The following is a 55,221-nucleotide window of genomic DNA, read 5'->3' on the forward strand; positions in this document are numbered from 1 at the left end:
TGTGGCGCGGCCATCGAGGTGCCGTCGAAGGCGGCGTAGGAGTTGCCGGGGACGCTGGAGCGCACGTTGCTGCCCGGAGCGGCGATGTTCGGCTTGTACGACCGCGCGTCGGTGGCGTCGCCCCGGCCGGAGAAGTCGGAGATCGCGTCGTGCACGTCGTACGAGCCGACCGCGTACGCGTTGGCGTTGTCGCCGGGCGAGGCGGCGCTGCCGCAGTCGGGGCCGTCGTTGCCCGCCGAGAAGACCCCGAAGATGCCGGCCGCCCGCCAGGCCGCGATGGTCTGCTGGAACCACGGGTCGCCGCCGGCGCCGCCCCAGGAGTTGTTGACGACGTCGGGGCGCAGGTCGGTTCGCGGGTTCTGCCCGTTCAGGTCGGTCGGGGCCAGCACCCACTGACCGGCCGCGAGCAGCGAGGCGTCGGAGCACGAGTCGGTCTCGCAGCCCTTCGCGGCGATCCACTTCGCGCCGGGGGCGACGCCGATCTGGTTGCCGGCGCGGTCGTCGCCGACCATCGTGCCCATGGTGTGTGTGCCGTGGGCAGAGTTGTCGCAGGGCGCGGCGCTCGGGCACACGCCGGCCGGGTCGTACCAGTTGTGGTTGTGGTCGAACGCGCCGCCGCCGAGGTTGCCCCGGTACGCCCCGACCAGCGCCGGATGGTCGTACTGGACGCCGCTGTCGATGGTGGCGACCACCACGCCCTCGCCGTGGTCGCCGAGCTCGTTCCACACCTGCGGCGCGTTGATGTTGGTGAGGCCCCACTCGGCGCCGGTGGCGTCGACGCGGCTGCCGGTGGCCGGCGTCGGGCGCACCAGGCGGTAGCTGCGGGTGGGCTCGATCCGGGCCACCTCGGGCCGCTTGGCGATCTCGTCGAGCAGCGCGCGGTTGCCTGTCACGCGCACGGCGTTGGCGATCCAGTAGGCGGTGTGCGGGGCCCTGCGGGTCGCGAGCAGCGAGCGCAGGCCCTTCTGGGTGCGCGTGGCGGTCGTCGTGAGCAGCCGGTGCACCTCGCGGGCCCGGTCGTCCGGGTCGGGCAGCTTCGCGGTCCGCGCCACCGGTGCGGTGTTCCGCAGGTAGACCAGGAAACTCGCGCTGCTCGTCGTGCCGAGCTGGCGCAGCAGTCGCTGATCCACGCGGGCCGGCGCGGGCGCGGGGCGGGCGGCGACCGCGGGCTGGGCGGTGAGTGTCAGCAGGGCGGCGCCGCACGCGACGGCCGTCCGCCAGAGAGCGGACCTCAGGTTTGCTGGTCGGAGCACTGTTCCTCCCCACATTGGGTCCCGATGGGTTCGGGACGGGCGCGCACCGCCGGGACGGCCGCGCAGCGGGCGGTTGGGGTGGGGTGGAGCCCCACGCCCGCTGACAGTCCTGCTCTGGCGTGCTCGAACGGTGCTCAGTGAATAACGCCGATCAGTGCCTGGTCGGTGACGTGGCGTCATTCCGACGATGGACGGGACCACGAGATACATCGGCATACGTCACTATCATCGGGTGGTGATCGCGGGTGGTGCGCAGGAGTTCCCGATCGTCGTCTGCGTGAGCGCGGACGTTTCGGTGCGCGAGCGGGTACTGCGACAGCTCGACGGGATCGGACCGGTCGTGACCTGCGCCGACCTCACCCAACTGCGGGCGATGCTCTTCCCGCCGTCGGGAGGCTCGACGCCGGCCGACAGGCCGACCACCCCGCCGCCGCAGGGGCGCGTCAGCTGGGGCGCGCTGGTCGTCGACCGGGCCGGGCACGTGGTCACCTGGCGCGGCGATCCACTCCCGCTCACCCGTACCGAACGGGAGCTGCTCGCCCGGCTCGTCGGTCCGCCGCTTGTGGTGTGGAGCTACGAGCAGCTCTTCGCCGCCGTCTGGACCGGCGCGTACCTCGGCGACACGGCGATCCTGCACTCCGCGATCAAGCGGCTCCGGCGCAAGCTGCGCGGCCTGCCGGGAGGGCCGCGGGTGCACACCGTGCGCGGCGTCGGCTACCGGCTCGATCCGCCGCCCCGGCCGGCCTGATCCCCAGCACCTCGGCTGCCGACCGCTGCCTCCGGTGCGGCGGACCGCCCGTGACACCATGGCCGGGTGAGCGGTGCTGTCCAGACGGGTCGGGCCACGTCGAACGATCCCGCCGCGCCGGCGCCTGCCCGGCGTGGACGGCGCTGGTTGCTGGTCGCGACCACGCTGTGGGCCGTACTGCTGGCCGGGCTCACCTGGATGTCGGTCCGCGACGACCCGCCGACCGTGCGCGAGCAGCGCTCCCTCGACGAGGCCGCCCCGGTGGTCGACCGTGCGGTCGGTGAGCTGGCCCGGGCCGCCGGCGCGGCCGGGCTGCTGGAGCTGGGCCCGGTGCGGGTCGACGCCGGCTGTCGCGTCACGCCGTTCGCCGACGGCGCGGCCCTGCGCCGCGAGGTGGGCGTGCTCGCGCCCGCAGGCACCGAGCGCGCCGTGCTGAGAGGCATCGCCGATCGACTGCCGGCGACCTGGCGGGCCGGGGTCGGCCCCGGCCTGGACGGCCCGGAACTGCGCGCCGACGCCGGGGACTTCGTCGCCGTCGAGGGGCGACCGACCGGGGACGGTCGGCTCCGGTTGACAGTCGACACCGGCTGCCGTCCGCTGGGCGCCGGCTACGACCGGAAGCCGGCCACCGGCGCCGGCCCGGAGGCCGCCGCCCTGACGGCTGCCCTCACCGCGCTCGGCCGCCCGACCGACGCCGCGCCGGAGCTGGTCACCGCGCCGTGTCCGGACGGCGCCCTGGCGCGTACCGCACGGTCCGCCCCCGGGTCCGGCCCGGCCGCGACCGACGCGCTCGCCCCGCTGGCCGGCGGCGCCCCACTGCTGGACAACCCCCCGGTGTACGCGTACCGCGCGGGCGACGTCACAGTGCTTGCCGAAATCGGCCCGGACTCCGCACGGGTGGCCGCCACCGTCGGCTGCCCCGGTTGAGCCGACCGTCGCGTCGGGGTCAGCCGTCCGCCTCCTGATCCTGCGGACCGCGGCTGCGACCCAACGCGTCCACGTGGCCCCACCGACCGGGAATGTCCAGCAGCTCCACCCGCCCCATGCCCGGTGGCACGGCCGGATCGATGATCAGGTGCTCGCCCTGCGGCTCCAACCCGAGCATCACCCGCAACAACAGCAGCGGAGTGCCGCTCGACCAGGCCTGCGGGCTGCACGCGGTCGGATACTCCACCGGGTAGCCGGTGCGGCTGCGGGCGTAGCCGGCGAACGCCTCCGGTAGCCGCCCGCCGAAGTAGCGGGACGCCGCGAGCATCGCGTCGCAGATCCGCCCGGCCTCGTCCCGGTAGCCGTACCGGCCCAGGCCCCAGGCGATGATCGAGTTGTCGAACGGCCAGACGGTGCCCACGTGGTAGCCGATCGGGTTGTACCGACCCTCGCCCTCGGCGAGGGTCCGCACCCCCCAGCCGGAGAAGAGTCGTGGCCCGAGCAGGTGTTCGACCACCGCGCCGGCCCGGGACTCGTCCACGATCCCGCTCCACAGCAGGTGCCCGATGTTCGACGTCAGCGCGTCCACCTGTCGACCGTCGGCGTCCAGGGCGAGCGCGTAGTACTCCCGGTCGGCGATCCAGAAGTCGTGGTTGAACCGCTGCTTGAGCGCCGCCGCCTCCCGCTCCAACCGGTCGGCGTACGCCGGGTCGTTCCAGACCTTCCGGGCCAGCCGGGCGGCCCGGACCTTCGCGTCGTACGCGTAGCCCTGCAACTCGCAGGTGGCCCGGGGGAAGCCCGGCATCCGGCCGTCGGCGTACGAAATGGAATCCCAGGAGTCCTTCCAGCACTGGTTCTGCAACCCGGTCTCCGGGTTGCGCGTCCGATACCAGAGGTAGCCGGTGCCGAGCAGGTCGCCGTACGTGTCGATCCACTCCAGCGCCGCTCGGACGTGCGGCTCCAGCCGCTTGACCAGCGCGGTGTCGCCGGTCCACCGCTCGTACTCGTCGATCAGGATGACGAACAGCGGCGTCGAGTCGGCCGCTCCGTAGTACGGCGAGTGCGGCTGCTCCTCGAAGCCTGCGGTCTCGCCGTACCGCAGCTCGTGCAGGATCTTGCCGGGTTCCTCGTCCCGGAAGTCGTCCACCCGGTGCCCCTGGAGACCGGCCAGCATGAGGAGCGTCGGCGGGATCATTTCCGGCAGGAACGGCAGCACCTGCAACGAGGTGATGATGCTGTCCCGACCGAACAGGGTCATGAACCACGGCAGCCCGGCGGCGATCAGCCGTACGCCCAGGGTGATCGACTCGTAGCGGAGCGCGGCCAGGTCGCTGAGGCTTCGCCGGTACGCCCCGGCCAGCGGCTCGCAGTCACAGCCGAGCTTCGGCGCCCGGTTGACAAGCTGCTGCTGTTCGGCGCGGATGGCGTCCGCGCCACGGCTGCCCGCGTACGGCAGGGTGGCCCGGATGTCCTCGCCCCGCGCGCCGTAGACGACTGTGGAGATGTGCAGCCGGGTGGTCCATTCGCTGTTGCTGCCGATCCGGACCCGGAAGGTCATCCCCGCGGTGTCGACCTGCGCCGGCACCGTGGAGCGGACCAGCGTCTCCCGGTGGAACGCCTCCCGCCGGTACGTCAACCGCAGCTCGTCGTCGGTCACCGTGACTGTCGTCCGGCCCACCTTCTCCCGGGCGTGCTTGATCTCGAACAGGTCGGCGAAGTCGCTGCCCATCTCGAGCCGTACGGTGAAGTCGACCTCCTCGCCGGCGTGGTTGAGCACGGTCAGCTCCTCGTCGAAGCTGCCCCCGATCGCTCGGCTGCGGATCACCGACACCTTGGCGTCCAGGTAGTGGGTGGGTTCTCCGGGGGCGAGGAAGAACGTCGTCCGGTACGACTCGCTGTCGTCGACGGAGAGGGCGTGCAGGCGCTCGCCGTTGAGGGTGAGCACCCAACTGGACAGAAAACGCGTGTCGAAGGAGAACAGGCCGGTCGGGAAGGCGAAGGATGGCTCGATGTCTCCGCGACGGTCACTGACCAGGAAGGTGTTGCCGTCCAGGATGCTGACGAGGTCCTTCACGTCGGCCGCCCGACTGCCTCCCGGGCCACCTCGCGGGGGTCGCGGGTGCCGGGCGGGCTCGGGAAGAATCGGCGGAAGGCCAGGAAGAGCGCCACGTCACCGCTGAAGGTGCTCTCGTTGCGCAGCGTCGCCGCGAGCGCCTGAGCTTCTCCGCTGATCAGCCTGTCGAACAGGGTCGAGCTGCTGTACCAGATGGCGTCGGCCGGGCCCCGCTCGCGGCTGGCCTGCACCGCCCCCGGCCGCATCCGGACCAGCCAGTGCTCGGTCCGGTGGTCGGTGTCGAGATCGACCTGGAGGGTCCCGGTGACCAGGCCGCCCAGGACGGCGGGGGCACGCGTCGGCAGTGATTCGAAGAACCTCTCCGTCGCCTCGGTCACATCCGAATCGTAGGCAGCCGTCCGAGATGTCGGGTCGGTATCCGTACTCCGCGTTCGCCGTCGCCCGGAGGTGTCGCGGGGGTCAGTAGACCAGCGCCTGTGCGCCCTCGGCCAACGCCTCCTCGACGAAGGCCGCGGCGCCCGCGATCCGCACACCGGGCAGTACGTCGTCCGGGCCGATGTCCCGCCGGGCCGCGCACTGGGTGCAGGCGGTGACCCGAGCGCTGGTCAGAATGACGTGCAGCAGCTCGGCCAGCGGCGCGGAGTGCGGTAGCTCGAACTCCTGGGCGCGGCCGGGCAACGCGAACCAGGTCGACTCCCCGGTCAGCCAGAGCGAGACGTCCACGCCGGCCGCGACCGCCGTGGCGGCGACGGTGAACGCCTGCGCGCACCGCTCCGGGGCGTCCGCCCCGGCGGTGACCTTGACGACGAGTGAGCGGGCCATGAGGCCCAGCATAGGATGGCCACGATGGTTACCGAGATCGGGTTCGTCAGCCTGCTGGTCGCCGGCCTGGGCGGACTCGCCGGCGGCCTGGTCTACCTGGCCGTACGCATTTCGAGGGGACGTTGGTGAGCGCGAGGAGTGAGCCGGGCCTGCGAGCCCCGCAGTCGCGAACGAAGGCGGCACGGTGAGCGCGAGGAGTGAGCCGGGCCTGCGAGCCCCGCAGTCGCGAACGAAGGTGGTCTCGTGAGCGACGAGAACCCGCTGCAGCCACCGTGGCTGAACGCGCCGCCGGTCGAGGAGTACCCGTTCGAGGAGAGTCACGACCTGCGGGTCGGCCCGAAGCTGCACCCGGCGCTGGACGGCCTGCTGCCGTACATCGGTCTGTGGCGCGGTCGAGGCAAGGGTGGCTTCCCCACCATCGAGGACTTCGACTACGGGCAGGAGATCCGGATCAGCCACGACGGCCGACCGTTCCTGCACTACGAGTCGCGCGCCTGGATCCTCGACGAGCAGAGCAGGCCCGTCCGCCCGGCCGGGCGTGAGGTCGGTTGGTGGCGACCGGTGCTGGTGGACGGTCGCGCGACCGACGAGCTGGAGGCCCTGCTCACGACGCCCACCGGGGTGATGGAGCTGCACCTCGGCAAGCGCACCGGCACCCAGGTCGAGTTCGCCACCGACGCGGTGGTCCGGACGGCGACCGCCAAGGAGGTCACCGGTGGGCGCCGCCTCTTCGGCATCGTCGAGGGCGCGCTGCTCTACGCCCAGGATATGGCGGCGATGGGTCACCCACTCAGCCCGCACCTCTCGGCCCGGCTCGTCCGGGTCGGCGGCTGAGGCGCACCGTCCGGGTCGGCGGCGGAGGCTCAGACGACGGGGAAACCCAGCAGCGCTTGCAGGTCGGGGGTGCGCGGGCAACGGTCCCTGCGCACCCCGTCCAGGGTGTGGACCTCGGTGAGCCCGCGTACCGAGGAGGCGAACCACACCCCGTCGGCGGCGTGCAGCTCGGCGGGGGTGGCCATCCGTTCGGCGGCGCTCAGGCCCAGCTCGTCGGCGTGGGCGAGCAGCCAGGCGACGGTCGTGCCGGGCAGGATGCCGGTGGTGGCGGCCGGCACCGTGCCGAGCGTGTCGCCGGTGAGCCACACCACGCTGGCCGTGGGCCCCTCCAGGGCGTACCCGTCGGAGGAGACCCAGAGCACGTCGTCCACCCCGTTGCCGCGCGCCCAGCGGCGGGCGGCGCTGTTGACGGCGTACGAGGTGGACTTGATCCCGGTAGGCAGCCAGGTCAACTCGGCGCGGGCGGTGGCGGGCACCCCCAGCGGCAGGATGGCCACGCTGATCCCGTCCCGTCGCGCCCTCCGCGCCGCCGCCGGCACCTCGCTCAGCGTGGCGTAGACCGTCGGCTCGCCGGCCTCCGGACCCCGGGTGCAGACCAGCCGCAGGGCCCCCTCGACCCGTGCCGGCCAGCCGGCGCAGACCGCGTCGAGCAGCTCGGTCAGCGCGGCCGTGGGGGGCAGTGGCAGGTCGATGGCGGCGGCCGACGCGGCCAGCCGGGCCAGGTGCTCGTCACGCAGCCACGGGCGGCCCTGGCGCAGGTGCATGCTCTCGAAGAGTCCGTCGCCGTGCAGGACGCCACGGTCGTCGCCGCGTACCACCGGCTCGGTGGCCGGGACCGTGTCGTGCCCGAGCACGGCGATCCGCGCGGTCGGGCCGACCGGGGCCGGCCCGGTGCAGGACGTCGCCATGAGGATCGAGGGTAGCGACGGCCGTCGCGCGGCGGGGGCAGCCACGGCAGCCGAACTATGATCGGACGGTGTCCGAATCCTCCCTCGCGGAAATGCTCCGGGCCCGTGGGCTGCGGCTGACGGCCCAGCGGCAGCTCGTCCTCCAGGCCGTGCTCGATCTGGGTCACGCCACCCCGGAGCAGGTGCACACCGCCGTCCGGGAGGTCGCCGCCGGCGTCAACATCACCACCATCTACCGCACGCTGGAGCTGCTGGAACGGCTCGGCCTGGTGACCCACACCCATCTCTCGCACGGTTCGCCGACCTACCACGCGGCGGGTGAGCACCAACACGTCCACCTGGTGTGTCGGGAGTGCGGCGCGATCGACGAGATCGATCCGGAGCTGCTCCGGCCTCTCGCCGACCAGTTGGCAGCGCAGCGGGGCTTCCGGGTGGACATCGGGCACGTGTCACTCTTCGGCGTCTGCGACCGCTGCGAGAACGGGGATCACAAATGATCGACATCGCGGGCGCGGTGGCCGTCGAGAGTATCGACGAGGCCAGCCGCGACCAGCCGGCCCCGGCGCACGTCGCGGCCGGGGTGCGGGGGGTGGCCGCGCACTACGGCGACCCGCTGCGGGAGCAGCGCATCCTGGACACCGAGGTCGGCCTGGTCGACCGGTCGCACCGGGGGATCATCGCGGTGCCCGGCGAGGAACGGGCCAACTGGCTGCACACGATCACCTCGCAGCACCTGAGCGCGCTGGCCGCCGGCGACGGCACCGAACTGCTGGTTCTCTCCCCGCACGGGCACGTCGAGCAGCACGCCCTGGTCGCCGAGGACGGCGAGACCACCTGGCTGGACACCGAGCCGGGGGCGACCGAGGGTCTGCTCGCGTACCTGGAGAAGATGCGGTTCTTCACCAGGGTCGACCCGCGCGACGCGACGGCCGAGCGGGCACTGTTGTCGTTGGTCGGCCCGGCGGCGACGGAGGCGCTGGGCACGCTCGGCGTGACCGGGCTGGCCGCACCGGACCTGATCGCGGTGCCGGGTCCGAAGTTCGCCGCCGGGGCCGTGCCGCCCCGAGCGAGCATCCGGTACGACGTCAAACCGCTGCCGATCGGCGGCTGGGCGCGACGTGGCGTCCTCGGGGTGGACCTGCTGGTCCCCCGCTCGGCGATGGAGCAGGTGGTGGCGGAGCTGCGCGGCGCGGGCGTGCCGGTCGCGGGCCTCTGGGCGTACGAGGCGATCCGGGTTGCCGCCCGCCAGCCCCGGGTCGGGGTGGACACCGACCACCGGACCATCCCGGCCGAGGTGGACCTCATCGGCCCGGCGGTGCACCTGGACAAGGGCTGTTACCGAGGTCAGGAGACGGTGGCCCGCGTGCACAACATGGGCCGGCCGCCGCGTCGCCTCGTACTGCTGCACCTGGACGGGATCACCACCGACCAGCCGCCGGCCGCCGGTACGCCGGTGACCCTCGACGGCCGGGCGGTGGGCTTCGTCGGCACCGCGGTGCTGCACCACGAGCTGGGTCAGGTGGCCCTCGCCGTCCTGAAGCGGAACGTCCCGGACGACGCCGCGCTGATGATCGGCGAGACCGCGGCGGCGATCGACCCGTCCTGAGCGCGGCGTCTAGGATCGCCGGCATGACGACAGGGACGTTGATCACGGTGGCCCCGACCGGCGCGGAGTCGGCCAAGGCGGAGGTGCCGGCGCTGCCGGTGACCCTGGATGAGCTGCTGCTCACCGCCAAGGAGTGCGAGGCGCTCGGCGCCGCCGTGATCCACGTCCACATCCGCGACGACGAGGCACGGCCGACCCTCGACCCGGCCCGGCTGGCCGAGACGGTGGCGGCACTGCGGGAGAGCACCGACCTGATCGTGCAGCTCTCCTCCGGTGGCGCGGTGACCGACCCGGAGGCGTCCCGGCTCGCTGTGCTCGATGCCGGTCCGGACATGGCCTCCTGCACGATGGGCACTGTCAACTTCGGCGACGACGTCTTCCTCAACCGCTGGGAGTTCATCGTCGACCTGCACACCCGGATGCAGGAGCGCGGCATCGTGCCGGAGTACGAGATCTTCGACCTCGGCCACCTGTCCGCGTTGCAGCGGCTGCTCGGCAGGTACGGGCTGCCGGCCGGCGGGCACGTGCACGTCGACTTCGTGATGGGGGTGCCGGGCGGCATGCCGGGCACCACCGAGACGCTCGTCGCCGCCCACCGGATGCTCGCGGACCTGCCCGCGGGCACCACCTTCTCGGCCACCGGTATCGGCCGCAGCACGATCCCGGTGCTGCTGGCCTCGCTGTCGGCCGGCGGACACCTGCGGGTCGGCATGGAGGACACGGTGACGTACGCCAAGGGCCGCCCGGTCGAGTCCAACATGCAGTTGGTCGCCCGCGCGGTCGGTTTCGCCCAACTCGCCCAGCGCCCGCCGCTGACCACCACCGAGGCTCGCGCGCTGCTCGGGCTGTAAGGCCGGGTCGGTTCCGCGCTCCTGTCACCCGGGCGGTGGACCCCCTGGTCACCCCGCCGTCGGGCACCCCCGGGCCGTCGGTACCGTCCAGCGGGTGACGAAGACGTACGAGGGCGGCGTGCCGCTCGCCGAGGTGGTCCGGTCCGGGTTCGTGGAGGGCGGGCACCGGGGCTCGGTGGTGGTGCTGGACGCCACCGGGAAGTCGCTGGCTACCGCCGGTGACGTGACCGCGCCGATCTTTCCGCGCTCGGCCAGCAAGCCGATGCAGGCGATCGGGATGCTCCGCGCCGGCCTGACGCTCACCGACCCGGCCGACCTGGCGTTGGTCTCGGCCAGCCACGCGGGGGAGGACTTTCACCTGTCCCGGGTCGGCGCGCTCCTCGGCCGGGCCGGGCTGGACGCCTCGGCACTGCACTGCCCTCCCGACCTGCCGGTGGGCGCGGCGGCCCGGGAGGCGGTGCTACGGGCCGGGGGCGGGCCGAGCCGGGTGCAGATGAACTGCTCCGGCAAGCACAGCGGAATGCTGCTGACCTGCGAGGCCGCCGGCTGGCCACGGGACGGTTACTGGCGGCCGGAGCATCCGTTGCAGCAGGGGTTGCGGGCGGCCATCGAGGAGTTCACCGGCGAGCAGGCCGCGGCGGTGGGCGTGGACGGTTGCGGCGCCCCGGTGCTCGCGGTGTCGCTGACCGGCCTGGCCGGGGCGTACCTCCGGCTTGTCGACGCCGAGCCCGGCTCGGCGCCGCGCGCCGTGGCGGACGCCATGCGGGCCCACCCGGAGATCGTCGGTGGTACCCAGGCCGACGACACCCGGCTCATGCGCGGTGTGCCGGGCCTGCTGGCCAAGGTCGGTGCCGAGGGCGTGATCGCGGTGGCGTTGCCGGGAGTCGGCGCGGTGGCCCTGAAGATCGACGACGGGGCCGACCGGGCCCGGATGCCGGTGCTGGTCTCCGCGCTGCGCCGGCTCGGCGTGGACGCGCCGGTGCTGGCCGAGTACGCCGAGGTGCCACTCTTCGGCGGTGGCGTTCCGGTCGGGGCTGTCCGCCCACTCTGGTGACCCGGCCGCCCACCCGGCCGCGCCGCTGACCCGGCCGCGCCGCGTCGCCCGCCGCGACGGCCCTGCGTTCAGCTCAGGAAGTCGAGCAGGGCGGTGGCGACCGCTTCGGGACGCTCCAGTGGCAGCAGGTGCGCGGCGTCCGGCACGTCTGGCAGCCGCGTCGCGTGAGGGGCCTCGGCGGCGATCCGGTCGGCGAGCCGGCTGATGTCCGGTACGTCGGCGGCACCCGCGGTGACCAGGACGGGCATCTTCAGCTCGCCGAGGCGGCCGATCGCCGGTGGCGTCAGCTCTTCCACCTCGACCGCGCCCAGCGCCAGTTCGGCGGCCAGGGCGCGCTGGTCCATCTCCTGGGCGAACGCCAGCAGTTCGGGGTCGACGTCGGCCGGCTGGCGGCCTGGGCCGACCACCCAGAACCGCACCTCACCGGCCGCTCCGGCGACGAAGTCGTCCGGGTCGACCTCGCCGACCAGGTCGTCCCAGAGGTCGTTGGCCTCCTCGGACCACTCGTTGCCGGAGACCGCCGTGTCGAAGAGGGCGAGCGTGGTCACCCGGTCCGGGTGCGCGAGCGCGGTGTCGACGGCGACCGACCCGCCGAAGGAGCAGCCGACCAGCGCCGCCCGGGGCACGTCGAGGGCGTCCAGCAGGCCGATCACGTCGTCGTGGTGCGCGAATGGTGCCGGGGGCAGCTCGGAGTCTCCGTACCCGCGCAGGTCCGGGACGATCACCCGGTGTCGGGCGGCGAGCGCCGGCACGACGCCCCGCCACATCCGCCGGTCCGCGATGCCGGCGTGCAGCAGCACGACTGGTGAACCGGTGCCGGCCTCGTCGTACGCGAAAAGTGCTCCGTTGACTGTGATCTTGTGCACCAACGGACCGTACGGATCCGGCGAGCGGCACGCAAACGGGATGCTGAGACCTTGCTAACTCTGGCAAGCATTTTGCTTGCAGGAGCTAGCAGGGCGCACTAGCGTCGGCGGCATGGCCACACCCAAGGACCTTCCCGACGTCGGCGGGTTCATCCGCGATCTGCGGCGCAACGCCAAGATCTCGCTGCGGCAGCTCGCCGAGCAGGCGGGGGTCAGCAACCCGTACCTCAGCCAGATCGAGCGCGGGCTGCGCAAGCCCAGCGCCGAGGTGCTCCAGCAACTGGCCAGCGCGCTGCGGGTCTCGACCCCGGCGATGTACCTGCGGGCCGGGCTGCTCGACGACAAGGAGGGCCACGGCGTGCTCGCCGCCATCGCGGTGGACGCCGACCTCACGATGGCTCAGAAGCAGTCACTCAGCCAGATCTACGAGACGTTCCGCCGGGAGAACGCGCGGCTCTCCGAAGCCCAGGCCGCCGCCGAGGGCGCCGCCGCTGGAAGCCCGGCCGCCGACAGTCCCGCCACCGCCGGAGCGGCCGGGGTGACCACCCCGACCGACGTGGCCGACGAGCCGGCCGACGTGGCCAATCTGGCCGCGACCGGCCCCACCACCGCTGGCGGCACTCCCACCGAGGCCGTGCTCGAGTCGGTCGCCGTCACCGAGGCGGGCGGCACCCCCGCCCCGAGCAGCACCCGCACCCCCCAGAAGAGCAGCACCAGCACCCCCGAGAAGAAGGCCGCCGGACCGGCGGTCCGGAAGGCCGCCGAGGCGGCCGAGGAGGAGACGTCATGACCGAGCCGAAGACCAATCGCATCCCCGCCCCGATCTACGCCGCCGCCGGTGCCGCCGAACTGGCCCTCGAGCAGCTGCGCAAGCTGCCCGCGGTCGTCGGTGTGCACGGCACCCGGGTCGTTGCCGACCTGGGCGGTCGGGCCGTGCTGACCGGCTTCGAGCTGCGCCAGAAGGCCACCGAGACGCTGCGTACCGCCAACGAGACCGCCGGCACCCTGCGCGGCCGCGCGCAGGCCGAGCTGGACCTGACCAAGCTGCGCGAGTCGGCCGACCTGGCCAAGCTGCGCGAGGTCGCCGACATCGACAAGCTGCGGGCCGCCGCGACCCGCAACGCCGCAGTGGTCGTCGCCGGTGCCCAGGCCGCGCAGGAACGGGCATTCGCCGCGTACGGCGCGCTGGTGGCCCGTGGCGAGCGGGTCGTCGGTGCCGGCGTGCTGGAGGCCGCCGAGACGGTAAACGCCGACATCGAGGCCACCCAGGCCGCGCCCGCCGCGACGACGGCCCCGGCTGCGACCACGGCCCCGGCTGGGACGACGGCCCCGGCGGAGGTGCCGAGCCCGGCCGAGGTTGCCGAGATCGCCGAGGCCAAGCCGGCCGCCGTCAAGAAGGCGGCGCGGGCGAAGGCCGCCACGCCGGCCGAGACCCCGTCGGCCAAGCTGCCCCGGGCCACCAAGCGGACCCGCCCGGCGGCCGAGTAGTTCGGCGTGTCGACGATCCCGACGGCGTCCTTGTCGGACGTAGTCGGGGTCGTCGACATAAACTTGCCGGCATGGCCAACGCCGCGCCGATCTTCGCGTTCGAAGTCCGTTACGTGATCGAGCTGATCCTGCTCGTCTTCGCGCTGATCATTCAGGGTGTCGCGCTGGTGCACGCCATCACGCAGCGCTCCGACGCATTCTCCGCCATCGGCACGCTGCCCAAGGGTGGCTGGATCGCCATCCTGGCGGTCTGCCTCGTGCTGATCCTGCTCAGCCGTGGCCCGATCAGCTTCTTCGGACTGATCGGCATCGCCGCCGCGCTCATCTATCTGCTCGACGTCCGGGTCGGTCTCCGCGACCTCAGTGACGGCAAAGGCTTCTGGTGAGAGGTTTCCGCTGGCCGCCTCCACCCGACAGCGGCCCCCGCACCTGGGGGCCGGGCCCGGGCGGGCCGCGTACCGGCCGCCCCGCGCTGCCCGAGCCGGAGACCGAGCTGGTCGCCACCCCGCACGGCGTGGAGTTGGAGCGCCTGGTCACCGGCATCGGTGACCCGGTCACCGTGTTCGCGCACGGGCTGGGCAACGGGATCGCCACGACACGTCCGTTCGGCAGCGGGGTGACCGGTCGCCGGGTGTTCTTCCAGTTCCGAGGTCACGGCCGCTCGGAGGCTCCGGCCGGCCCGTGGACCTACCTCGACCTCGCTCGGGACCTGCGGGCCATCGCGGATCTCGGCGGCGCCAGCCGGGCGTTCGGGGCGAGCCTCGGCGCGGGCGCACTGTGCCGCCTGCTGGCCGAGAGCCCGGAGCGCTTCGAGAAACTGGTGTTCTTCCTGCCGGCGGTCCTCGACCAGCCACGCGGCCCGGTCGCCCACGGCCGGATCACCGCCCTGCTGGAGGCCGTCGAGAGCGGCGAGGCCTCGGCTGTCGCCGACGTCGTCTCGTTGGAGCTCCCGACCGCGGTCCGTAACACGCCGGCCGGTTGGGCGTACCTGCGACAGCGGCTCGACCAACTGCTCCGCGACGGTCTGGCCGACGGGTTGGCCACGCTCGCGGAGCAGGCGCCGCTGCGCGACGCGTCCGCCCTGGCGGCGGTCACCGCGCCGGCCCTGGTGATCGGCTGCGCGGGCGACGACCTGCACCCGGTCGAGGTCGCCGAGCAGCTCGCCGCCGCGCTGCCCCAGGCCACCCTGCATGTGTACGACCGGCCAGGGGTGCTCTGGTCGGAGCGCGCCGACCTGCGGGAGCGCATCTCCGGCTTCCTGAACGAGTAATCTGCCCTGTCATGGGCGTCACACAGCATGGCCGGACGCACCGGCTGGACCTCGCCGACCCGACCCTGCGCGAATGGACCTGCACGGTCCTGCACGCCGACCCGGAGCAGGGCATCGTGTTGGACCGCTCGGCGTTCTACCCGGGCGGCGGCGGCCAACCGCCGGATCACGGCGTGCTGCTCTGGCAGGGCGTGCAGACCCGGATCGTCGGCACCCGCAAGGGCGACGACCCGTACCTGATCCCCGCCGAGGGTGACCCGCTGCCGCCGGTCGGCACCGCTGTCGTCGGCGCGGTGGAGGACGAGCGCCGCACCCGTCTGATGCGTACGCACTCTGGGCTGCACGTGCTCTGCGGTGTGGTGTTCCGCGACTTCGGCGCGCTGGTGACGGGCAACTCGATGGAACCGGGCGAGGCCCGGATGGACTTCAACCTCCCCGAGGTTCCCCCGGACTTCAAGAGCCGCATCGAGGAGCTGGTAAACGCCGAGGTGGCAGCCGACCGCTCGGTCGCCACGCGTGTGCTGCCGCGCACCGAGGCGCTTGCCCTTCCGGACATCATCCGTACCCAGTCCAACCTCATCCCGCCGGACGAGCAGGAGGTCCGAATCGTTGACATCGTCGGGTTGGACGTCCAGGCCGACGGCGGCACCCATGTCGCGTCCACCGCCCAGATCGGCAAGGTGCAGGTGGTCAAGGTGGAGAGCAAGGGCCGGGCCAACCGTCGGGTCCGCGTCCGGTTGGTGGACTGACAAATTCGGACGATGGTTGTCAGGTATCGCTGACAGCCTTCGAGGCATGACACAACCGCTCGCAGGAAAGATCGCGCTCGTCGCCGGCGCCACGCGGGGTGCCGGTCGACAGATCGCGGTCCAGTTGGGTGCCGCAGGCGCCACCGTGTACGCCACCGGTCGCAGCAGCCGCGCCGGCCGTTCGGAGATGGACCGCCCGGAGACCATCGAGGAGACCGCCGAGCTGGTCACCGAGGCCGGCGGCACCGGCATCGCCGTTCGGGTCGATCACCTGGTGCCGGAGCAGGTCGGTGACCTCGTCGCCCGGATCGACGCCGAGCAGGGCCGACTCGACGTGCTGGTCAACGACATCTGGGGTGGCGACCCCCTGGTGACCTGGGACAAGCCGGTCTGGGAGCAGCCGCTGGAGGCGGGTTTCCGCACCCTGCGGCTGGCCGTCGACACGCACATCATCACCAGCCACTTCGCCCTGCCGCTGCTGATTCGCAAGCCCGGCGGTCTGGTGGTGGAGATGGGCGACGGCACCAAGGCGTACAACGACGAGAACTACCGGCTGTCGGTCTTCTACGACCTGGCCAAGGTCTCGGTCAACCGGCTCGCCTTCAGCCAGGCGCACGAGCTGAAGCCGCACGGCTGCACGGCCGTGGCGCTCACTCCCGGCTGGATCCGTTCCGAGGCGATGCTGGAGCACTTCGGCGTGACCGAGGAGAACTGGCGCGACGGTGCCGCCACCGACCCGAACTTCCTCATCTCGGAGACCCCGGCCTTCGTCGGCCGGGCGGTGGCCGCGCTCGCCGCCGACGAGGAGAAGGCCCGCTGGAGCGGCAGATCCGTCGACGCCGGCACCCTGTCCAAGGTGTACGGCTTCACCGACGTCGACGGCAGCCAACCGGAGGGTTTCCGCTACATCACCGAGGTGGTCGACGCGGGCAAGCCGGCGGACGTCACCGGCTACCGCTGACCCGCTCGGCCTGCCGGCCCGCCGTAGCGTGCGGCGGCCCGGCGGGCCGCGTCCGCCATCCGTGCGCGCAGCTCCGGCGGGTCGAGCGCCTCCACCTCCGGGCCCAGCGCCAGCAACTGGGCGTACGCGACGTCGACCGACTCGACGGGCAGCTGGGCCACCACCCAGCCCTGCTCGTCCGGTTCGCTCGCGGCGGCGACCACCTCGTCGTACACATGGGGGGCATCGACCAGGTGTCGGAGCTGGCGCAGGCCGGCGGCGCTGAGCCGGACGGTCACCTCGGCCCGCAGCATGGTCCGCAGGAACGCGGTGGCCTGCTCCCGCCAGTGCCCCGCCAGGTCGAAGCCCTCGTTCCGCTCGAAGTGCTCCTCGCCCACCTCGACACCTGTCACCCGGTCCACCCGGTAGGTGCGCGCGTCGTCGCCGATCCGGCCGACCAGATACCAGACCCCGTTCTTGAGCACCAGCCCGTACGGCTGCACCCGGCGGGTCACCTCCCGGTCGCCGCGTCGGTAGCGCAACTCCACCACCCGGTCTGCCCAGACCGCACGGGCCAGCTCGGCCAGCCACTGCGGCGGCCCGGCCTCCCGGAACCAGCCCGGCACGTCCAGGTGGAACCGTTGCCCGGCGCGGACCGGCGCGTCGCGCAGCGCCGGCGGCAGCGCGGCGAGCACCTTCAGCTCGGCGGACGCGACGGCGTCGGCGAGCCCCATCTCGCCGGCCGGCCCGGGCAGCCCGGCGAGGAAGAGCGCCTCCGCCTCGTCGCGGGTCAGTCCGGTCAACCGGGTCCGGTAGCCGCCGAGCAACCGGTAGCCGCCGGCGCGGCCCCGGTCGGCGTACACCGGCACCCCGGCGGCGGAGAGCGCCAGCACGTCCCGGTAGACGGTCCGCTCGGAGACCTCCAGCTCCCGTGCCAGCTCGCCCGCCGTCATCGACCCGCGCGACTGCAACAGCAGCAGCAGAGAGATCAGCCGGGACGCGCGCACCCGCCCATCCTGCCCGGTGGCGCGCTGCCCGGCGGATTCGATCAACGCTGGTTAGGCTGCTGGATCGTGGACGCCAGCAGAATCGCCAGCCCGGTGACCGGGGCCGTCGGACGCTTCTTCCTCGGGGTCAGGCTGCTCCTGCGCGGGCTGGGCCTCTACGTCCGCAGCCCGGGGCTGATGCTGCTCGGCCTGATACCGGCGCTGATCTCCGGTGCGCTCTTCGTGGCCGCGCTCGCCACCCTTGTGTACTTCGTGGACGACCTCGCCGCGCTTGTCACCCCGTTCGCCGACAACTGGTCGAGCAGCGCGCGCAGCCTGGTCCGGGTAGTCGCCGGCCTGGCCTTCCTGGGGCTCGGTGGCCTGCTCGGTGTCCTCGGGTTCACCGCGGTCACCCTGGTCATCGGTGATCCGTTCTACGAGAAGATCTCCGAGCGGGTCGAGGAACGGCTCGGCGGCACCACGGACGCCGTGGACGTGCCGTTCTGGTCGTCCCTGCGCCGCAGCCTCGCCGACTCGGTACGTCTGCTGGCCCTCACGGCGCTTGTCGGCATCCCACTCTTCCTCGCCGGCTTCATCCCGGTGGTCGGTCAGACGGTCGTCCCGGTGATCGGGGCGGCGGTGGGTGGCTGGTTCCTGGCCGTGGAGCTGGTCGGAGCGCCGTTCTACAGGCGGGGGATGCGCCTGCCGCAGCGCCGGACGATCCTCAAGGCGGACCGACCCATGGCGCTCGGCTTCGGGGTGGCGGTCTTCCTGTGCTTCCTCATCCCGCTCGGCGCGGTGCTGATCATGCCGGCTGCGGTGGCCGGTGCCACCCTGCTGGCCCGTCGCTCGTTGGGCCAGTCGATCGAGGAGAGCTGACATGGAGATCACCCTGGTCGAGGGGGACATCACCGTCCAGCGGGTCGACGCCGTGGTGAACGCCGCGAACTCGTCACTGCTGGGCGGCGGTGGTGTCGACGGTGCGATCCACCGGCGGGGCGGACCGGCGATCCTCGCCGAGTGTCGGGCGCTGCGGGCGTCCCGCTACGGCCGGGGCCTGCCCACCGGCCAGGCGGTGGCGACCACTGCCGGGGAACTACCGGCCCGCTGGGTCATCCACACCGTCGGGCCGGTCTGGTCTGGCGGGGAGGACCGCTCGGCGCTGCTGCGGGACTGCTACGCCAACAGCCTCCGGGTGGCCGACGAGCTGGGCGCGACGACGGTGGCCTTCCCGTTGATCTCCGCCGGCATCTACGGCTGGCCGGTCGACGACGCGGTCCGCCAGGCGCTGACGGTACTGCGGGCGGCCACCCCGACCAGTGTCACCGAGGCCCGCCTGGTCCTCTTCGGCGCCGACACCCACGCCACAGCGCGCCAGGTGTTCGACGACACCGCCGCCTGACGCCGGCGGCACCTCCAGATCTTGGACAGTTTCCGTTCTCGCCGAACGGAAACTGTCCAAGATCTCGGCGTGCACTGGGCGGTGGGCACCGTCCGGGCGGCGGGTACCGCCCGGTGGACGGTGCCCTCAGGTCAGGTCAGGTCAGGTCGGCCAGGCAGGACCACTCGGCCGCGACCGGGCGATAGCCCAGCCGGGCGTTGATCGCGAGCATCGGCGCGTTCGCCTCGTCGTTTGAGGTGTACGCGACGCGTACGCCGTTGGCGGCGGCCCGGTGCAGTGCTGCCGTTTTGGCCAGTCGGGCCAGCCCTCGGCCCCGGTACGCCGGAACGCTGCAGGTGTAGTCCGACCACATCCGGTCGCCGTCCCGCTTCACCACGCTGTACGCGGCCACCTCGCCGTCGACCTCGGCGGCGGTGCTGGCCGTCTTGTCGAGGCCGAGGTTCTCCCAGACGTCGTACAGCCAGCTCTCGTAGCTCATCGCGTCGACCGGGACATCGCCCGGCTCGTCGACCGCGGAGGCGACGTCCGCCTCGTACAGGAGGTGCGGGTCCAGGTCCGCCAGCGGGCGCAGCCGTACGCCCGGCGGCGGGTCGGGCAGCGCGGGTGCCGGATCCAGGTCGAGTGCCGAGAAGCGCAGCTCGCGGCTGGGCTCGTAGCCGCGCCGACGAGCGAATGGCAGCGCCTCCGGCTGCGCGAAGCCCCGGAGCCGGTGGATCCCCATGGGGGCGAGGTGATCCGTGGCGGTCGACAGCAGCGCGCTGCCGATGCCGCGCTGCCGGTACTCCGGGTGGACGTGCAGGAGGGTGATGTCACCGAAGTTCGCCGTCGAGGTCGAGGCGTTGCGTTGGGCCGTCACCCAACCGACGACCTGGGCGTCGACCTCGGCCACGAAGGCGGCCCATCCCCTTCCCGGTATCGGCTCGGCGATCATCTTCCGGGTCGACTCGACGCCGCGCACCAGGTACGGGTAGACGATCGCCCGCAGGGCCACCACACCCGGGGCGTCATCCGGCCGCGCCACTCGGATCCGCATGTCAGGCCCCCGTCCGTACGGCGGCGACGGCCTCGACCTCGACGAGCTGGTCGGTGTAACCGAGCACGGCCACCCCGAGCAGTGTGCTGGGCGGGTCGTGGTCACCGAAGAAGTCCCGCACCACCTCCCAGACCGTCACCAGGTCCGCCTGCCGGGACGACGCCACGTACACGGTGGTCTTGAGGACGTCGGTCAGCCGCGCGCCGGCCGCGCCGAGCGCGGTCTCCAGGTTCGCCAGTACCTGCCGGGCCTGGGCGGCGTGGTCGCCCGGCGCGACCGTACGGCCCTCGGCGTCCAGCGGGCACGCGCCGGCGGTGAACACCAGCCGGGTGGTTGGTTCGACGGTGGCCGCGTACGCGTACTCGGCGACGTCGGACAGGGCGGGGACGTGCAGCAACGCGACAGGATCCGGCATGCCGGCGACGCTAGCCAAGATCGCCCGCCGGAGCGACGCATTAACGCGCCGGACCTCGACGCCGCTGGTCGGGGCCGAAAACCGCATTGACTGTGGCCGACGTCCTGTCAAAGATCAGTCGATGCCCAGCGACCAGCAGACCGGTGATTTCTCGATCAAGCCGACCCTCACCGGAGAGCGGGTGATCCTGCGTCCGTTCGTCGACGACGACGTGGCCACCTTCCTGGCGGCAGTGGCCGACCCGGAAGTGGCTCGGCTGACCGGCAGCCCGGCCGAGGACGCTCCCGACGAGGAGATGACGCGTTCCTGGTACGGCAGCCGCAACGCCCAGACCGACCGACTCGACCTGGCCGTCGTGGATCGGGCAACCGGGGCCTGCGTCGGCGAGGTGGTCCTCAACGACTGGGATCCGGACAACCGGAGCTGCAACTTCCGTACCCTGCTCACGGCTGCGGGCCGCGACCGCGGTCTGGGCACCGAGGCGGTACGCCTGGTCGTCGGCTACGGCTTCGAGAGTCTCGGCCTGCACCGCATCGCGCTTGAGGTGTTCGCGTTCAACCCGCGGGCCCGGCGCGTGTACGAGAAGGTCGGCTTCGTCGTTGAGGGCGTGCTGCGGCAGGTCCTGCGCGACGGCGACGACTGGATCGACGCGACGGTGATGTCGATCCTCGCGCCCGAGTGGGCGACCCACCGGCGAAACCCCGAGCGCTGAGCCGGACCCCTCAGGCGGAGGCGCGACGGATCAGCTCGGTGGGAAGCATCACCGCCGGCTCGATGGTTTCCCCGGCGGCCAGCCGGAGCAGTTGCTGGGTCATCCGCCTGCCGAGTTCCACGATCGGTTGCCGGACGGTGGTCAGCGGCGGCTCGGTGTAGGCGGCGGTCTCGATGTCGTCGAAGCCGATCACCGCGACGTCCTCCGGCACCCGCCGGCCGGCCGCGCGCAGGGTGCGCAGGGCGGCGTGTGCCATCAGGTCGGAGGCGGCGAACACGCCGTCCAGGTCGGGATGGTCGGTGAGCAGGCGGTCCATCGCCGCCGCACCGGACTCCCGGGTGAAGTCGCCGACGGCGATCAGCTCGGGCAGCCCGGCGGCGTCCATCGTCTCCCGGTAGCCGATCAGCCGTTCGATCCCGGCGACCATGTCCTGCGGGCCGGCGATGGTGGCGATCCGCCGACGACCGCCGTCGATCAGGTGCCGGACGGCGGCGGTGACCCCGCCGACGTGGTCCACGTCGACGTACGGCACGGGTACGTCGCCGAGCGGCCGACCGCTCACCACCACGGGGATGCCGAGCCGGGCCAGCGTCCCGGGCAGCGGGTCGGCGCCGTGCAGCGAGGCGAAGAGCACCCCGTCGACGTGGCGACCTGTGGTGTACCGCTCGACCCGCTGGTGCCCGGCCGGTGAGCCGGCCAGCATCAGCACCAGTTGCTTGTCGGCGGCCTCCAACTCCTGGCTGACGCCGCGGATGATGCCGGGAAAGACCTGGTCGTCGGAGAAGACCCGGGTGGCGGCCTCCGGCATGACCAGGGCGATCGAGTCGGTGCGCTGGGTGACGAGGCTGCGGGCGGCCAGGTTGGGCACGTACCCCAGTTCGGCGACCGCCCGGTTGACTGCCTCGCGGATGGGCTCGGCGACGGTGGTGGAACCGTTGACCACTCGGGAGACGGTGGCCCGGGACACCCCGGCCCGGGCCGCCACCGCCTCGAGCGTCGGTCGCTGCGCCGTCGTCATCGCGACTTCCCCCGCTCGTCACAGCCCGTTCCGGGAGATCACCTCCTGGTACCACCGGGCGCTGGCCTTCGGAGTGCGCCGCTGGGTCAGGTAGTCGACGTGCACGATCCCGAACCGCTTGCGGTAACCCTCCGCCCACTCGAAGTTGTCCAGGAATGACCATACGAGATAGCCGCGCAGATCCACGCCCCGGGAGATCGCCTCGTGCGCGGCCCGCAGGTGCCCGTCGAGGTAGGCGATCCGGTCGTCGTCGATCACCTGTGCGGGCCCGTGAGGCGAGTCGACGCCCGCCTTGTCGGGGAACGCCGCGCCGTTCTCGGTGATCAGCAGCGGCACGCCGGGGTAGTCGGCGGCGATCCGCTCCAACAGCCGGGTCAGCCCGGCCGGCTCGATCATCCAACCCATGTCGGTGAGCGGCCCGGCCGGCGGCAGGAAGTGCACCGCGCCCTCGGTGCCCGGATAGGCGCCGTCGCCCTCGCCGTCGGGCCGGCCGGCGACGTAGGTGGGCGCGTAGTAGTTGATCCCGAGCAGGTCGATCGGGGCGGCGATCAGCTTCTCGTCGCCGTCGCGGATGAACGTCGGCTCGACGATGCGGGCCACGTGCTCGCGGACGTCGTCGGGGTAGCCGCTGGCCAGCAGCGGGTCGAGGAAGATCCGGTTGTGCAGGCCGTCGACCAGGCGGACGGCGGCGGCGTCGGCCGCGCTCTGCGGGTCCACCGGTCGGACGTCGGCCGGGTTGACGGTGATGCCGACGCTGCGCGCGCCGGCCGCGCGCAGCGCCCGCGCCGCCAGGCCGTGCCCGAGGAGCAGATGGTGTACGGCCGTGAAGGCCGCCGCCGCGTCCCGCTCGCCCGGCGCGTGCACCCCGTTGGCGTAGCCGAGGTAGGCCGAGCACCACGGTTCGTTCAGTGTGGTCCAGACGTCGATCCGGTCGCCGAGGCGGGCGTACACGGCTGTGGCGTACGTGGCGAAGTGCTCGGCGGTCTCCCGGTTGGTCCAGCCACCCCGGTCGGCCAGACTCTGCGGCAGGTCCCAGTGGTAGAGGGTGACGATCGGGTCGATGCCCCGGGCGAGCAGGGTGTCGGTGAGCCGGTCGTAGAAGTCCAGACCTCGCGGATTGACCGGGCCGCTGCCGTCGGGCTGGATCCGGGGCCAGGCGACCGAGAACCGGTACGCCCGCAGGCCCAGCTCGGCCATCAGCGTCACGTCGTCGGCGTACCGGTGGTAGTGGTCGCAGGCGACGTCGCCGGTGTGGCCCTGGTACACCTTTCCCGGCGTACGGCAGAAGGTGTCCCAGATGGACGGCCCGCGGCCGTCGTCGCGGGCCGCGCCCTCGATCTGGTACGCGGCGGTGGCCGCCCCCCAGAGGAAGTGTTCAGGAAAACGGATCTCATTCACGCCTTGACCGCACCTTCCATGATCTCGCCGATGATCTGGCGGCCGAACAGCACGAAGACCAGCGCTATCACGTCAGCGTGGAAGATTCCGCTGACACTGTCAAGAGAGCGCTCTCTCGAATCCACTCCCCACCACCCGGAGCGACAACGAGTGCGTCACCCCGGACGGGGTGGCGCACTCGTCAGGTCCGCCGGGGCGCACCCGGTGCCCGGATCAGCCGGTACGCAGGCCGTCGAGCAACGCGCGGTCGCCCGTGACGTCGAGGGTCTCGAAGCTGACCCGGCCCCAGAGCGCCAGCAGCAGATCGCTCGCGGTGCCGCTGACCTGCGCGCGGGCGTGGTGATCGTCGTGGTCGAAGATGGTCGCCGTGTCCAGCAGCGCCACGCCCTCGCCGCGCAGCCGCAGATACCACTCCTGATCCGCGTCCGTCGCGGCGAGCTGCACCACCCCGTGCCAGTCGCCCTTCACCTGCCGCCGGCCGGCCGGCAACCAGGTGTCCAGCACCTCGCTCACCCCGTCGGCGGCGAGCTTGGCCTCGACCGGCTCACCGGCGGCGATGGCGAGCTGGGCGTCCCAGCGGTGCACCGCCGTCTCGTGCGCCATCCGGCGCGGCCAGAAACCGGCCTTCTTCGGCTGCGGCGCCCAGTTCCACGCCGGCGCCTCCGGGTCCAGGCCGTCGAAGAGGCTCATCAGCTGGTCGTACCCCTGCTGCCAGAGCTGGAGCGCGGTCAGGCCCGACTGTGCGTCGGACGCACCTCGGCGGGGCGGCGCCTCCGTCCGCCCGGACCCGGCGAACGAATAAACCCAGTGGTAGATCCCCGCGAGGTGCAGGGTGAGATCATTGACTGTCCAGCCCGGACAGGACAGCACGGGTGTCTCGGGCGGCGCCTCGGCGACCGCCGCGGCGAACGCCGGGCCCTCGGCCCGGAGCGCCCCAATCCAGAAGTCCTTGCTGCCCTGCAGTCTGCTCATCGCCATCCTCCCGGGGGTGCCGGGCCACCAGTAGGTGCCACGGCTGCCCATCAGCCTAAGGTGAAAGACGTGTCAGACGCCTACGCCCAGCCGACAACCGAGGCCGATCGTGCCATCCCGGGTCCACTGGCTGGCTACACCACGCTACGGATGGGCGGACCGGCCGGGCGGATCGTGGCCTCGACCAGCGCCGACGAGATCATCCGGGCGGTCCGGACCACCGACGGGCCGATCCTGATCCTGGCCGGCGGCAGCAACGTGGTGATCGGCGACACAGGCTTCCCCGGCACGGTCGTGCTGGTGCGCTCCCGCGGGCTGCGGATCATCTCCGAGGACGCCGGGTCGGTCACCGTACGCGTCGAGGCCGGCGAGCCGTGGGACGACCTGGTCGCCGCGACGATCGGCAACGGCTGGGCCGGTCTGGAGTGCCTCTCCGGCATCCCCGGCTCGACGGGCGCCACCCCGATCCAGAACGTCGGCGCCTACGGCCAGGAGGTCGCCGAGACCATCACCGGCGTCGAGGTGTACGACCGCCTCGACGGCACCCGTCGGATCATTCCCGCGGCAGAGTGCGGCTTCGCCTACCGGGGCAGCATCTTCAAGTACCAGGACCGCTGGGTGGTGCTCTCGGTCGACTTCCGGCTCACCCGCTCGCCGCTGTCCGGCCCGGTGCGCTACGCCGAGCTGGCCCGGGCGCTCGGCGTCGAGGTGGGCGAGCGGGTGCCGCTGGCCGACGCGCGGGCGGCGGTGCTGCGACTGCGCGCCGGCAAGGGCATGGTGCTCGACGCCGCCGACCCGGACACCCGCTCGGTCGGCTCCTTCTTCACCAACCCCGTGCTCGACCGGGCGACGTACGAGCTGCTGCGGGAGCGCTCCGCCGACCTGGGTGAGCCCCCGGCCTGGCCCGGGGCGGACGGCCTGGTCAAGGTGAGCGCGGCCTGGCTCATCGACAAGGCGGGCTTCGCCAAGGGCCACCCCGGCCCGGACGGCGTGGCCATCTCCAGCAAGCACACCCTCGCCCTCACCAACCGCAGCGGCACGGCCAGCACCAGCGACCTGCTCACCCTCGCCAGCACCATCCGCGACACCGTGCACGCCCGTCTCGGCGTGACCCTGCACCCCGAGCCGGTCCTCATCAACTGCGTCCTCTGATCCCCACCCCGTTCACGGCAGCGGCCAGCGGAGGGTCAGTTCGCCGTGCCGCCAGCGGCGCGGACCGTCGAGCACGGGCCAGCCGTCGTCTCTGAGCCTGCCCACGGCCCGCAGCCAACGTTGACGTGGGCCGAAGGTGGCGTAGGGAGCTGCGGCGTGCCAGGCGTCGTCCAGGGCCCGGATCAGGTCGTGCACCGCCTCGCCCGGAACGTTGCGGTGGATCAGCGCCTTGGGCAGCCTCTCGGCCAGCTCGGCGGGACTGCCCAGCGTGGTGAGCTTCGCGGCCAGGGTCAGCGTCCGCGGGCCGTCCACGTCGACAAGCAGCCAGCTCGCCAGCCGGCCCAGTTCGTCGCAGGTGCCCTCGACGAGCGCCCCACCCGGGGCGAGCGCGGCGGTCATCGTCCGCCAGGCGTCGGGCACCTCGCTCTCGTCGTACTGCCGCAGGACGTTTAACGCGCGGACCAGGACCGGCCGGAGCCCGGCCAACTCGAAGCCACCCCGGGCGAAGGTCAGGCCGGGCGGGTCGGCGGCCGGTGTCGCGGCCGCCACCCGCGCCGGGTCGATCTCCAGCCCGACCAGGCGTACGTCCCGACGGACCCCGGCGGCCAGCCGGGCCCGCAACTCCACGGCTGTCACCGGCGTGGCGCCGTACCCGAGGTCCACCACCAGCGGGTCGGCCGCCGCCCGCAGCCGGTCGGCGCAGGTCGCGACGATCCAATTGTCCACCCGGCGCAGCCGGTTCGGGTTGGTCGTGCCCCGGGTGACCACGCCGAGCGGCCGGCGTCGTGGAGCCCCGCTCATGATCCTGCTCCCGACTCAGGAGACCCGGTGCACCTTGTGCTGCGCCGCCTGCGCCCGTGGCCGGACGACCAGCCGGTCGATGTTCACGTGTTCGGGACGGGTGGCGCACCAGGCGATGCAGTCCGCCACGTCCTCGGCGACAAGCGGCCCCGGCACCCCGGCGTAGACGGCGGCCGCCCGCTCGGCGTCGCCCTCGAAGCGGACCAGCCCGAACTCGTCGGTCTTCACCATCCCCGGGTCGATCTCGATGACCCGCAGCGGGCGGCCACACAGCTCCAGGCGGAGCGTGCCGGCGATGGCGGTCTGCGCGTGCTTCGCGGCGGTGTAGCCACCGCCGCCCTCGTACACGGTGAGGCCGGCGGTGGAGGAGACCACCACGATGGTGCCGGAACCGGAGGCTTCCAGCGCCGGCAGCAGCGCCTGGGTGACCCGCAGCGTGCCGAGCACGTTCACGTCGTACATCCACTGCCAGTCGGCGACCGAGCCGGACTCCACCGGGTCCAGGCCCCGCGCGCCGCCGGCGTTGTTGACCAGCAGGGTGACCGGCCCGGGGGCCCGCGCGGCAGCCTCGGCGAGCCCCGCGACCGACTCGTCCGAGGTGATGTCGCAGGTCACGGCGGTGGCCTGCCCGCCGGCGGCGGTGATCTCGGCGACCAGCTCGGCGAGACGGTCGGCGCGGCGGGCGGCGGCGAGCACGTGGAAACCCTCGGCGGCCAGCCGGCGGGCGGTGGCCGCCCCGATCCCGCTGGACGCTCCGGTGACGATGGCGACTGAGGTCATTGCGTCATTGTCGCCCCGGTCGTCCGGGCCCTTCCGATCGGGCGTGGGCGTCGCCGCTTCGGGCCGATGGTTGATGAGGTCCGTCACCCTGGCCGGCCGCGCCGAGGCATTTCCGTTGCCCGATGGGGAAGATGACATCTGGCGTACAGGTTGAGCGAGAAGCGCCGGTCGTGCGAGACGGCATTAACCGTGACTGAAGGAGCGGACGTGGCGGAACTGCACACCGGCGTTGGCCGTCAGCGAGGTGCCCGACCGTGGCCCCGGCCCCGCCGGATCGCCACCCTCTCGGTGCACACCTCACCACTGCACCAGCCCGGCACCGGCGACGCCGGTGGGATGAACGTCTACATCCTGGAGGTCGCCCGGCGGCTCGCCGAGGCCGACGTCGAGGTGGAGATCTTCACCCGGGCCACCTCGGGTGACCTCCCCCCGGTGGTCGAGATGGCCCCCGGCGTGCAGGTCCGGCACATCACCTCCGGCCCCCTCGAAGGGCTGACCAAGGAGGAGCTGCCCGGCCAGCTCTGCGCCTTCACGGCCGGGGTGCTGCGCGCCGAGGCGTCCCGCCCACCCGGGCACTACGACCTCATCCACTCCCACTACTGGCTGTCCGGGCAGGTCGGCTGGCTGGCCAAGGAGCGCTGGGGCGTGCCGCTGGTGCACACCGCGCACACCCTGGCCAAGGTCAAGAACGCCCAACTCGCCGCCGACGACAGGCCGGAACCGAAGGCCCGCGTGATCGGCGAGGAGCAGGTAGTCGCCGAGGCCGACCGGCTGGTCGCCAACACCCGGGTGGAGGCCCGCGACCTCGTGGAGCGGTACGACGCCGACCCCGACCAGGTCTCCGTCGTGCAGCCGGGCGTCGACTTGGCCCGGTTCCGACCCCCGCCGGGCGACCGGTTCGTGGCCGCCCGTGCCGCCCGCCGCCGGCTGGGACTGCCGGTCGACGGGTACGTGGTGGCCTTCGTCGGTCGGATCCAACCACTCAAGGCGCCGGACGTGCTCGTCCGCGCGATCGCCGCTCTGCGCGAGCGTGATCCGGCCCTCGCCGACGAGGTGACGGTCGTGATCTGCGGCGGGCCCAGCGGCAGTGGCCTGGACCGGCCGACCGCCCTGATCGAGCTGGCCGCGACGCTCGGGGTCGCCGACCGGGTCCGTTTCCTGCCGCCGCGTACCGGCGACGACCTGCCGGCCCTGTACCGGGCCGCCGACCTGGTCGCGGTGCCGTCGCACAACGAATCCTTCGGGCTCGTCGCCCTGGAGGCCCAGGCCTGCGGTACGCCGGTGCTGGCCGCCGCCGTCGGCGGCCTGGTCACCGCCGTCCGGGACCAGACCAGTGGGGTGCTGATCGACGGGCACGATCCGGTGGACTGGGCCCGGGCCCTGGGCCGCCTGTTGCCGGACCGTGCGCTGCGGGCGAGGCTGTCCCGGGGCGCCGCGCAGCACGCCCGACACTTCTCCTGGGAGCGCACAGTCTCGGGCCTGCTCGACGTCTACGGCGAGGCGATCGCCGCGCGCCGGGCCCGCCTCGCCGCCGACCTTGCCGGAGACCCCGCCCTCTCCTGCTCCTGGTGACCGCCCGCCGGTCGTCAACGGGTGCGTGGGCCGGGGCGGTCGTAGAGTGGGTCCGGTGAGCCCGAAGAGCGATCTTGCGACCCTGATCGAGTCGGTCTGTGCCGAACGTGACCTGGCCTGGGAGTCGACCGGGCCCGGCTCGTACGCGATCACCCTGCCGGGCACCCACAAGCTCAAGACGATCTGCAACCTGATCGTCGGTGAGCACGCGCTGCGGATCGAGGCGTTCGTCATGCGCCAGCCCGACGAGCGGCGGGAGGAGCTGTGGGCCTGGCTGCTCCAGCGCAACGCCCGCATGTACGGGGTCTCCTTCTCCACCGACGCCGTCGGCGACGTGTACCTGACCGGGCGGGTCAACCCGGCCGGCGTGGACGCCGACGAGCTGGACCGACTGCTCGGCTCGGTGCTCACCTACTCCGACGAGTCCTTCGACACGATGCTGGAGATCGGCTTCGGCAGCTCGATCCGGCGCGAGTACGAGTGGCGGGTCAAGCGCGGCGAGTCCACCGCGAACCTGGCCGCCTTCGCCCACCTCTTCGAGCCGTCCGGAGCGGACCCCGCCCCCGACCCCGCCTGACGCCCGCCAACCCTCCCGCCTCCGGCCGGCTTGAGGCGTGGTTCGAGCTGGTTGGTTGCTGGAGGTTCGGACTGCTCCTGACGGGTATGCCGCACCGCGCGGTGCGGCAGAGGGACCCCCGCGCGCCGAGGACGGAGTGTCGAGGAGCGTGAGCGTCCCATGGCTCAGCGGAACAGCTCAGGTCGCGGCGGGACTGCGACCAGGACCAAACGACAGGCCGGCAATCAGAGTCCGGCTACTCCAGGGGTTTCCGAGTCGGAGATCTCCCGGATGCGGGTGGAGGACATCCGCGGGCAGTTGCGCAAGCGCGGGGTCTCCGGGATCTCCGCGCTGCGCAAGCCCGACCTGGTGAAGCAGCTGGTGCGTTCGATGCGTTCGGACGCGGGTGGCGCGGGTCGGCGCAGCACCGGACCGGCTGGTCGGGCGACCGGCACCAGGGCGTCGGCCGGTCGGGCCGCCGCGACGAAGAAGTCGGCGTCGAGGGCGGCACCGGGTCGCGCGAAGGCCGCGCCCGCGAACAAGAGCGCTCCCGCGAAGCGGGCCGCAGCGAAGAAGACGACCGCAGCGAAGCGGACCACGGCCGCGAAGCGGACGACCGCAGCGACCAAGTCGACCGCCGCGAAGCGGACGACCGCCACGAACAAGGCGACCGGGGCCCGGAAGGCGGCCGCGACGAAGAAGACGACAGCGGCGGCCAAGTCGACCACCGCACGCAGGACGTCGGCGACCGCGCGCACCGCGCCCGCGCGTAAGGCGCCCGCGAAGAAGGCGCCGTCCCGACCGGCCGCCAAGCGGTCGGCGCCGGCCAAGCGGGCCACGGCCAAGGCGGCGCCGGCGAAGCGGTCGGCGCCCGCCAAGCGGGCCACGGCCAAGCGGTCGGCGCCGGCCAAGAGGGCCACGGCGAGCCAGCCGGCGGCCGGTGGGATGGCGGCCGGTGGGATCCGGACCGGACGGGGCACCGGACGGTCGGTCCGCAGCTCGCAGGTGATCTCCTCGATCGCGGACCGGCCGGAGCGGCCGGGACGAAGCCTGATCACCGCGAATCACGAGGTGATCCAGCGTTGGGCGGCGGAGCGCGGCGCGAAGCCCGCGACCATCGCGGGCACCGAGCGGGACGGCCGGGCAGGAGTGCTGACCTTCAACATCCCCGGTTACCGGGAAAGCAGCCGGATTCGTGAGATCACCTGGGATGAGTGGTTCTACACGTTTGATCTGCGCCGCCTCAACCTGATCTTCCAGGAGCAGATGCGCGACGGCCGGCAGAGCAACTTCTTCCGGACGGAGTCACCCGATCGTGAGGACGGCTGAGGTGTTTGCGGGAATGCCCGACGGGTACCCGGCTGTTGCCACAGACCGAGGCCCGAGCTGGGGATACTCGCCAGTTGTGACCGGCGAGACAGCCCATCTGGGTTGAATCCAGAATCCGGCCGAACTAGCTTTATTGCACCGCGCCACGCTTGGAAACGTTCGGGGGAGCGGCGGATCGATCAGATCCGCGCACCAGGCGAGGCGCGATGGGACGGGTGGACCAACCGTTGGGGGACGGTGCCCACCTGTTTGGACCGGCGGCGTGAGCGGGCGATGCTTACGGGGGTGAGTGTTGCCCGCCGCCGCCGGCCCCACCGGCGAGCGCCCACCATGACCTTCGGGACACGGTGGGCGCTTTGCCGTCGTACCGTCGATCAGCCCGTCTGGACGCGGTCCACGCGCGGTGCCGGCTCCCGGCCGGCGGCCCGGCGCAGCGCGGCTACGTGCCGGTCGCGAGACGGCCCGGCCAGCAGGTGCCCGAGCGCGGCCAGCAGGCCCAGCCCGCCCACGATCAGCCAGTGCCGGTCGCCGAGGTGCTGCAGGCTCACCCCGCCCAGCGTGGGTGCGACGAACGCCGCAGCCGGGAACGTCAGGTAGAAGACCGACTGGTACCGCGCGCGCAGGTGCGGCGGTGCCAGATCCGCGTTGATCTGCGCGTTGGGCGGCGCGGCCAGCATCGAGCCGACCGTCCAGACCACCGCCGCACCGAGGTAGACGCCCAGTTCGTCCGCGACGGCGAGCACGCCGAACCCGATCGCCAGCAGCGCCGTGGAGACTGCCAGCACGACGTCCTTGCGGTGCCTGTCGATCAGCCGGGGCACGAACAGTTGCCCCAGCACGATCAGCGCGCCCCCGAGTGCCACCACCACCCCGTACGCGGACGGTCCCAGGCCGTCGGCGCGCATCGCCAGCGGCATGATGGTCGAGGTCTGCAGGGTGAGTACGGCCAGCACGAAGGTGAGACCGACGAAGACCAGGAAGGTCCGATCGGTGAGCGCGGTGTGCAGCCCCTGTCGGCGAGAGCGGCCGACCTGCGGGGAGTCGGCCGGCGCGGGAGTGGCGGCCCGTCGCAGGGTCTCCGGCACCTTCCAGCCGATGACGGCGGCGGCGGTCAGCGTGGCGGCGGCGTCGACCAGGAACAGCGCGGTGAAGCTCGCCTCGGCCAGCACCCCGGCGAGCAGCGACGCGACAGCCATGCCCAGGTTGAACGCCCAGAACTGGAGGTTGAACGCGCGTGACCGGCGCTCGGCGGGCACCACGTCGACGATCGCCGCCACGAAGGCGGGGCTGGGCATCGAGTGCACCACGCCGACAAGCGCGGACAGCGCCGCGATCAGCAGCAGGGGCCGGCTGAAGGCCAGCGCCACCATCAGGGCGACGGTGGCCAGGTGGGCGGCGAGCAGGGTGGCCCGCCGGCCCCACCGGTCGGCCAGCACCCCGCCGAGCAGCACGCCGGCCGCCCCACCGGCCCCGTACGCCCCGACCACCGTGCCGGCCACCGACTCGCTGGCTCCCCGGGCGTCGGTGAGGTAGAGCGACAGGAAGAGCATGGCGAACGCGCCGGCGCGGTTGATCAGCAGCCCCGCCCAGAGGTACCAGAACGTGGCGGGTAGCCCGCCCGCGGTGTCGTGCCACCCGCGCCGCAGGGCGTGCATCAGTCCTCCCGACAGTTCAGTTTCTTAACCGTTTCTCCAGGACGGTAGGAAGTCGGGCCGATTCGCGCCAGTCGTGTCCCCGATCATGAGCCGTACGTCTCAGGGGTCACGCCCCGCTCAGGCTGCCGCCTCGGCGGGCTGCGCCGCCTCGGCGGGCTGCGCCGCCTCGGCGGGCTGCGCCGCCTCGGCGGGCTGCGCCGCCGCGGGGCGGGTACCGGCCGGCGCGGACGCGTCGGCGTCGTGACGTAGCGCGACGGCCCGCCGTTCCCGGGCGGGACCGGACGCGAGGTGGGCCACCGCCGTCAGTACACCGATCACGGCGCAGCCGAACCAGAGCGCGGCGTTGCCGACGTGTTCCCGCACCAGGCCGCCGAGGATCGGCGCGCTCGCCCCGGCGATCTGCCAGGAGAGCCCGAACACGCCCTGGTAGCGACCGCGTAGCTCGGCCGGGGAGAGCTCGGCGATCAACGTGGAGTTGGACGGCGAGTTCAGCATCTCGCCGAGCGTCCAGATCAGCACCGTCAGCCCGTAGAACCAGGCGCTGCCGGCGAACGCGGTAAGCCCGAACCCGACCCCCATCACCACGGCGGCGAGCGCGAGCACGTGCGAGCGGTTCCGGCCCCGGATCAGCCGGGGCACGAAGAGTTGGCCGACGACGATGAGGAGGCCGTTGAGCGCGATCACCGAGCCGTAGGTGGCCGGGCTCAGGCCCGAGTCGCCCATGGCGATCGGCAGCATCGAGATGTGCTGGAGGAAGACCATCGCGGCGAACAGGTTCAGCGCCACGAAACCGAGGAAGACCCGGTCGGTGAGGATCGTGCGCAGCGCGCCGCGCGGGGCGGTGGTCGCCGCGACCGCGTACCCGCCGCGGCGGGTCTCCGGCACCCGGACGAAGATGATCAAAGCGGTGATCAGCATCGTTCCCGCATCGACCACGAACAGCAGCAGGTAGTCGGCCTGCGCGGCCAGACCGGCGAGGACGGCGGCGCAGGCGAAGCCCAGGTTGATCGCCCAGTAGTTGAGCGAGAAGGCACGCAGCCGGTCCCTGGCCGGCACCACGTCGATCATCATGGCGCCGAACGCCGGCCGGGCCGCCTCGGCGAACATGCCCAGCAGCAGCGCACCCAGCGCCACTGCCCAGAGGTCACGGGCCAGCCCGAGGGCGAGCATCATGGTCGCCGCGCCGAGATGCGCGGTGAGCAGCGTCGGCCGTCGGCCCCACCGGTCGGCCAGGGTGCCGCCGGCGGTGGTGCCGACCGCCCCGCCGACACCCCACAGGCCGATCACCAGACCGGCCTGCGAGGCCGAGAAGCCCCGTTCCTGGGTCAGGTAGATGGCGAGGAAGACCAGGACGAACGAGCCGAGCCGGTTGATCAGCGTGCCCGACCACAGGTACCAGAAGGTGGCCGGCAGGCCGCCTGTGGTGTCCCGGAACCAGCTCCGCATTGTCCGCACGTGGTGCCCCCGCTTGCAAGTAATGACCGATGTGACTAGAGCGCCTTACAACCCTAGTGGCGGCCGGATTCGCAGGTCACTGGCTTTTTCACGTGGTGGTCGTCACGACGGGTGCCCGCGTGTCCGGTACGGGGTTGAGGCAGGATGATCCGCATGACTGCGAGCGAGGGGCCCACCGTCGGGACGCTGGTCCTGCTGCGGCACGGCGAGAGTGACTGGAACGCGAAGAATCTCTTCACCGGCTGGGTGGACGTCGACCTGACCGAGAAGGGCGAGGGCGAGGCACGGCGCGGCGGCGAGCTGCTGCGTGAGCACAGCCTGCTGCCGGACGTCGTCCACACGAGCGTGATGCGCCGGGCGATCCGCACCGCCGAGCTGGCGCTGAACGCCGCCGACCGGCACTGGATCGCGGTGCGCCGGTCGTGGCGGCTCAACGAGCGCCACTACGGCGCCCTGCAGGGCAAGAACAAGAAGCAGACCCTCGACGAGTACGGCGAGGAGCAGTTCATGCTCTGGCGTCGGTCGTACGACACCCCGCCGCCGCCGATCGCGGACGACGACGAGTGGTCGCAGGTCGGCGACCCGCGGTACGCGCTGCTGCCGACCGAGCTGATGCCGCGCACCGAGTGCCTCAAGGACGTCGTCGAGCGGATGTTGCCCTACTGGTACGACTCGATCGTGCCGGACATCCTGGCCGGCCGGACGGTGCTGGTGGCCGCGCACGGCAACTCGCTGCGCGCCCTCGTGAAGCACCTCGACCAGATCTCCGACGAGGCGATCGCCAAGCTCAACATCCCGACCGGCATCCCGCTGCGCTACGACCTCGACCCGCAGCTGCGCCCGCTCACCCTGGGCGGCACCTACCTCGACCCGACGGCGGCGAAGGAAGCCGCCGCCGCGGTCGCCAACCAGGGCCGCTGAGAGTAGAGAAAGGGGGCCCCTGCGACGCAGGGGCCCCCTTTTCTGCCGTGTGTCAGTTGCCGGTGGGCGTGCTCTCCCCGGTGATCAGGTAGATCACGTGCTCGCCGGCGTTTACCGCGTGGTCGGCGAAGCGCTCGTAGAAGCGGCCCAGCAGGGTGGCGTCGATAGCGGTCTCCACCCCGTACGGCCAGTCGTCGCCGAGCAGCACCGAGAACAGGCTCTTGTGCAGCTCGTCCATGGCGTCGTCGTCCCGGTCCAGCTCACCGGCCAGGTCGGCGTCGGGCTTGGCCAGCACCGAACCGATCTTCACGGCCATCCGGTCGGCGATGTCCGACATCTCGGTGAAGATCGTGCGCAGCTCGGCCGGTACGGCGGGCGAGGGGTGGCGGCGCAACGCCGTTTTGGCCACGTGGTCGGCCAGGTCGCCCATCCGCTCCAGGTCGGCCGCCACGTGCAGCGCGGTGATCATGGCACGCAGGTCGGAGGCGACAGGCGCCTGCCGGGCGAGCAGGTCACACACCCGCTCCTCGACATGTCGGTAGAGGTCGTCGATCTCGGCATCCCGCTCGATGACCGTCTCGGCGGCCTGCCTGTCGGCGGTGAGCAGGGCCCGGGTGGCCTGGCGCATGGCAGCGCGGACGCCCTCCGCCATGTCCACCAGCAGTTGGCTGACGATCTGGAGGTCGGCCCGGAACTCGTCGCGCATCATCACGTCCTGTGGTCGGTCGCCGCCGACGGGTGCCGGCGCAGGGGTTGAGCAGGTGCGACGCCAACGGTAGGGCGCGGGAACGGATCCCGGATGAACCACGGTGAACGACGTCAGACGTGGGGGTGAACACTTCCGAAAGTGCGGGTGGTTCGTCCCGTTCTGTGTGGTAGCCAGGTTAACAATGACCCTACGATCGCCGGGTGGAGTGGGCGGTGGCGGTCGTGGTGGCCGTGGCGTTGGCGACCGGACTGGTCGTCGGCCTCCTGCTGCCCCGGTTCCTGCCGGTAAGCGGCCGCTCCACGTCGACGGGCAGCGCGAGCTCCCGCTGGAGCAGGGGGAGGCCCGCGATAGCTGACGAGCAGCAGGCCGGGCTCGGCCGCCGGACGATCGATTCGCTCCGGGCCGGTGTCGTCGTACTGGACGACGACGACGTGCCCGTACTGATCAACCCGGCCGCCCGCGCGATGGGTCTCCTGCGTACCGGCAGCACCCCGGGCTCGATCGCCGCGCACCCGTTGATCCGTACCCTCGCGGGCCAGGTGCGGCGCACCGGCGTGCGGCGCGAGATCGAGCTGGACCTGCCGCGGGGTCGCGACAGCGCGGGGGAGAACCCGCTCGGCGTGCACCTGCGGGCCATGGGCCTCGGGAACGGCTTCATCGCCGTGGAAGCGGTCGACGTGACCGAGTCGCACCGGCTCACCCGGGTTCGACGTGACTTCGTGGCGAACGTGAGCCACGAGCTCAAGACACCGATCGGCGCGCTCCAACTGCTCGCCGAGGCGCTGCTGGACGCCACCGAGCCGGCCGACGCCGCGGTGCCTGACCTCTCCGAGGATCTGGTCGCCGCCCGCCGGTTCGCCGAACGGATCCAGCACGAGTCGACCCGGCTGGGCCGGCTGGTGCAGGAGTTGCTGGAGCTGACCCGGCTCCAGGGCGCCGAGCCCCAGCCGCCGCCGGAGCCCGTCGCGCTCGACTGGGTGATCGCCGAGGTGGTCGACCGCACCCGCACCACGGCTGCCGCCCGGGGGGTCGAGGTGACCGTCGACGGCCAGCGCGGTCTCACCGCGTACGGCAGCGACAGTCAGCTCGCCACGGCGGTGGCGAACCTGGTGGAGAACGCCATCAACTACTCGGGCGAGGACACCGCGGTGCGGGTCACCCTCCGTGGGGACGGTGAACATGTCGAGGTCGCGGTCGCCGACCAGGGCATCGGCATCGCCCCGACGGACGTGGACCGGATCTTCGAGCGGTTCTACCGGGCCGACCAGGCCCGCTCGCGCGCCACCGGTGGCACCGGGCTCGGCCTGGCCATCGTCAAACACATCGCGAGCAACCATGGCGGTCGGGTGGAGGTGTCGAGCACTCTTGGGGGTGGATCGACGTTCACCCTACGGTTGCCCGCCAGCCCCCCCGACGACCTGCTGGCGACACTGCCGCCGGTTGGGATCGAGACCGGTCCGGCCGAGCTTCGGCAGGTCTGACAGCAATGGAAAGGAAATCCCCCTTGAGCCGCGTTCTGGTGGTCGAGGACGAGGAGTCGTTCTCCGACGCCCTGTCGTACATGCTCCGTAAGGAGGGCTTCGAGGTCTCGGTCGCCGCGACCGGCACCGATGCCCTCACCGAGTTCGACCGAACCGGCGCCGACATCGTGCTGCTCGACCTGATGTTGCCCGAGATGTCGGGGACCGAGGTGTGCCGGCAGCTCCGGCAGCGCTCGGCCGTACCGATCATCATGGTCACCGCGCGGGACAGTGAGATCGACAAGGTGGTCGGCCTGGAGATCGGCGCCGACGACTACGTCACCAAGCCGTACTCTCCCCGGGAGCTGGTTGCGCGGATCCGCGCGGTGCTGCGCCGGCAGAGCCCGGAGGTGGCCGAGGCGGGCGCCCCGACGTTGGCAGCCGGCCCGGTCCGGATGGACATCGAGCGGCACGTGGTGACCGTCGAGGGTGGGGCGGTGCAACTGCCGCTCAAGGAGTTCGAGCTGCTGGAGCTGCTGCTGCGCAACGCGGGCCGGGTGCTGACCCGAGGCCAGCTCATCGACCGGGTCTGGGGCGCCGACTACGTCGGCGACACCAAGACGCTTGACGTGCACGTCAAGCGGTTGCGCTCCAAGATCGAGCCGGAGCCGTCGGCGCCGCGCTTCATCGTCACCGTCCGCGGTCTGGGGTACAAGTTCGAGCCGTGATCGGCCCAACCCGAAGGGGGTCCACGCTCGGCGTGGGGCCCCCTTCGGGCTGTCGGGGTCCGCTCAGCGGACGACCTTGAGATTGAAGTCGGCGGTGCCGAGGCGGCCGTAGAGCCGCAGCCAGAGTGGCATCAGCATCTCGGTGCCCCGGGCGGTGGAGAGGTCACCGAGGTCGATCACGTCGGTGTGGCCGAAGCTGACGAGCAGCTCGGTGACGATCCGCTTCGCCTCCGCGTCGTCGCCGGAGACGAACACGCTGTGCGCGCCGTCGGCGAGCTGGCGCGGGCGCACCATCAGCTCGGCGGTCAGCGTGTTGAGTGACTTGACCACCTTGGCCTGCGGGAACTCCCGCTGGATCTGCTCGGCGAGGGAGTCGGTGTCCGGCACGGTCAGGGTGGGCGGGAAGCCTGCGCTGAAGTCGAGCGGGTTGGCGATGTCGAGCAGAACCTTGCCGGCGAGGTTCGCCGCGCCGGCCGCGGTGAGCGCCGGCAGGGAGCCGCTGCCACTGGTGGCGTTGACCACCAGCTCGGCGTCTGCGGCCGCGTCTGCCTGGGTTGCCAGGCCCACCTCGGGGTGCTCCGCGGCCCAGGCGGCGTAATCGCCGGCCAGGGTGGTCGCGACATCCCGCGTGCCGATGGTGACCTGATGGCCCAGCTCCGCAGCGCGGGCGCTGATGGTCCGGCCGACCGAGCCGGTGCCGAGAACTGCGATGCGCATGTCGATCGATCCTCCACTCGGGCGCGGAGTGGCGTCGCGCCGGTTGCGAGCAGGCTAACAGACAGGTCTGTCTACTGTCTGCCCCCATGACGATCCGTGGCCCGGCGTGCCCGGAGTGGTCCGCTGCGCTCAGCGCTCAGCGCTCAGCGCTCGATGCCCGTTCCCGGTGGCGTGCCCGGCTGTGCGCCGGCGGCGTGCCCCCGTTGCGGCCCGGCGTGCCGGCATGATCTGCGTAGTCGGGCGCCGCGTCGAGCACGCCAATCCAGGCGTCCGGGGTGGGTCGGATCAGCAGTGGAGCCGTCTTTCGCTGCCTGTAGAGCTGCCCCAGATGTGGGGCTGACGCATGTCGCGCCCGCTCCAGAGACTGGGTGGGCGGGAGGCTGTCTACGAGAGCCAGAGGTGCCGCCCCACATCTGGGGCAGCTCTACAGGGTGCGAAGAGGTGTCAGGCCCCTGGCGGCGGCGAGGTCTTCCACCCTGGCGGTCCTGGCCACCCCGGCGGTCCTGGCCGGCCCAGCGGTCCGGCAGTCCTGGCTGGTCGGCGATCTAGTAGCCCAACGGGCCAACGTGTCGGGAGACCGGCGGCGCCATGGCCCGGGTTTGCGTGAACGGCGCATCTGGCGGAGATGGTAGACGGAGCTGTCTGTAGAATCGGCCCGCCACCAGCACGTCGAGGGAGTACCGATGCCTGCCCAGCGCACACCGGCCGGCTCGGCCCGGGACCGGATCCTGGAGACCGCGTTCCGGCTCTTCTACGCCCACGGGCCGCGCGGCGTCGGGGTGGACACGGTCATCGCCGAGTCGGGCGTGGCCAAGGCGACGCTCTACAAGCACTTCCCGCGCAAGGACGACCTGGTGCTGGCGTACCTCGACCGGGTCGACCAGGCGTGGTTCGGCGCGCTGCGCGCCGCGGCCCGGGATGCCGGCGACGAGCCGCGCGACCAGTTGGTCGGGATGTTCGACGCGCTGGCCGGCGCCTGCCGGCGGGACGGCTACCACGGCTGCGCGTTCATCAACACGGCCGCCGAGTCACCGGCCGGCGGCGCGGTGCACGCCCGTACGGTCGAGCACAAGACGGTGGTCCGGGCCTGGGTGACGGAGCTGGCCCGGCAGGCCGGCGCGGCCGACCCGGAACTGCTCGCCCGGCAGCTCACCCTGCTGCTCGACGGCGGGCTCGCCGGCGGTGTGCTGGACGGCGACCCGGTGATCGCCGAAGCGGCCCGGCGCAGCGCCCGCACCCTCGTCGACGCGGCGTTGCGCTGACGGGTATCAGCTAGAGATTGTCGGCGGGGTGCGGGGCGACCATGCCCTGCTTCACCCGGGCCGCGCACAGCTCGGCCAGCCGCTCGTAGGCCGCAGCGCCGATCAGGGCGGTCAGCTCCGGCCCGTAGGACAGGTACATCGGCTCGGTGCCCACGTGGGCGTCCGTCGAGGAGGTGCACCACCAGTCCAGATCGTGCCCGCCGGCGCCCCAGCCGCGCCTGTCGAACTCGGACAGCGTGGAGACCAGCACCTTGGAGTTGTCGGGGCGCTTCACCCAGTCCTGGTCCCGCCGGATCGGCAGCTGCCAGCAGACGTCCGGCTTGTATTCCAGTGGGTGCACACCGTCGCGCAGCGCCTGGGCGTGCAGCGCGCAACCTCCTCCGCCGGCGAAGTCGGCGTCGTTGAGGAAGACGCACGGCCCGTCGGCGCCCTGGGTGGCGGTGCGGCGCGCCGGGTTCTTGCCGTCGATCGTGTCCTCGTCGGTCCAGTTCTTGAAACCGCGCCGGAAGTGCTGCCACGTCGACGGGGTGAGCCGTTTGACGGCGGTGCGGACGCGCTTCTCGTCGTCCGAGTCGGTGAAGAACGCCCCGTGCGAGCAGCAGCCGTCGGCGGACCGGCCGGCGATGATGCCGTGGCAACCCCGACCGAAGATGCAGGTCCAGCGGGAGAGCAGCCAGGTCAGGTCGGCCCGGATCAGGTGGGTCTCGTCCGCCGGGTCGGCGAACTCGATCCACTCCCGGGGAAAGTCCAGCGCCACCTCGCGGCTGCGCGGGTCGCCCGGATCGTCCACCAGCACGCGGAGCTCCATCGTCACCCGGACCAGCGTACGCGCGGTGACGTCGGCAGGCCGGCGAGCCGCACGAACGTGTTGCACCTAGGGTCTTCACCATGCGACTGGGTGTCCTCGACGTCGGATCCAACACGGTGCACCTGCTGGTGGTCGACGCGCACCACGGCGCGCACCCCTGGCCGGCGCACTCGGAGAAGGTGGTCCTTCGTCTCGCCGAGCAGATCGGCCCGGACGGCGCGTTGACCGAGGCCGGCTCGGACGGCCTGGTCAAGGCGGTCGGCATGGCCAAGGCGGCGGCCACGGGGTTGGAGGCCGACGACCTGATCGCGTTCGCCACCTCGGCGGTACGCGACGCCACAAACGCGGCCGACGTGCTCGCCCGCGTCCGCGACGAGACCGGCGTACGCCTGGAGGTGCTCTCCGGCGCGGACGAGGCGCGCATGACGTTCCTGGCGGTGCGGCGCTGGTTCGGCTGGTCCGCGGGGCGTCTGCTGGTGCTCGACATCGGTGGCGGCTCCCTGGAGATCGCCGCGGGGATCGACGAGGACCCGGACGCCGCGATCTCGCTTCCGCTCGGCGCGGGTCGCCTGACCCGGGAGCGGCTGCGGGTCGACCCGGACAGCGCGACGCCGCCGTCCGCCGAGGCCGTCGAGAAGCTGCGGGAGTACGTGGACGGCCGGCTGGACAAGGTGGTCGACCAGATGACCGAGGTGGGCTGGGGTCGGGCGGTGGCCACCTCGAAGACGTTCCGCACCCTGGCGCGACTGGCCGGCGCGGCGCCCTCCGGGGCCGGGCTCTGGGCCCGGCGCAGCCTGACCCGTGCCGGTCTGCGGCAGGTCATCGGCTTCATCCGGCACATTCCGCCCACCCAGTTGATGGAGCTGGAGGGGGTCAGCGCGGGTCGCGCCCACCAGCTGCTGGCGGGCGCGGTGGTCGCCGAGGCGGTGATGCGCAGGCTCGACCTGGACTCGCTGGACATCTGCCCGTGGGCCCTGCGGGAGGGGGTCATCCTCCGCCGACTCGATCAACTCGAACCAATCTGACCGGGCTGCCGGGTTACGGTCGGTTTGCCGGCGCTCGTCCTGATGGCCCTACGACAGCCGGGCTACGCTGGCTGATGTGACTTCCCGCGTTCCGGTGCTCCTGTCCAGCTCGTCGGTCTTCCCCGAGCCGACCGCGGCGGCGTTCCAACTGGCCGCGGCGCTCGGCTACGACGGCGTCGAGGTGATGGTCTGGACCGACGTGGTCAGCCAGGACGCGGGCGCGCTGCGCGGCCTGTCGGCGCACTACGACGTGCCGGTGCTGTCGGTGCACGCGCCCTGCCTGCTGGTCACCCAGCGGGTGTGGAGCCCGGACCCGTGGCAGCGGCTGCGCCGGGCCGCCGAGCTGGCCGAGACGCTGGGAGCGCCGACGGTCGTGGTGCACCCGCCGTTCTCCTGGCAGCGCGACTACGCGCGTAACTTCGCCGAGGGGTTGGCCACGATCGCGGACCGCTTCAACGGCCTGCGCTTCGCTGTGGAGAACATGTACCCGGTGCGGATGGCGGGCCGGCAGTTCGTCCCGTACGTCCCCGGGTGGGACCCCACCGACGCGGGCTACCCGTCGTACACCCTGGATCTGTCGCACTGCGCGGCCTCGCACAGCGACCCCCTCGAGATGGCCGACCGGATGGGCGCGGGCCTGGCCCACGTGCACCTGGGCGACGGCACCGGCGAGGGCCGCGACGAGCACCTGGTGCCCGGTCGCGGCACCCAGCCCTGCGGGGAGCTGCTCTCCTCGCTGGCGGCGCGGGGCTTCACCGGCGCGGTGGCCGTCGAGGTGGCGACCCGGGGCGCGAAGAGCCGCGCGGTGCGCGAGGCAGACCTGCGCGCCGCGCTGGAGTTCGCCCGGCAGCACCTGCCCGCGCAGTCACCTGTCGACGTCTGACCCCGCAGGGCCCGGCGTCAGCTGACCGGGGTCAGCGACTCGGTGGTCGCCGTCGGCTGCGGGGCGACCGGCAGTTGCTCGCCGATGGCGGCCCGCTTGCGGGCCCGGTGCGCCGCCACGTGGGAGCGGGTGGCGCAACGCTCGGAGCAGAACCGCCGGCAGCAGTTGGACGACGTGTCCAGGTAGACGTTGCCGCACCGCTCGTCGGCGCAGACCCCGAAGCGTGCGCTGCCGTACTCGCAGAGCCACACCGACAGTCCCCAGACCGCGCCGGCCAGGTATTCGGCGCTTACCGACGCGCCCCGGCTGGTCACGTGCATGTGCCAGTCGCTGGAGTCGTGCCCGGAGATGCGCGGCTGGACCGGGAACGCCTCGAGCAGCGCGTTCAGCTCGGTCACCGCCTGGGCGTCGCGCCCCGAGGTGCCGTACTCGAAGACGTCGCGGAGCCGCTTCTGCGCCCGCCGGAAGATCGCGATGTCGCGATCGGCGACCTCGTCGCGCATCCAGGCGTTGTCGTCGGGAAAGAGGGCCCGCAGGTCGTCGAGGTCGTCCAGGCGGGCGTTGACCAGGTCAACGCCGGTCCGGGCGTACGCGTCGAAGTTCACGCCCCCAACGGTAGACGACTCACGGGGTGCGCGGCGCGTCGATGTAGTGCGGCAGGAACCGCGCGTAGCCGTCGGTGATCAGACTCGCGCTCTCCCGCACGCCCACTCCGGCCGACTCGCCGTCGACGATCCAGCTGCCCAGCACCGTCCGGTAGCCGGCGAACTGCGGTAACGCCCGGAACTCCTGGTAGCACCAGCCCTCGTCGCCGTAGATCCCCGGGTTGGTGATCTCCTGCTCGGCGGTCACGATGCGTACCGAGCCACCCTCCCGGCCGAGCAGCGGCTTGGCCACGTACTCGGGCATGCCGCGCGGCGAGTCGAGGTACGCCGGGAGCAGGTACTCGTGGTCGGGGTAGAGCTCCCAGAGGATCGCGAGCAGCGCCTTGTTGGACAGCAGGAGCTTCCACGCCGGTTCGATCCAGGTGGTCGGGGTGCCCGGGGCCAGCGCGGGCGGCCCGTACGGCTCGGCCAGCATCCACTCCCACGGGTAGAGCTTGAAGCAGGTGGTCACCGGTTGGTCGGCGGCGTCGACGAAGCGTCGGCCGTCCCAACCGATCTCCTGGATGGGTTGCAGCTCGACGCTCAGGCCGGCCTGCCGGGCGGTCTCGGCGAGGTAGCCGGCCGTCATGTGGTCCTCGCCGGACTCCTCCTCGTTCGACCAGAGCACGTGCACCAGGGGGTCGTGCAGCCCGGCACCGATCTTGGCCCAGGCGCCGACCAGCCGCTCGTGCAGGCTGTTCCACTGGTCCAGCTCGGGGCGGGTCTGCTCCAGCCAGTACCACTGGATGATGCTCGCCTCGACGAGCGCCGTAGGCGTGTCCGCGTTGTACTCAAGCATCTTCGGCGGCCAGGTGCCGTCGTACGCCAGGTCGAAGCGCCCGTAGAGGGTGGGTGGCGCCTCCCGCAGCGACCGGGCCACCGCGTCGGCCGCCCAGGCGGGGATGCCGAACTCGGCGTACCGGCCGTGGGTCACCACGTGCTCGGCGGCTGCCACGGACATCCGGTGCAACTCCTCGGTGGCCTCTTCCAGCCGCAGTACCTCCTCGAGGTCGAAGGCGTACGCGGCGGTCTCGTCCCAGTACGACATGATCCCGCCGTCGGGCAGCTCGGTGTCGACGTACACCAGCCCCTGCGCGCGGATGGTGGCGTCCCAGTCGGGCCGGGGCGGCACGGACTCGCGGCGCACGTCAGCCGCCGCAGGAGGCGAGGTGCGTGCCGAACCCGCCGCGTTCGGGCAGGGCGGCGGTCGTCGGCTCGCCGGCGGGGCGCCCCGCGACGGGGGCGGGCACCCGCATCGCCAGCGCGACCGTGTCACCGCCACCGACCGGCCCGAGGGCGCAGTCGTCATCGTCGTCGTCCGAGGTCATGTTGCAGCCGGAGAGGGCGAGCGCGAGAGCGGTGAGCGCGCCGAGCTGCACGGAGGCCGACCGGAGGCGGCGGCGGGGGCGTTGGTCCACGGGATCGTTGTAGCCGATCGACGCCAGCACCGCAGCCCCGGCCGCCCCCCGGCGGGGGTCCTGGCAGGGGCGATACGCTCGGCTCATGCTCCGTTCCGTCATCCTCGCCGCCTCCCGGTCATCCCAGGTCGAGCGGCTCGTCGCGACCGCCCCGTACACCCGGGACGTCGTTCGCCGGTTCGTCGCCGGCGCCTCCACCGACGACGCGTTGCGCGCGACCCGCGGGCTCGTCGACGACGGTCTGGCCGTCACCCTCGACCACCTGGGCGAGGACACCGTCCGTCCCGAGCAGGCCACGGCCACCCGGGACGAATACCTGAAGCTGCTGAAGATGCTCTCCGGCGCGGGGCTCACCCCGGCGGCCGAGGTGAGCGTGAAGCTCTCCGCGCTCGGTCAGATGTTCGACGAGCAGTTGGCGTACGACAACGTTCGGGCGATCTGCGCGGCCGCCGACGCGGCGGGCACCACCGTCACCCTGGACATGGAGGACCACACCACCACCGATTCGACGCTGGAGGTGCTGGCCAAGCTGCGCAAGGACTTCCCGTCGACGGGCGCGGTGCTCCAGGCGTACCTGCGGCGCACCGAGTCGGACTGCCGCGAGCTGTCCTCCGCCGGCTCGCGTGTGCGTCTGTGCAAGGGCGCGTACCGGGAGCCGGAGTCGGTGGCGTACCAGTCGGCCCGCGAGGTGGACAAGTCCTACGTCCGCTGCCTGAACATCCTGATGTCCGGCGACGGGTACCCGATGCTGGCGACCCACGATCCGCGGATGATCGCGATCGGCGAGGACCGGGCCCGCTGGTTCGACAGGGGGCCGGAGCGCTTCGAGTTCCAGATGCTCTACGGCATCCGCCCCGAGGAGCAGGCCCGGTTGGCCGGTGAGGGCTACACCGTCCGTACCTACGTCCCGTACGGCGACGAGTGGTACGGCTACCTGATGCGTCGGCTCGCCGAGCGCCCGGCGAACCTGGTCTTCTTCGGCCGTGCGCTGGTCTCCAAGAAGTAGCCGGGCTTGACGGGGTTGGCTAGTTGGCTTAGCTTTATGGCTATGACAGCTAGCCAGGTGCGGCGGGACGGCGGACACATCGCCTACGAGGTGCACGGCGACGGCCCACTTGTCGTCCTCGCGCACGGCATGGGCGAGAACCGGGCGAGCTTCCGGCACCTCGTGCCCCTGCTGGTGGCCGCCGGTCACCGGGTCGCCTCGGTCGACGTACGCGGGCACGGGGAGTCCAGCGTCGGCTGGCCCTCGTACGCCCCGGCCGAGGTCGGCGGCGACCTGCTGGCAGTCGTCCGTGACCTCGACGCCGGGCCGGCCGTGCTTGTCGGCAGCTCGTCCGCCGCCGCTGCGGTGGTCTTCGCCGCGACCGAAGCACCCGAGCTGGTCTCCGGCATCGTGCAGATCGGCGCGTTCGTCGGTCAGCCGAAACTCAACCCGCTGCTGCGGGCGGCGATGGGAGCTGTGCTGCGCAGTCCACGACTGTTCGGGATGTTCCACAAAACGCTGTTCCCGGTGCACCGGCCGACCGACGACGCGGCGTACCGCCTGTCGATGGTGGCCAACCTGCGCGAACCCGGCCGGATGGCCGCGACGCGCGGCGTGATCGCGCCTGTCGAGCCGCACTGGACCGCCCGCGCGCCGCAGGTACGCCAACCGGTGCTGGTGCTGATGGGCGCCAAGGACCCGGACTTCCCCGACCCGGGCGCCGAGGCGCGGGCGGCCCGCCGGCTCTTCCGCGTCGCCGAGGCCCGGATGATCGAGGAGGCCGGGCACTACCCGCACGCCGACCGGCCGCAGGCCACCGCCGACGAGCTGGCGGGTTTCCTGGAGGTGTGCGCGGGTGCCTAGGGCAGGGCTCAACCAGCAGACCGTGGTGCGGGAGGCCGCCCGGCTGGCCGACGAGGTCGGCTACCAGCAGCTCACCCTCGCCGCGCTGGCCAGCCGGCTCGGCGTCGCGCTGCCCAGCCTCTACAAGCACATCCGCGGGGCGGACGCGCTGAGCCAGAAGCTCGCCGCGCTTGCCAGCGCCGAGCTGGCCACCGAGCTGACCACGGCGGCCGCCGGTCGCTCGGGAGGGGACGCGCTGCGGGCGATGGCGGACGCGTACCGCGCCTACGCCCATCGGCACCCCGGGCGCTACCCCGCCACCCAGCAGGTGCCCGACCCGTCCGACCCGGAACACGTCGAGGCGGGCGAACGCGCGGTCGGCGCCATCTTCGCGGTGCTGCGCGGCTACGGACTCACCGGCGACGACGCGGTGGACGCCACCCGGGCGCTGCGCAGCGCACTGCACGGTTTCGTCGCCCTGGAGGCCGCCGGTGGCTTCGGCCTGCCGCGCGAGGTCGACCGCTCGTACCACCAGTTGGTCGCCGGCCTGGACGTGGCATTGCGCTCCTGGCCGGCTCGCGGAGCCTGACCCGGCCCGATCGGCCCGGGTCGGCCTCGCCCGATCCGGCATTTGGTCGTACCCTTCGGCGGGTGACTGACGGGGTGCAGCAGCCGACACCGCGGCGGCTCTGGCCGCTGTGGACCGTGCTCGTCGTGGTGGTCCTGCTGCTGGGCTGCGGCCTTCCGGCGGCGCTGGTCGTCGGTACGGTCCGCGAGGCCGGCGGCCGGGCCACGCTCAGCCGGGCCGGCGCCACCGCGGCCGACGACCCGGCCACCGCCGTCGCCCGTGGGCTGTCGGACCGGATGACCGCGCAGCTCCAGCGGCAGTCCACGGCGCTGCTCGGCGGCGACCGGGCCGCCTTCCTCGCCGTCGCCGACCCCACCACACACCCCGACCTGCGCCGTCGCTACGCGGCGCTGCGCGCCCTTCGGGTGACGGTGTGGCGGGCCGAGCCGAGCGGCCTGCCCGTACCTGTCGTCGGCAGGCCGGGCGAGTGGCGGCTGCTGGTGCGCTTCCAGTACTGCTTCGTCTCGCCAGGCTGCCGACCGAGCCCGGTGCTGATCGGCACCCGCTGGCGGGAGAACGGCGACCAGCCCCGACTGGTCGCCCTCGAGGAGTCCAAGTCCGCCGAGACCGGCACCCGACCGTGGGAGATCAGCGAACTGGCCGTGGCGGTCGGCGCGCGGACCATCGTCGCCACCACGCCGGCGCTGCGCGGCAAGCTGCCCACCCTGCTGGCTCAGGCGGAGGCGGCGGCCACGGTCGCCGACACCTACGCCGTGACCGGCTCGCCGCCGGACCGCTACCGGATCTTCTACGCCGGTCGGACGGAATGGCAACGCTGGTACGGCGGCGGACGACCACAGTGGACCGGTGGCTACGCGGTGACCGTGGGCGGCGGCCACCACGAGGTGGTGCTCAACGCCGACGGGCTGCCCAGCAGCGGCACCGACGACCTGCTCCGGCACGAGTTGACCCACGCCGCCTCGCTGCCCGAGCGCGGTTACCCGGGCAAGACGACCTGGTGGCTGGTCGAGGGGCTGGCCGAGTTCGCCGGCTCGGGCGGCCAGCCGGTCGACAGGTACGAGGGGCTCGCGGAGGTGCGCAAGCTGGTCCGGGGCGGTTGGGACGGCCGACTGGAGGGCGTCACGCCCGCCGACGACGCCCCCGCCGAGCGGGTCGGTGGCAGCTACGGCATCGGCTACCTGGCCGTCCGCCACCTCGTCGACAGGTTCGGGCCGGAGCGGCTGCTGACCTTCTTCAAGGCCGTGGTGCACGAGCGCAGAACCCTCGAGGTCGCCGCCGAACAGGCGTTCGGCGAGCAGTGGTCCACCCTGCACGACGAGTGCGTGGCGTACGTCCGCGCCACCGCCGCCTGACAACGGTCGGGCCAATGGCGTGCGGCGGTGGGCCGGGTGGACACCCGACCCACCGCCGTGGTTCACCAGCCGGCAGCGATCGCCGCCCGGGTGCCGAGGGTGCCGTTGGCGGCCCCCGGGTACATCCAGAGAATGCCTGTCACGTTCTCCCGGGCGAGGATGTCGGGCTTGCCATCCCCGTTGAAGTCGGTCATCCCGAAGGACGTGTAGTTGGCCCAACCGATGCCGACCTGGGTGATGGCCCTCGCCTGTAGGTCGTACACCCGGAGGAGACCGGTGTCGCTCTCCCGCCCGTACAACTCGGGCGTGGTGTCACCCACGACGTTGGCCACCCCGAACCCGGTGAACTGGGTGCTCCAGCCGTCGCCGACGTCGATCCGGGTCAGCTTGCCGCCCGCCAGATCGCCCGGGTAGATCCACAGGTCGTTGGTTGTGCCGGCGGTGAAGACGTCCTGGTAGCCGTCCCGGTTGTAGTCGGCCACCCCGAACGGCCGGTAGCTGCACCACTGAGAGCCGAAGAACGTGGGCGTGGGGCTCAGATCATCGGCGGTTCCCAGGAACACCTGCAGGTTGCAGGTGACGTTGTCACGGACGACCACATCCGGGTAGCCGTCGTGGTCCATGTCCGCGATGCCGAACGCGGTGAACTGGTTCCACCCCGACGAGATCAGCCGTGGTGCGGAGAGTTGGGTGTTCACCCTGCGGTATCGCCACAAGGTGCCGATGGTGTCCGTCGCGTAGATGTCGGTCTGCTTCGTTCCAGTGCCCGGTGGTGTCCAGGTGATGGCGCCGACCGAGGTGAGCGAGCCGCTCTTCGTGACATTGGTCGCCCCGACCTGGATGGGGGTGAGTGCCCGCTTCCACACCTGCAGATTGCTGAGCATCCCGGAGTAGTGCGCCGTCGGTGCGCCCTGGTACTTGTAGCGGCCGACCACGAACTTGCCGGTGCTCGGCCACGTGGGCGTGGCGGTGTACTGGGCGCTTCCCTTGACCACCCCGTTGACGTAGAGCGCGATCGTCCGAGTCTCGGCGTTGTAGGTGCCGACCAGGTGCGTCCAGACCCCCAGCGCCGTACCGGCAGGTGCCACCACCTGGGTGTACGACCAACCGCTGTCGGCGTTGCCGAGCCCGAACCGCCAGGTGTTGTCGCTCTGGTTGTTCCAGAGCAGGAAGCGCGACGCGTTCGCGCCGTCCTCACTGGCGATGACGCCACCGGCGGCGGTGGGCTTGGCCCACACCGAGATGCTGAACGACTTGCTCGTGTCGATCAGCCGCTCGGGACTGGTGAGCGCGGTCTTGTTGGTGAGGTCGACCTGGGTCGCGGTCGCGTCCGTGTTCAGCACGACGACCTGTGGGAAGAGTTCACCGCTGCGCCATTTCGCGCTCACGCCGGGCGCGGTCGGTGACGGCTCGGTCACCTCGACGCCGAGTGACTTACCCCCGGAGATGTCGGTGGCCGTGCTGAGGACGCCGTCCCCCTCGTCCGCGAACTCGTCGTCGAACTGCCAGGTGTGGTCGGAGGTGATCAGCGCCTGCCGGGGCCGGGCGGTGATGGTGGCACTGCCGGCCTGGACATTGGTGACCAGCCAGGCTGTCGCGACCGCGCCGGCGCCGACGGTCCACAGGTCGGGGGTGCCGTCGGCGTTGATGTCCCCGGCGCGCAGGCTGAGCGTCGTTCCGGTGTTCCAGCCGGTGGCGGCCAGGGTACGGGCGGTGTAGGTGAGTTGCCCGGTGTCCTGGTTGTAGGCCAGGTTCGACCAGAGGTGCAGGGCTCCGGTCGTCTTGTTCCACAGGAACATCGCAGTTCCGGTGCTGGTCTGTGCGGTGGTGATCGTCCAGTTGTTCCAGTCGGCGCCGCCGGTCGGAGTTGACGCCCCGGTGGAGACCGCTCCGAAGAACAGGCTGGTTCCGGGGAAGCTGGGGTAGTAGGTGAGCTGGTAACCGTTGGTGGCGTCCCCGCTGGTGCCGATCAGGTCGGGGAAGTCCGAGCCGATGCCCCGGCTGTCACCGGCGTTGGCCAGTTGGATCGGCGATCGGCCAAACTCGTCGAGAAGGTATTCGGCCATGAGGCTGGTCTGGACGCCGCTGCGCTCCGGGATCAACGTGGAGCCGTCGCCGTTGCCGGCAAGGATTCCGCCACCGCCGGCGTTGTTGCCGGCCGGGTAGTAGACCAGGACGTCCTGCAGGTTGCCGCCGGTGAATCGACCCGTGAGGACCTGGGCGCCGTTGAAGTCGGCAGGAGAGTTCTCACCGGTGACACCGTTGCCTCGCGAGCCCATGTTGCTGATGCTCGGGTTGACCCCGGCTGAGCCGTCGTTCTCTGCCAGCCACAGGCCGGCCTTGAGACCGTTGACCGAGCCGCCAGTGAGCAGGTCGGCCTTGCCGTCGCCGGTCAGGTCGCCGTCCGGTGCGACGACGGGTGACGGATTCGCGTTGAACGGCAACGTCGCGGTCTCGCCGAAGTTCTTGCCGGCCGCAGTGACGCTGGTCACCGAGATGGTGTTGGTGAAGCGGTTGGGAGTGACCTGGATGGTCGCGTTACCGCTCGCGTCGGGGGTGACGCTCTGCGGGGGTGCCGCGTTCAGTTGGTAGACGTAGTTGGTGGGCACGGTTCCGGTGGACGGCGGCTTGACCGCAATGGTGATCGGCTGCCCGATCGTTGCCTGCTGAGTGAGTTCCGGGATGTTGGGCGGCCCGGCTCGGGTGGAGTCGAAGGTGAACCGGCAGGTGGTCGACCAACTGCTGGAAGTCTGGAAATCGGTCGTCTGGACCTTCCAGGCGAACGTCGTGGGCGTCCCCGTGCTGGTGCCGGTGACACCGGCGGCGGCTGCCAGCGTCGCTCTCGGCACGACGTACACCGCTGTGGTGCCGGAGGAGTACGTCAGCAGGTTGGGGTTGGTGGTGGCGATGGCCGTCTGGGCGGGATCGCTGTTCTTCCACACCTTGAAGGTGACCCCGAGGGCTCCCTTGTCCGGGTCGGAGACCGGGGCGTACAGCGACACAGCCGTATCACCGACCACCGTGGGATTGGCGGCGGTGCAGGCGGTCGTGGGAGAGGTGCTGAGCCCGCTCGGTGCGGCGGGTGCGTGGTTGTAGCGGATGGTCAGGGTGGGGCTGGTTTCCAGGAATTCCTTCCAGCTCTGGGTGTCGCTGGCCTCGTTGGCGGCGACCATCCACAAAGTTCGGGTCGACTTCTTGTTGGTGACGTCGGTCTTGATCTGGCCGGTGATGTCGAACGAGACACCGTTGGCGTCGCAACCGCTGTAGCCGTACGCGAAGCTCTTGCTGGCGATGGCGCTGCCCTTGCTCACACCCTCCCAGTAGTTCCAGGTGGCGTTGCTGGAGCTCAACGTGGTGCCTGGGCCGTAGATGTAGACCGTCTTGTCGGTGCAGTTCCACGACCGGGTGTTCGTGATCTTGAAATATGCGTCCGCGATCGTGGCGCCGGCCAACGTCGAGTACGGCACCGGGAAGTTGATCAGAGTGTTCGACCGCTGGCTGCCCGAGTTGCCGACCTGCATCCGGCCGATGGGGTCCGGGGTGTTCTTCCAGTAGTTGGTCGACTGGTGCTGGTAGGAGATCGAGGCCCAACCGCTCATCTTCGGGCCGACGGAGCTCCAGTTGAACGTGGGGTCGATGTAGACGGGGTACACCGCTGCCGGGTCACTCAGCATCGCCCGGTCGGGGGTGAGTCGTAGCTTCCCGGCACCCACCTGGACACCGATCGCGGCGGTACGCGCCCCACGTCCGGGCCCGCCAGGGGTGGACGCGGACTGCCGTTCGCCCGTGCCCGTCCTGGTGCTCGCGCCGCGGGCGGAATCCCACATCGCGGGGGCCGAGGCGGTGAGTACCGTCCGGCCGGCGCGGTCGCGGCCGGTGATGTTGCCCGCCGTGTCGGCCGCCAGGGTGACGCCCTTCGTGGCGGTGCCGAGGTCGAGGGCGGCGAGCCGGGGATCGGCTGCCGCCTGTCGGTTCTTGACCACGAAGACGTGCGAGAACGAGCCCTCGGTGGTGACCCGGACGGTCAGGTCGACCCCGGGCAGCACCTCGGCATAGGTGGCGGTCGGCCCGGAGAGGGTCGGTGCCGGCAAGGGCAGCGGTGCGGTTACGGAGAGTGCGCGATCGCCGCTTGTCATCTCGGCGAGTGGGGCACTGCCTCCGGCGGAGACGCGGATCGGGTTGGTGGTCACGGCCGCGCTGATGGTGCCGTCGGCGTTTCGGACCAGCGTCGGGTCGAGGTTCTTCCAGGCACCGTTCACCCTGGTGCGAGTGGGTACGGCCGACTGGGTCAGCTCGATCGTCCCGTCCGGGCGGGCCGTGTAGGTGGACGTCGAGGTGCCGGCGCCGGTGGCCTCGACGGGCTTGCCGGTGTGCTTCGCCTCAACCAGTGCCCGATCGACGGTGAGTGATCCTGCGGCCGGCTTGGGTGCGGGCCTGCTGGGCGCGGCGGTGGCCGCAACGGCGGGTAGGAACGTGGCCGAGCCGCTCAGGACGATGCTGGCGGCGACGCCGCTGGCGAATGCGCGTCCTGGTGTCCAGGTCCGAAGTGGTGGACCGATTCTGGGCATGAAGGTGGCTTCCCCCGTGAGTCTGACCGGCGGACGCGGAGTGCGTCCGTAGGGCGGCAAGTGAACCAGCACAGCTGGCCATCGTGGAACGTCGGACGTCACGCGGGGTCGTCCCTTTGGGACCATCTGCGACGGAAATGTCGGCCGTGATCTTGGTAATTCGTTATCCGCCCGTGACCTTCCGGGGAGGTGGACATGAAACATTGTTCGCGCCACGGGGGTGCACGATTGAACACCCTGCGTGGTTTTTCTGGATCTCGCAGAGGTGAGGGTGACATGGCCGGGCACGGGGGATTACGTCTGCTGAAACGTCCCAGACGTCTGGTGGCGTTAACTGCGGCAACGTCGCTGGTGGCGAGCCTGCTGACGGGTACGCCGGCGGTGGCGAAGCCGGAAGACGGCGGGTTGTCCAAACTGCCGCCCATGTCGCCCGGGCGGTCGGTGACCGGTGTCAAGCCCTTGCCGACGAACTTCGTGACTCCGCCCGACCAGGCGAAGTCGACCTACCGTCCGTCGCGGACGGCATGGCCGAAGGCCGCGTCGGCGACCGTGGAGCTGACCGGCGCGGCGGCCACGGCCCGGGCTGCGGCACCGGCGAAGACCCGCGCCGCGGGCACCCCGGTCTGGGTGGCGCCGGTCGCCACGGGCGGCCGCTACACCGGCCCGCAGCAGATGCGGGTCCGTGTCGCGGACCGGGCGGCTGCCGAAGCGGCCGGCGTGGACGGCGTACTGCTGTCCGTGACGCCGTCGGCGGGTGGACGCGTCAGCGGCTCGGTACGGGTCGGCCTCGACTACGCCGAGTTCGCCGAGGCGTACGGGGGCAACTACGGTTCCCGCCTGCGGCTCGTGCAGCTGCCGGCCTGCGCGCTCACCACGCCGACGCTCGCCGCCTGCCGGACACCGGTCCCGGTGCCCTCCACCAACGACACGGCGGCCAACACCGTGTCGGCCGAGGTGCCGCTGACGGCAGCCGCCGACAGCCGATCGGCCGGCTCTGCGATGGTGCTCGCCACCGTGGCCGGCGTCGGCGACGAGGGCGGCACAGGCGGCACCTACGCGGCGACCGATCTGAAGCCCTCCGGCTCCTGGACCGCGGGCGGCAGCACCGGGTCCTTCGCCTATTCGTACCCGTTGACCGTGCCGCCGTCCCGGTCGAAGCTCGTGCCGCAACTGGCCCTCTCCTACGACTCCGGCGGCGTCGACGGTCAGACCGTCGCGACCAACGCGCAGGCGTCCTGGGTGGGCGACGGCTGGACCACGCCGAAGTCGTACGTCGAGCAGACCTTCGTCTCCTGCTCGGACGACCCGGGCGGCAGCCCGTCCCCGGTCAAGACGAACGACCGCTGCTACGCCGGTCCGATCCTCACCCTCGCGCTGAACGGATCGTCGAGCTCGCTCATCTGGGACGCCGGCAAGAAGACCTGGAAGGCGCAGAACGACTCCGGCGCCGTGGTCAAGCGGGAAATGAACTCGGGCAATGGCAGCGGAACCAAGGACACCGACTACTGGCGGGTGACCGAGCGGGACGGCACGGTCTACGAGTTCGGCCGCAACCGCCTGCCCGGGTGGACGACGAACAAGCCGGAGACCAAGTCTGTCGACCACATCCCGGTCTACTCGGCGCACTCGGGAGACCCCTGCTACAACTCGGCAGGTTTCAGCTCCTCGGTCTGCACGATGGCGTACCGGTGGAACCTCGACTACGTCAAGGACGTCCACGGCAACGCCATGGCCTACTACTACAACCAGGCCACCAACTACTACGGGCGCAACGAGGGCGCGACGGACGTGATGTACATCCGGGACAGCAACCTCGCCCGGATCGACTACGGCTTCCGCGACAACGGCGCCTACGGCATCGTCCCCAACCAGGTGGTCTTCAACAGCGACGACCGCTGCCTCTCCGGCACCTGCAAACCGCTCAACGACGCGAACAAGGCCAACTGGCCGGACGTGCCGTTCGACCTGGTGTGCAACTCCGGCACCGACTGCAAGGCGTGGAGCCCGTCCTTCTTCTCCACCGTACGGCTGACCTCGATCGAGACCCAGCAGTACGACACCAGCAGCACCCCGTACAAGAAGGTCGACTCCTACGTTCTCGGCCAGACCATGCCGGCGACCGGGGACGGCACCGCGCCGACGCTGTGGCTGAACTCGATCACCCGCACCGGGCACGACACCACCTCCGGGGGCTCGGCCAGCGCCATCACCCTGCCCTCGGTGTCGTTCACCGGCATCAAGCTGCCCAACAGGGTGGACGTGAGGGGTGGCTACCCCTCGTTCTACCGGCAACGCATCGCGACGATCACCACCGAGACCGGCTCGGTCATCTCGCCCAGCTACGAGCTGCCGGAACCCTGCACCGCGCCGGTGACGCTCAATCCCGCGTCCAACACCAAGTCCTGCTTCCCGGTCTACTGGACGCCCGAAGGGGTGCCGGACCAGATCCGCGACTGGTTCCACAAGTACGCGGTCACCCGGGTCACCGCGACCGACCCGACAGGTGGCGCGCCGGCCACGTCCACCAGTTACCAGTACCTCGACGGTGCCGCCTGGCACTACGACGACAACGAGGTGGTCAAGGCCAAGTACCGCACCTACGGCCAGTTCCGCGGTTACGGCAAGGTCCGGGTGCGCAACGGCGACGGCGCGAACGACCCCCGCACGCTGGCGGAGACCACCT

The 55,221-nt window shown here is 71.9% G+C and carries 56 protein-coding genes and 1 pseudogene (2 of these 57 cut by a window edge); 32 read left to right on the top strand and 25 right to left on the bottom strand.

Annotated elements, in window-relative coordinates; all coding sequences use genetic code 11:
- Window positions 1-1,253, bottom strand: partial view of a S8 family serine peptidase gene (locus tag ACGFIE_RS27635; protein WP_393299935.1) — the 5' end (the start) only. It extends 3,121 nt beyond the left edge of the window; 1,253 of the gene's 4,374 nt are visible here — the first part of the coding sequence; it begins with the start codon at window positions 1,251-1,253; its stop codon lies off the left edge, out of view.
- Between the two features lie 214 nt (window positions 1,254-1,467).
- Between ACGFIE_RS27635 and ACGFIE_RS27640 the strand changes: the two genes are divergently transcribed.
- Window positions 1,468-2,001, top strand: coding sequence for a winged helix-turn-helix domain-containing protein (locus ACGFIE_RS27640; protein ID WP_393300160.1), 534 nt, complete (start codon window positions 1,468-1,470; stop codon window positions 1,999-2,001).
- A 66-nt stretch (window positions 2,002-2,067) separates the two neighbouring features.
- Entirely contained in the window at window positions 2,068-2,928 is an 861-nt protein-coding gene (locus tag ACGFIE_RS27645; RefSeq protein WP_393299938.1) for a hypothetical protein, read from the top strand.
- 19 nt (window positions 2,929-2,947) lie between these two features.
- Here ACGFIE_RS27645 and ACGFIE_RS27650 read toward each other — a convergent pair whose 3' ends face one another.
- The 3 genes from ACGFIE_RS27650 to ACGFIE_RS27660 form a co-directional block, all read right to left on the bottom strand.
- On the bottom strand, window positions 2,948-5,002 hold the full coding sequence (locus ACGFIE_RS27650) for a glycogen debranching N-terminal domain-containing protein (protein ID WP_393299941.1): 2,055 nt from the start codon (window positions 5,000-5,002) through the stop codon (window positions 2,948-2,950).
- Entirely contained in the window at window positions 4,999-5,379 is a 381-nt protein-coding gene (locus ACGFIE_RS27655; protein ID WP_393299944.1) for an SCP2 sterol-binding domain-containing protein, read from the bottom strand. The genes ACGFIE_RS27650 and ACGFIE_RS27655 overlap by 4 nt, the downstream gene beginning before the upstream one ends.
- 82 nt (window positions 5,380-5,461) lie before the next feature.
- The gene (locus ACGFIE_RS27660) at window positions 5,462-5,836 is read right to left on the bottom strand and encodes a DsrE family protein (protein WP_393299947.1); all 375 of its coding nucleotides are present in this window, start codon (window positions 5,834-5,836) and stop codon (window positions 5,462-5,464) included.
- Between the two features lie 12 nt (window positions 5,837-5,848).
- On the opposite strand from ACGFIE_RS27660, the gene mtfM reads away from it, so the two are divergent.
- Both mtfM and ACGFIE_RS27670 read left to right on the top strand, forming a co-directional pair.
- Window positions 5,849-5,953, top strand: a complete 105-nt coding sequence (gene mtfM / locus ACGFIE_RS27665) for a small membrane protein MtfM (RefSeq protein WP_030327764.1) — start codon at window positions 5,849-5,851, stop codon at window positions 5,951-5,953.
- Window positions 5,954-6,067: 114 nt separating this feature from the next.
- Window positions 6,068-6,658, top strand: coding sequence for an FABP family protein (locus ACGFIE_RS27670; RefSeq protein ID WP_393299950.1), 591 nt, complete (start codon window positions 6,068-6,070; stop codon window positions 6,656-6,658).
- A gap of 29 nt (window positions 6,659-6,687) precedes the next feature.
- Here the strand turns inward: ACGFIE_RS27670 and ACGFIE_RS27675 are convergent, their stop codons facing one another.
- On the bottom strand, window positions 6,688-7,566 hold the full coding sequence (locus tag ACGFIE_RS27675; protein ID WP_393299953.1) for an aminotransferase class IV: 879 nt from the start codon (window positions 7,564-7,566) through the stop codon (window positions 6,688-6,690).
- Window positions 7,567-7,634: 68 nt separating this feature from the next.
- Here ACGFIE_RS27675 and ACGFIE_RS27680 point away from each other — a divergent pair, with 68 nt between their 5' ends.
- The 4 genes from ACGFIE_RS27680 to ACGFIE_RS27695 all read left to right on the top strand — a co-directional run bounded on the left by ACGFIE_RS27680 (window position 7,635) and on the right by ACGFIE_RS27695 (window position 11,077).
- Window positions 7,635-8,063, top strand: a complete 429-nt coding sequence (locus ACGFIE_RS27680; protein ID WP_039907001.1) for a Fur family transcriptional regulator — start codon at window positions 7,635-7,637, stop codon at window positions 8,061-8,063.
- The gene (locus tag ACGFIE_RS27685) at window positions 8,060-9,172 is read left to right on the top strand and encodes a YgfZ/GcvT domain-containing protein (protein WP_393299955.1); all 1,113 of its coding nucleotides are present in this window, start codon (window positions 8,060-8,062) and stop codon (window positions 9,170-9,172) included. Before ACGFIE_RS27680 ends, ACGFIE_RS27685 begins: the two co-directional genes overlap by 4 nt.
- Before the next feature lie 23 nt (window positions 9,173-9,195).
- Window positions 9,196-10,023, top strand: a complete 828-nt coding sequence (locus ACGFIE_RS27690; protein ID WP_393299958.1) for a 3-keto-5-aminohexanoate cleavage protein — start codon at window positions 9,196-9,198, stop codon at window positions 10,021-10,023.
- A 94-nt stretch (window positions 10,024-10,117) separates the two neighbouring features.
- Window positions 10,118-11,077 carry an asparaginase gene (locus ACGFIE_RS27695; RefSeq protein WP_393299959.1) on the top strand — a complete coding sequence of 320 codons (960 nt, stop codon included), beginning with the start codon at window positions 10,118-10,120 and terminating at the stop codon, window positions 11,075-11,077.
- A gap of 68 nt (window positions 11,078-11,145) precedes the next feature.
- Here the strand turns inward: ACGFIE_RS27695 and ACGFIE_RS27700 are convergent, their stop codons facing one another.
- Window positions 11,146-11,943, bottom strand: coding sequence for an alpha/beta fold hydrolase (locus ACGFIE_RS27700; protein ID WP_393299961.1), 798 nt, complete (start codon window positions 11,941-11,943; stop codon window positions 11,146-11,148).
- A gap of 112 nt (window positions 11,944-12,055) precedes the next feature.
- Here ACGFIE_RS27700 and ACGFIE_RS27705 point away from each other — a divergent pair, with 112 nt between their 5' ends.
- From ACGFIE_RS27705 to ACGFIE_RS27730, 6 genes are all read left to right on the top strand, one after another.
- Window positions 12,056-12,733 (top strand): helix-turn-helix domain-containing protein, encoded by a 678-nt coding sequence (locus ACGFIE_RS27705; protein ID WP_393299964.1) that lies wholly within the window; start codon window positions 12,056-12,058, stop codon window positions 12,731-12,733.
- On the top strand, window positions 12,730-13,431 hold the full coding sequence (locus ACGFIE_RS27710) for a hypothetical protein (RefSeq protein WP_393299967.1): 702 nt from the start codon (window positions 12,730-12,732) through the stop codon (window positions 13,429-13,431). Before ACGFIE_RS27705 ends, ACGFIE_RS27710 begins: the two co-directional genes overlap by 4 nt.
- A gap of 71 nt (window positions 13,432-13,502) precedes the next feature.
- Complete coding sequence (locus tag ACGFIE_RS27715; protein ID WP_393299969.1) at window positions 13,503-13,817, top strand: DUF2516 family protein; 315 nt, start codon at window positions 13,503-13,505, stop codon at window positions 13,815-13,817.
- Window positions 13,814-14,701, top strand: coding sequence for an alpha/beta hydrolase (locus ACGFIE_RS27720; RefSeq protein ID WP_363684551.1), 888 nt, complete (start codon window positions 13,814-13,816; stop codon window positions 14,699-14,701). Before ACGFIE_RS27715 ends, ACGFIE_RS27720 begins: the two co-directional genes overlap by 4 nt.
- An 11-nt stretch (window positions 14,702-14,712) precedes the next feature.
- Window positions 14,713-15,450 (top strand): alanyl-tRNA editing protein, encoded by a 738-nt coding sequence (locus ACGFIE_RS27725; protein WP_393299972.1) that lies wholly within the window; start codon window positions 14,713-14,715, stop codon window positions 15,448-15,450.
- Window positions 15,451-15,496: 46 nt separating this feature from the next.
- The gene (locus ACGFIE_RS27730) at window positions 15,497-16,411 is read left to right on the top strand and encodes an SDR family oxidoreductase (protein WP_393299974.1); all 915 of its coding nucleotides are present in this window, start codon (window positions 15,497-15,499) and stop codon (window positions 16,409-16,411) included.
- Here ACGFIE_RS27730 and ACGFIE_RS27735 read toward each other — a convergent pair.
- Window positions 16,402-17,397, bottom strand: a complete 996-nt coding sequence (locus ACGFIE_RS27735) for a helix-turn-helix transcriptional regulator (protein WP_393300163.1) — start codon at window positions 17,395-17,397, stop codon at window positions 16,402-16,404. The genes ACGFIE_RS27730 and ACGFIE_RS27735 overlap by 10 nt on opposite strands.
- A gap of 66 nt (window positions 17,398-17,463) precedes the next feature.
- Here ACGFIE_RS27735 and ACGFIE_RS27740 point away from each other — a divergent pair, with 66 nt between their 5' ends.
- Together ACGFIE_RS27740 and ACGFIE_RS27745 are read left to right on the top strand one after the other, a co-directional pair.
- Complete coding sequence (locus ACGFIE_RS27740; protein WP_393299977.1) at window positions 17,464-18,255, top strand: EI24 domain-containing protein; 792 nt, start codon at window positions 17,464-17,466, stop codon at window positions 18,253-18,255.
- 1 nt (window position 18,256) lies between these two features.
- Window positions 18,257-18,778 carry an O-acetyl-ADP-ribose deacetylase gene (locus ACGFIE_RS27745; RefSeq protein ID WP_393299980.1) on the top strand — a complete coding sequence of 174 codons (522 nt, stop codon included), beginning with the start codon at window positions 18,257-18,259 and terminating at the stop codon, window positions 18,776-18,778.
- A 136-nt stretch (window positions 18,779-18,914) separates the two neighbouring features.
- Here the strand turns inward: ACGFIE_RS27745 and ACGFIE_RS27750 are convergent, their stop codons facing one another.
- Both ACGFIE_RS27750 and ACGFIE_RS27755 read right to left on the bottom strand, forming a co-directional pair.
- Window positions 18,915-19,811 carry a GNAT family N-acetyltransferase gene (locus ACGFIE_RS27750; RefSeq protein WP_393299982.1) on the bottom strand — a complete coding sequence of 299 codons (897 nt, stop codon included), beginning with the start codon at window positions 19,809-19,811 and terminating at the stop codon, window positions 18,915-18,917.
- A gap of 1 nt (window position 19,812) precedes the next feature.
- Window positions 19,813-20,226, bottom strand: coding sequence for a RidA family protein (locus tag ACGFIE_RS27755; protein WP_393299985.1), 414 nt, complete (start codon window positions 20,224-20,226; stop codon window positions 19,813-19,815).
- A 121-nt stretch (window positions 20,227-20,347) separates the two neighbouring features.
- Between ACGFIE_RS27755 and ACGFIE_RS27760 the strand changes: the two genes are divergently transcribed.
- Window positions 20,348-20,938, top strand: a complete 591-nt coding sequence (locus tag ACGFIE_RS27760) for a GNAT family N-acetyltransferase (RefSeq protein WP_393299988.1) — start codon at window positions 20,348-20,350, stop codon at window positions 20,936-20,938.
- 10 nt (window positions 20,939-20,948) lie between these two features.
- On the opposite strand, the gene ACGFIE_RS27765 is transcribed toward ACGFIE_RS27760, so the two are convergent.
- The 4 genes from ACGFIE_RS27765 to ACGFIE_RS27780 all read right to left on the bottom strand — a co-directional run bounded on the left by ACGFIE_RS27765 (window position 20,949) and on the right by ACGFIE_RS27780 (window position 24,326).
- The gene (locus tag ACGFIE_RS27765; RefSeq protein WP_393299991.1) at window positions 20,949-21,956 is read right to left on the bottom strand and encodes a LacI family DNA-binding transcriptional regulator; all 1,008 of its coding nucleotides are present in this window, start codon (window positions 21,954-21,956) and stop codon (window positions 20,949-20,951) included.
- Between the two features lie 18 nt (window positions 21,957-21,974).
- The gene (locus ACGFIE_RS27770; protein ID WP_393299993.1) at window positions 21,975-23,354 is read right to left on the bottom strand and encodes a GH1 family beta-glucosidase; all 1,380 of its coding nucleotides are present in this window, start codon (window positions 23,352-23,354) and stop codon (window positions 21,975-21,977) included.
- Window positions 23,351-23,479, bottom strand: coding sequence for a hypothetical protein (locus ACGFIE_RS27775; RefSeq protein ID WP_393299996.1), 129 nt, complete (start codon window positions 23,477-23,479; stop codon window positions 23,351-23,353). The genes ACGFIE_RS27770 and ACGFIE_RS27775 overlap by 4 nt, the downstream gene beginning before the upstream one ends.
- 88 nt (window positions 23,480-23,567) lie before the next feature.
- Window positions 23,568-24,326 (bottom strand): maleylpyruvate isomerase family mycothiol-dependent enzyme, encoded by a 759-nt coding sequence (locus ACGFIE_RS27780; protein ID WP_393299998.1) that lies wholly within the window; start codon window positions 24,324-24,326, stop codon window positions 23,568-23,570.
- Window positions 24,327-24,476: 150 nt separating this feature from the next.
- On the opposite strand from ACGFIE_RS27780, the gene ACGFIE_RS27785 reads away from it, so the two are divergent.
- On the top strand, window positions 24,477-25,478 hold the full coding sequence (locus ACGFIE_RS27785; RefSeq protein ID WP_393300166.1) for a UDP-N-acetylmuramate dehydrogenase: 1,002 nt from the start codon (window positions 24,477-24,479) through the stop codon (window positions 25,476-25,478).
- A 12-nt stretch (window positions 25,479-25,490) separates the two neighbouring features.
- Here ACGFIE_RS27785 and ACGFIE_RS27790 read toward each other — a convergent pair whose 3' ends face one another.
- On the bottom strand, window positions 25,491-26,279 hold the full coding sequence (locus ACGFIE_RS27790; protein WP_393300000.1) for a class I SAM-dependent methyltransferase: 789 nt from the start codon (window positions 26,277-26,279) through the stop codon (window positions 25,491-25,493).
- Between the two features lie 15 nt (window positions 26,280-26,294).
- Window positions 26,295-27,059, bottom strand: a complete 765-nt coding sequence (locus ACGFIE_RS27795) for an SDR family oxidoreductase (RefSeq protein ID WP_393300003.1) — start codon at window positions 27,057-27,059, stop codon at window positions 26,295-26,297.
- Window positions 27,060-27,266: 207 nt separating this feature from the next.
- Between ACGFIE_RS27795 and mshA the strand changes: the two genes are divergently transcribed.
- Both mshA and ACGFIE_RS27805 read left to right on the top strand, forming a co-directional pair.
- Window positions 27,267-28,631 carry a D-inositol-3-phosphate glycosyltransferase gene (gene mshA, locus ACGFIE_RS27800; protein ID WP_393300006.1) on the top strand — a complete coding sequence of 455 codons (1,365 nt, stop codon included), beginning with the start codon at window positions 27,267-27,269 and terminating at the stop codon, window positions 28,629-28,631.
- 55 nt (window positions 28,632-28,686) lie between these two features.
- Complete coding sequence (locus ACGFIE_RS27805) at window positions 28,687-29,208, top strand: YbjN domain-containing protein (protein WP_393300008.1); 522 nt, start codon at window positions 28,687-28,689, stop codon at window positions 29,206-29,208.
- Between the two features lie 224 nt (window positions 29,209-29,432).
- Here the strand turns inward: ACGFIE_RS27805 and ACGFIE_RS27810 are convergent, their stop codons facing one another.
- Window positions 29,433-30,245, bottom strand: a complete 813-nt coding sequence (locus ACGFIE_RS27810) for a hypothetical protein (protein ID WP_393300175.1) — start codon at window positions 30,243-30,245, stop codon at window positions 29,433-29,435.
- On the opposite strand from ACGFIE_RS27810, the pseudogene ACGFIE_RS27815 reads away from it, so the two are divergent.
- Window positions 30,148-30,516 (top strand): annotated as a pseudogene (locus ACGFIE_RS27815) (hypothetical protein); the annotation flags it as partial. The gene ACGFIE_RS27810 and the pseudogene ACGFIE_RS27815 sit on opposite strands and share 98 nt — an antisense overlap.
- Window positions 30,517-30,890: 374 nt before the next feature.
- Here the strand turns inward: ACGFIE_RS27815 and ACGFIE_RS27820 are convergent.
- Both ACGFIE_RS27820 and ACGFIE_RS27825 read right to left on the bottom strand, forming a co-directional pair.
- The gene (locus tag ACGFIE_RS27820) at window positions 30,891-32,171 is read right to left on the bottom strand and encodes an MFS transporter (protein WP_393300011.1); all 1,281 of its coding nucleotides are present in this window, start codon (window positions 32,169-32,171) and stop codon (window positions 30,891-30,893) included.
- 117 nt (window positions 32,172-32,288) lie between these two features.
- Window positions 32,289-33,626: an MDR family MFS transporter gene (locus ACGFIE_RS27825; protein ID WP_393300014.1), complete on the bottom strand. Its 1,338-nt coding sequence runs from the start codon at window positions 33,624-33,626 to the stop codon at window positions 32,289-32,291.
- A gap of 153 nt (window positions 33,627-33,779) precedes the next feature.
- Here ACGFIE_RS27825 and ACGFIE_RS27830 point away from each other — a divergent pair, with 153 nt between their 5' ends.
- Window positions 33,780-34,547 carry a phosphoglyceromutase gene (locus ACGFIE_RS27830; RefSeq protein WP_007465667.1) on the top strand — a complete coding sequence of 256 codons (768 nt, stop codon included), beginning with the start codon at window positions 33,780-33,782 and terminating at the stop codon, window positions 34,545-34,547.
- A gap of 52 nt (window positions 34,548-34,599) precedes the next feature.
- On the opposite strand, the gene phoU is transcribed toward ACGFIE_RS27830, so the two are convergent.
- On the bottom strand, window positions 34,600-35,253 hold the full coding sequence (phoU, locus tag ACGFIE_RS27835) for a phosphate signaling complex protein PhoU (protein WP_363684512.1): 654 nt from the start codon (window positions 35,251-35,253) through the stop codon (window positions 34,600-34,602).
- Between the two features lie 203 nt (window positions 35,254-35,456).
- Between phoU and ACGFIE_RS27840 the strand changes: the two genes are divergently transcribed.
- The gene (locus ACGFIE_RS27840) at window positions 35,457-36,737 is read left to right on the top strand and encodes a sensor histidine kinase (protein WP_393300018.1); all 1,281 of its coding nucleotides are present in this window, start codon (window positions 35,457-35,459) and stop codon (window positions 36,735-36,737) included.
- Window positions 36,738-36,760: 23 nt separating this feature from the next.
- On the top strand, window positions 36,761-37,444 hold the full coding sequence (locus tag ACGFIE_RS27845; RefSeq protein WP_039906992.1) for a response regulator transcription factor: 684 nt from the start codon (window positions 36,761-36,763) through the stop codon (window positions 37,442-37,444).
- A 63-nt stretch (window positions 37,445-37,507) separates the two neighbouring features.
- Here the strand turns inward: ACGFIE_RS27845 and ACGFIE_RS27850 are convergent, their stop codons facing one another.
- A complete protein-coding gene (locus ACGFIE_RS27850; protein WP_393300021.1) occupies window positions 37,508-38,161 on the bottom strand; it encodes an NADPH-dependent F420 reductase in 654 nt (217 codons plus the stop codon).
- A gap of 683 nt (window positions 38,162-38,844) precedes the next feature.
- On the opposite strand from ACGFIE_RS27850, the gene ACGFIE_RS27855 reads away from it, so the two are divergent.
- Entirely contained in the window at window positions 38,845-39,423 is a 579-nt protein-coding gene (locus ACGFIE_RS27855; RefSeq protein WP_363684506.1) for a TetR/AcrR family transcriptional regulator, read from the top strand.
- Window positions 39,424-39,433: 10 nt separating this feature from the next.
- Here the strand turns inward: ACGFIE_RS27855 and ACGFIE_RS27860 are convergent, their stop codons facing one another.
- Window positions 39,434-40,231 (bottom strand): hypothetical protein, encoded by a 798-nt coding sequence (locus ACGFIE_RS27860; RefSeq protein WP_363684773.1) that lies wholly within the window; start codon window positions 40,229-40,231, stop codon window positions 39,434-39,436.
- Window positions 40,232-40,311: 80 nt separating this feature from the next.
- Here ACGFIE_RS27860 and ACGFIE_RS27865 point away from each other — a divergent pair, with 80 nt between their 5' ends.
- On the top strand, window positions 40,312-41,256 hold the full coding sequence (locus ACGFIE_RS27865) for a Ppx/GppA phosphatase family protein (protein ID WP_393300024.1): 945 nt from the start codon (window positions 40,312-40,314) through the stop codon (window positions 41,254-41,256).
- 76 nt (window positions 41,257-41,332) lie between these two features.
- Entirely contained in the window at window positions 41,333-42,139 is an 807-nt protein-coding gene (locus ACGFIE_RS27870; protein WP_393300027.1) for a sugar phosphate isomerase/epimerase family protein, read from the top strand.
- Window positions 42,140-42,156: 17 nt separating this feature from the next.
- Here ACGFIE_RS27870 and ACGFIE_RS27875 read toward each other — a convergent pair whose 3' ends face one another.
- Genes ACGFIE_RS27875 through ACGFIE_RS27885 form a run of 3 tightly spaced genes read right to left on the bottom strand, consistent with a single transcriptional unit; the run spans window position 42,157 to window position 44,288 of the window.
- Complete coding sequence (locus tag ACGFIE_RS27875) at window positions 42,157-42,744, bottom strand: CGNR zinc finger domain-containing protein (protein ID WP_363684500.1); 588 nt, start codon at window positions 42,742-42,744, stop codon at window positions 42,157-42,159.
- 19 nt (window positions 42,745-42,763) lie between these two features.
- On the bottom strand, window positions 42,764-43,930 hold the full coding sequence (locus ACGFIE_RS27880; protein WP_393300030.1) for a glutathionylspermidine synthase family protein: 1,167 nt from the start codon (window positions 43,928-43,930) through the stop codon (window positions 42,764-42,766).
- Between the two features lies 1 nt (window position 43,931).
- Complete coding sequence (locus ACGFIE_RS27885; RefSeq protein ID WP_393300033.1) at window positions 43,932-44,288, bottom strand: hypothetical protein; 357 nt, start codon at window positions 44,286-44,288, stop codon at window positions 43,932-43,934.
- Between ACGFIE_RS27885 and ACGFIE_RS27890 the strand changes: the two genes are divergently transcribed.
- The 4 genes from ACGFIE_RS27890 (at window position 44,287) to ACGFIE_RS27905 (ending at window position 47,970) form a co-directional block, all read left to right on the top strand.
- Complete coding sequence (locus tag ACGFIE_RS27890) at window positions 44,287-45,207, top strand: proline dehydrogenase family protein (RefSeq protein ID WP_363684494.1); 921 nt, start codon at window positions 44,287-44,289, stop codon at window positions 45,205-45,207. The genes ACGFIE_RS27885 and ACGFIE_RS27890 overlap by 2 nt on opposite strands.
- Before the next feature lie 42 nt (window positions 45,208-45,249).
- Window positions 45,250-46,050, top strand: a complete 801-nt coding sequence (locus tag ACGFIE_RS27895) for an alpha/beta fold hydrolase (RefSeq protein WP_393300036.1) — start codon at window positions 45,250-45,252, stop codon at window positions 46,048-46,050.
- Window positions 46,043-46,618, top strand: coding sequence for a TetR/AcrR family transcriptional regulator (locus ACGFIE_RS27900; protein ID WP_393300039.1), 576 nt, complete (start codon window positions 46,043-46,045; stop codon window positions 46,616-46,618). Before ACGFIE_RS27895 ends, ACGFIE_RS27900 begins: the two co-directional genes overlap by 8 nt.
- 62 nt (window positions 46,619-46,680) lie before the next feature.
- Window positions 46,681-47,970, top strand: coding sequence for a hypothetical protein (locus ACGFIE_RS27905; protein WP_393300042.1), 1,290 nt, complete (start codon window positions 46,681-46,683; stop codon window positions 47,968-47,970).
- Window positions 47,971-48,032: 62 nt separating this feature from the next.
- Here ACGFIE_RS27905 and ACGFIE_RS27910 read toward each other — a convergent pair whose 3' ends face one another.
- Complete coding sequence (locus tag ACGFIE_RS27910; RefSeq protein ID WP_393300044.1) at window positions 48,033-52,538, bottom strand: LamG-like jellyroll fold domain-containing protein; 4,506 nt, start codon at window positions 52,536-52,538, stop codon at window positions 48,033-48,035.
- Window positions 52,539-52,814: 276 nt separating this feature from the next.
- Here ACGFIE_RS27910 and ACGFIE_RS27915 point away from each other — a divergent pair, with 276 nt between their 5' ends.
- Window positions 52,815-55,221 carry the 5' end (the start) of an RHS repeat-associated core domain-containing protein gene (locus ACGFIE_RS27915; RefSeq protein WP_393300047.1) on the top strand. Its footprint extends 4,559 nt past the window's final position, so only the first 2,407 of its 6,966 coding nucleotides appear in the window; the start codon lies at window positions 52,815-52,817; the stop codon falls past the right edge of the window.

The organism is Micromonospora sp. NPDC049275, from assembly GCF_043197115.1.
Classification (GTDB): Bacteria; Actinomycetota; Actinomycetes; order Mycobacteriales; family Micromonosporaceae; genus Micromonospora.

Bases quoted from the DNA above. Each gene is read 5' to 3' on its own strand.
- ACGFIE_RS27860 (WP_363684773.1), bottom strand. From the start codon at position 40,231: ATGGAGCTCCGCGTGCTGGTGGACGATCCGGGCGACCCGCGCAGCCGC.
- phoU (WP_363684512.1), bottom strand. From the start codon at position 35,253: ATGCGCGACGAGTTCCGGGCCGACCTCCAGATCGTCAGCCAACTGCTG.
- ACGFIE_RS27850 (WP_393300021.1), bottom strand. From the start codon at position 38,161: ATGCGCATCGCAGTTCTCGGCACCGGCTCGGTCGGCCGGACCATCAGC.
- ACGFIE_RS27780 (WP_393299998.1), bottom strand. From the start codon at position 24,326: ATGAGCAGACTGCAGGGCAGCAAGGACTTCTGGATTGGGGCGCTCCGG.
- ACGFIE_RS27660 (WP_393299947.1), bottom strand. From the start codon at position 5,836: ATGCTGGGCCTCATGGCCCGCTCACTCGTCGTCAAGGTCACCGCCGGG.
- ACGFIE_RS27725 (WP_393299972.1), top strand. From the start codon at position 14,713: ATGGGCGTCACACAGCATGGCCGGACGCACCGGCTGGACCTCGCCGAC.
- ACGFIE_RS27830 (WP_007465667.1), top strand. From the start codon at position 33,780: ATGACTGCGAGCGAGGGGCCCACCGTCGGGACGCTGGTCCTGCTGCGG.
- ACGFIE_RS27820 (WP_393300011.1), bottom strand. From the start codon at position 32,171: ATGCACGCCCTGCGGCGCGGGTGGCACGACACCGCGGGCGGGCTACCC.
- ACGFIE_RS27795 (WP_393300003.1), bottom strand. From the start codon at position 27,059: ATGACCTCAGTCGCCATCGTCACCGGAGCGTCCAGCGGGATCGGGGCG.
- ACGFIE_RS27705 (WP_393299964.1), top strand. From the start codon at position 12,056: ATGGCCACACCCAAGGACCTTCCCGACGTCGGCGGGTTCATCCGCGAT.
- ACGFIE_RS27910 (WP_393300044.1), bottom strand. From the start codon at position 52,538: ATGCCCAGAATCGGTCCACCACTTCGGACCTGGACACCAGGACGCGCA.
- ACGFIE_RS27715 (WP_393299969.1), top strand. From the start codon at position 13,503: ATGGCCAACGCCGCGCCGATCTTCGCGTTCGAAGTCCGTTACGTGATC.
- ACGFIE_RS27895 (WP_393300036.1), top strand. From the start codon at position 45,250: ATGACAGCTAGCCAGGTGCGGCGGGACGGCGGACACATCGCCTACGAG.
- ACGFIE_RS27885 (WP_393300033.1), bottom strand. From the start codon at position 44,288: ATGAGCCGAGCGTATCGCCCCTGCCAGGACCCCCGCCGGGGGGCGGCC.
- ACGFIE_RS27790 (WP_393300000.1), bottom strand. From the start codon at position 26,279: ATGAGCGGGGCTCCACGACGCCGGCCGCTCGGCGTGGTCACCCGGGGC.
- ACGFIE_RS27865 (WP_393300024.1), top strand. From the start codon at position 40,312: ATGCGACTGGGTGTCCTCGACGTCGGATCCAACACGGTGCACCTGCTG.
- ACGFIE_RS27750 (WP_393299982.1), bottom strand. From the start codon at position 19,811: ATGCGGATCCGAGTGGCGCGGCCGGATGACGCCCCGGGTGTGGTGGCC.
- ACGFIE_RS27755 (WP_393299985.1), bottom strand. From the start codon at position 20,226: ATGCCGGATCCTGTCGCGTTGCTGCACGTCCCCGCCCTGTCCGACGTC.
- ACGFIE_RS27710 (WP_393299967.1), top strand. From the start codon at position 12,730: ATGACCGAGCCGAAGACCAATCGCATCCCCGCCCCGATCTACGCCGCC.
- ACGFIE_RS27675 (WP_393299953.1), bottom strand. From the start codon at position 7,566: ATGGCGACGTCCTGCACCGGGCCGGCCCCGGTCGGCCCGACCGCGCGG.
- ACGFIE_RS27765 (WP_393299991.1), bottom strand. From the start codon at position 21,956: ATGACGACGGCGCAGCGACCGACGCTCGAGGCGGTGGCGGCCCGGGCC.
- ACGFIE_RS27760 (WP_393299988.1), top strand. From the start codon at position 20,348: ATGCCCAGCGACCAGCAGACCGGTGATTTCTCGATCAAGCCGACCCTC.
- ACGFIE_RS27685 (WP_393299955.1), top strand. From the start codon at position 8,060: ATGATCGACATCGCGGGCGCGGTGGCCGTCGAGAGTATCGACGAGGCC.
- mtfM (WP_030327764.1), top strand. From the start codon at position 5,849: ATGGTTACCGAGATCGGGTTCGTCAGCCTGCTGGTCGCCGGCCTGGGC.
- ACGFIE_RS27690 (WP_393299958.1), top strand. From the start codon at position 9,196: ATGACGACAGGGACGTTGATCACGGTGGCCCCGACCGGCGCGGAGTCG.
- ACGFIE_RS27890 (WP_363684494.1), top strand. From the start codon at position 44,287: ATGCTCCGTTCCGTCATCCTCGCCGCCTCCCGGTCATCCCAGGTCGAG.
- ACGFIE_RS27730 (WP_393299974.1), top strand. From the start codon at position 15,497: ATGACACAACCGCTCGCAGGAAAGATCGCGCTCGTCGCCGGCGCCACG.
- ACGFIE_RS27745 (WP_393299980.1), top strand. From the start codon at position 18,257: ATGGAGATCACCCTGGTCGAGGGGGACATCACCGTCCAGCGGGTCGAC.
- ACGFIE_RS27855 (WP_363684506.1), top strand. From the start codon at position 38,845: ATGCCTGCCCAGCGCACACCGGCCGGCTCGGCCCGGGACCGGATCCTG.
- ACGFIE_RS27785 (WP_393300166.1), top strand. From the start codon at position 24,477: ATGGGCGGACCGGCCGGGCGGATCGTGGCCTCGACCAGCGCCGACGAG.